This window comes from Nocardioides marmoriginsengisoli (assembly GCF_003725695.1).
GTDB classification, from domain to species: domain Bacteria; phylum Actinomycetota; class Actinomycetes; order Propionibacteriales; family Nocardioidaceae; genus Marmoricola; species Marmoricola marmoriginsengisoli.
Genome location: NZ_RJSE01000001.1, coordinates 1 through 55542 on the forward strand (window position 1 = coordinate 1; position 55542 = coordinate 55542).

At 69.9% G+C, this 55542-nt stretch carries 57 protein-coding genes and 1 pseudogene; 32 read left to right on the forward strand and 26 right to left on the reverse strand.

All coding sequences use genetic code 11. The annotated features are described in order from the left end of the window. Positions 1 to 1364 (reverse strand): annotated as a pseudogene (locus EFK50_RS00005) (hypothetical protein); the annotation flags it as partial. A gap of 423 nt (positions 1365 to 1787) precedes the next feature. Here EFK50_RS00005 and cspE point away from each other — a divergent pair. The 5 genes from cspE to EFK50_RS00025 all read left to right on the forward strand — a co-directional run bounded on the left by cspE (position 1788) and on the right by EFK50_RS00025 (position 5221). Beyond that, on the forward strand, positions 1788 to 1991 hold the full coding sequence (cspE, locus tag EFK50_RS00010) for a transcription antiterminator/RNA stability regulator CspE (RefSeq protein WP_123225503.1): 204 nt from the start codon (positions 1788 to 1790) through the stop codon (positions 1989 to 1991). 123 nt (positions 1992 to 2114) lie between these two features. Next, on the forward strand, positions 2115 to 2261 hold the full coding sequence (locus EFK50_RS21955) for a hypothetical protein (protein WP_183407617.1): 147 nt from the start codon (positions 2115 to 2117) through the stop codon (positions 2259 to 2261). 173 nt (positions 2262 to 2434) lie between these two features. Next, positions 2435 to 3052, forward strand: coding sequence for a DUF47 domain-containing protein (locus tag EFK50_RS00015; protein ID WP_123225504.1), 618 nt, complete (start codon positions 2435 to 2437; stop codon positions 3050 to 3052). 3 nt (positions 3053 to 3055) lie between these two features. Then, entirely contained in the window at positions 3056 to 4075 is a 1020-nt protein-coding gene (locus tag EFK50_RS00020; protein ID WP_123225505.1) for an inorganic phosphate transporter, read from the forward strand. A gap of 543 nt (positions 4076 to 4618) precedes the next feature. Then, a complete protein-coding gene (locus EFK50_RS00025) occupies positions 4619 to 5221 on the forward strand; it encodes a PDDEXK family nuclease (protein WP_148046001.1) in 603 nt (200 codons plus the stop codon). Positions 5222 to 5271: 50 nt separating this feature from the next. Here the strand turns inward: EFK50_RS00025 and pstB are convergent, their stop codons facing one another. The 5 genes from pstB to EFK50_RS00050 form a co-directional block, all read right to left on the reverse strand. Next, on the reverse strand, positions 5272 to 6051 hold the full coding sequence (gene pstB, locus EFK50_RS00030) for a phosphate ABC transporter ATP-binding protein PstB (RefSeq protein WP_123225507.1): 780 nt from the start codon (positions 6049 to 6051) through the stop codon (positions 5272 to 5274). 25 nt (positions 6052 to 6076) lie between these two features. Next, entirely contained in the window at positions 6077 to 7147 is a 1071-nt protein-coding gene (pstA, locus tag EFK50_RS00035; RefSeq protein ID WP_123225508.1) for a phosphate ABC transporter permease PstA, read from the reverse strand. Next, the gene (gene pstC / locus EFK50_RS00040) at positions 7147 to 8079 is read right to left on the reverse strand and encodes a phosphate ABC transporter permease subunit PstC (RefSeq protein WP_123225509.1); all 933 of its coding nucleotides are present in this window, start codon (positions 8077 to 8079) and stop codon (positions 7147 to 7149) included. The genes pstA and pstC overlap by 1 nt, the downstream gene beginning before the upstream one ends. A 25-nt stretch (positions 8080 to 8104) precedes the next feature. Next, a complete protein-coding gene (gene pstS, locus EFK50_RS00045; protein ID WP_123225510.1) occupies positions 8105 to 9190 on the reverse strand; it encodes a phosphate ABC transporter substrate-binding protein PstS in 1086 nt (361 codons plus the stop codon). A gap of 173 nt (positions 9191 to 9363) precedes the next feature. Next, entirely contained in the window at positions 9364 to 10269 is a 906-nt protein-coding gene (locus EFK50_RS00050) for an NUDIX hydrolase (RefSeq protein WP_221177217.1), read from the reverse strand. Between the two features lie 75 nt (positions 10270 to 10344). On the opposite strand from EFK50_RS00050, the gene EFK50_RS00055 reads away from it, so the two are divergent. After that, positions 10345 to 11385 carry a hypothetical protein gene (locus EFK50_RS00055; RefSeq protein WP_123225511.1) on the forward strand — a complete coding sequence of 347 codons (1041 nt, stop codon included), beginning with the start codon at positions 10345 to 10347 and terminating at the stop codon, positions 11383 to 11385. Positions 11386 to 11491: 106 nt separating this feature from the next. On the opposite strand, the gene EFK50_RS00060 is transcribed toward EFK50_RS00055, so the two are convergent. Continuing rightward, positions 11492 to 12424, reverse strand: coding sequence for a sulfotransferase family 2 domain-containing protein (locus EFK50_RS00060; protein ID WP_123225512.1), 933 nt, complete (start codon positions 12422 to 12424; stop codon positions 11492 to 11494). A 97-nt stretch (positions 12425 to 12521) separates the two neighbouring features. Further along, positions 12522 to 14693 (reverse strand): RNA degradosome polyphosphate kinase, encoded by a 2172-nt coding sequence (locus EFK50_RS00065; protein ID WP_221177218.1) that lies wholly within the window; start codon positions 14691 to 14693, stop codon positions 12522 to 12524. Between the two features lie 52 nt (positions 14694 to 14745). On the opposite strand from EFK50_RS00065, the gene EFK50_RS00070 reads away from it, so the two are divergent. Beyond that, complete coding sequence (locus tag EFK50_RS00070) at positions 14746 to 15801, forward strand: alpha/beta hydrolase (RefSeq protein ID WP_123225514.1); 1056 nt, start codon at positions 14746 to 14748, stop codon at positions 15799 to 15801. A gap of 2 nt (positions 15802 to 15803) precedes the next feature. On the opposite strand, the gene mshD is transcribed toward EFK50_RS00070, so the two are convergent. Together mshD and EFK50_RS00080 are read right to left on the reverse strand one after the other, a co-directional pair. Further along, a complete protein-coding gene (mshD, locus tag EFK50_RS00075) occupies positions 15804 to 16703 on the reverse strand; it encodes a mycothiol synthase (protein ID WP_123225515.1) in 900 nt (299 codons plus the stop codon). Between the two features lie 10 nt (positions 16704 to 16713). Beyond that, positions 16714 to 17433 carry a response regulator transcription factor gene (locus EFK50_RS00080; RefSeq protein ID WP_123225516.1) on the reverse strand — a complete coding sequence of 240 codons (720 nt, stop codon included), beginning with the start codon at positions 17431 to 17433 and terminating at the stop codon, positions 16714 to 16716. Positions 17434 to 17496: 63 nt separating this feature from the next. On the opposite strand from EFK50_RS00080, the gene EFK50_RS00085 reads away from it, so the two are divergent. The 4 genes from EFK50_RS00085 to EFK50_RS00100 all read left to right on the forward strand — a co-directional run bounded on the left by EFK50_RS00085 (position 17497) and on the right by EFK50_RS00100 (position 19399). Next, a complete protein-coding gene (locus tag EFK50_RS00085; RefSeq protein WP_123225517.1) occupies positions 17497 to 17802 on the forward strand; it encodes a MoaD/ThiS family protein in 306 nt (101 codons plus the stop codon). A gap of 55 nt (positions 17803 to 17857) precedes the next feature. Continuing rightward, on the forward strand, positions 17858 to 18304 hold the full coding sequence (locus EFK50_RS00090) for a thioredoxin family protein (RefSeq protein ID WP_123225518.1): 447 nt from the start codon (positions 17858 to 17860) through the stop codon (positions 18302 to 18304). Positions 18305 to 18413: 109 nt separating this feature from the next. Continuing rightward, positions 18414 to 18650 (forward strand): phosphopantetheine-binding protein, encoded by a 237-nt coding sequence (locus EFK50_RS00095; RefSeq protein ID WP_123225519.1) that lies wholly within the window; start codon positions 18414 to 18416, stop codon positions 18648 to 18650. Then, a complete protein-coding gene (locus tag EFK50_RS00100; RefSeq protein WP_123225520.1) occupies positions 18647 to 19399 on the forward strand; it encodes an SDR family NAD(P)-dependent oxidoreductase in 753 nt (250 codons plus the stop codon). The genes EFK50_RS00095 and EFK50_RS00100 overlap by 4 nt, the downstream gene beginning before the upstream one ends. Here EFK50_RS00100 and EFK50_RS00105 read toward each other — a convergent pair. Continuing rightward, on the reverse strand, positions 19389 to 20786 hold the full coding sequence (locus EFK50_RS00105) for a lipopolysaccharide biosynthesis protein (RefSeq protein ID WP_183407618.1): 1398 nt from the start codon (positions 20784 to 20786) through the stop codon (positions 19389 to 19391). The two genes, EFK50_RS00100 and EFK50_RS00105, sit on opposite strands and share 11 nt — an antisense overlap. Positions 20787 to 20884: 98 nt before the next feature. Between EFK50_RS00105 and EFK50_RS00110 the strand changes: the two genes are divergently transcribed. After that, positions 20885 to 21589 carry an FkbM family methyltransferase gene (locus EFK50_RS00110; RefSeq protein WP_183407619.1) on the forward strand — a complete coding sequence of 235 codons (705 nt, stop codon included), beginning with the start codon at positions 20885 to 20887 and terminating at the stop codon, positions 21587 to 21589. Positions 21590 to 21744: 155 nt separating this feature from the next. Further along, positions 21745 to 22722, forward strand: a complete 978-nt coding sequence (locus tag EFK50_RS00115; protein WP_183407620.1) for a class I SAM-dependent methyltransferase — start codon at positions 21745 to 21747, stop codon at positions 22720 to 22722. A gap of 384 nt (positions 22723 to 23106) precedes the next feature. On the opposite strand, the gene EFK50_RS00120 is transcribed toward EFK50_RS00115, so the two are convergent. From EFK50_RS00120 to gmd, 3 genes are all read right to left on the reverse strand, one after another. Further along, complete coding sequence (locus tag EFK50_RS00120; RefSeq protein ID WP_123225523.1) at positions 23107 to 23913, reverse strand: SGNH/GDSL hydrolase family protein; 807 nt, start codon at positions 23911 to 23913, stop codon at positions 23107 to 23109. A gap of 79 nt (positions 23914 to 23992) precedes the next feature. After that, positions 23993 to 24802 (reverse strand): SGNH/GDSL hydrolase family protein, encoded by an 810-nt coding sequence (locus EFK50_RS21960; RefSeq protein WP_183407621.1) that lies wholly within the window; start codon positions 24800 to 24802, stop codon positions 23993 to 23995. A 34-nt stretch (positions 24803 to 24836) separates the two neighbouring features. Beyond that, entirely contained in the window at positions 24837 to 25811 is a 975-nt protein-coding gene (gene gmd, locus EFK50_RS00130; RefSeq protein ID WP_183407622.1) for a GDP-mannose 4,6-dehydratase, read from the reverse strand. Positions 25812 to 26007: 196 nt separating this feature from the next. Between gmd and EFK50_RS00135 the strand changes: the two genes are divergently transcribed. The 5 genes from EFK50_RS00135 to EFK50_RS00155 all read left to right on the forward strand — a co-directional run bounded on the left by EFK50_RS00135 (position 26008) and on the right by EFK50_RS00155 (position 30101). Beyond that, positions 26008 to 26985, forward strand: coding sequence for an NAD-dependent epimerase/dehydratase family protein (locus EFK50_RS00135; protein WP_123225525.1), 978 nt, complete (start codon positions 26008 to 26010; stop codon positions 26983 to 26985). After that, the gene (locus EFK50_RS00140) at positions 26985 to 28169 is read left to right on the forward strand and encodes a glycosyltransferase family 4 protein (RefSeq protein WP_123225526.1); all 1185 of its coding nucleotides are present in this window, start codon (positions 26985 to 26987) and stop codon (positions 28167 to 28169) included. The genes EFK50_RS00135 and EFK50_RS00140 overlap by 1 nt, the downstream gene beginning before the upstream one ends. A gap of 299 nt (positions 28170 to 28468) precedes the next feature. Continuing rightward, positions 28469 to 28960 (forward strand): DUF4395 domain-containing protein, encoded by a 492-nt coding sequence (locus EFK50_RS00145; protein ID WP_123225527.1) that lies wholly within the window; start codon positions 28469 to 28471, stop codon positions 28958 to 28960. After that, positions 28957 to 29805 (forward strand): sulfurtransferase, encoded by an 849-nt coding sequence (locus EFK50_RS00150; RefSeq protein WP_123225528.1) that lies wholly within the window; start codon positions 28957 to 28959, stop codon positions 29803 to 29805. The genes EFK50_RS00145 and EFK50_RS00150 overlap by 4 nt, the downstream gene beginning before the upstream one ends. Next, on the forward strand, positions 29805 to 30101 hold the full coding sequence (locus EFK50_RS00155; protein WP_123225529.1) for a DUF1416 domain-containing protein: 297 nt from the start codon (positions 29805 to 29807) through the stop codon (positions 30099 to 30101). Before EFK50_RS00150 ends, EFK50_RS00155 begins: the two co-directional genes overlap by 1 nt. 168 nt (positions 30102 to 30269) lie before the next feature. Here the strand turns inward: EFK50_RS00155 and EFK50_RS00160 are convergent, their stop codons facing one another. Continuing rightward, the gene (locus tag EFK50_RS00160; protein WP_148046002.1) at positions 30270 to 31181 is read right to left on the reverse strand and encodes a class I SAM-dependent methyltransferase; all 912 of its coding nucleotides are present in this window, start codon (positions 31179 to 31181) and stop codon (positions 30270 to 30272) included. A gap of 163 nt (positions 31182 to 31344) precedes the next feature. On the opposite strand from EFK50_RS00160, the gene EFK50_RS00165 reads away from it, so the two are divergent. Then, positions 31345 to 32226, forward strand: coding sequence for an NADase-type glycan-binding domain-containing protein (locus tag EFK50_RS00165; RefSeq protein ID WP_123225531.1), 882 nt, complete (start codon positions 31345 to 31347; stop codon positions 32224 to 32226). On the opposite strand, the gene EFK50_RS00170 is transcribed toward EFK50_RS00165, so the two are convergent. Together EFK50_RS00170 and EFK50_RS00175 are read right to left on the reverse strand one after the other, a co-directional pair. After that, positions 32195 to 33541, reverse strand: coding sequence for an O-antigen ligase family protein (locus tag EFK50_RS00170; RefSeq protein WP_123225532.1), 1347 nt, complete (start codon positions 33539 to 33541; stop codon positions 32195 to 32197). The two genes, EFK50_RS00165 and EFK50_RS00170, sit on opposite strands and share 32 nt — an antisense overlap. 13 nt (positions 33542 to 33554) lie before the next feature. Next, on the reverse strand, positions 33555 to 34922 hold the full coding sequence (locus tag EFK50_RS00175; RefSeq protein WP_148046003.1) for a tyrosine-protein kinase domain-containing protein: 1368 nt from the start codon (positions 34920 to 34922) through the stop codon (positions 33555 to 33557). A gap of 225 nt (positions 34923 to 35147) precedes the next feature. On the opposite strand from EFK50_RS00175, the gene EFK50_RS00180 reads away from it, so the two are divergent. Both EFK50_RS00180 and EFK50_RS00185 read left to right on the forward strand, forming a co-directional pair. Next, entirely contained in the window at positions 35148 to 35969 is an 822-nt protein-coding gene (locus EFK50_RS00180) for a beta-keto acid cleavage family enzyme (RefSeq protein ID WP_123225534.1), read from the forward strand. 27 nt (positions 35970 to 35996) lie between these two features. Beyond that, positions 35997 to 36968, forward strand: a complete 972-nt coding sequence (locus EFK50_RS00185; RefSeq protein ID WP_123225535.1) for a DUF1707 SHOCT-like domain-containing protein — start codon at positions 35997 to 35999, stop codon at positions 36966 to 36968. A 7-nt stretch (positions 36969 to 36975) separates the two neighbouring features. On the opposite strand, the gene EFK50_RS00190 is transcribed toward EFK50_RS00185, so the two are convergent. Then, positions 36976 to 37335, reverse strand: coding sequence for a DsrE family protein (locus EFK50_RS00190; protein WP_123225536.1), 360 nt, complete (start codon positions 37333 to 37335; stop codon positions 36976 to 36978). Between the two features lie 139 nt (positions 37336 to 37474). On the opposite strand from EFK50_RS00190, the gene EFK50_RS00195 reads away from it, so the two are divergent. Genes EFK50_RS00195 through manA form a run of 4 tightly spaced genes read left to right on the forward strand, consistent with a single transcriptional unit; the run spans position 37475 to position 40631 of the window. Next, on the forward strand, positions 37475 to 37975 hold the full coding sequence (locus tag EFK50_RS00195; protein ID WP_123225537.1) for a heme-binding beta-barrel domain-containing protein: 501 nt from the start codon (positions 37475 to 37477) through the stop codon (positions 37973 to 37975). Continuing rightward, positions 37972 to 38391: a Fur family transcriptional regulator gene (locus tag EFK50_RS00200; protein ID WP_123225538.1), complete on the forward strand. Its 420-nt coding sequence runs from the start codon at positions 37972 to 37974 to the stop codon at positions 38389 to 38391. The genes EFK50_RS00195 and EFK50_RS00200 overlap by 4 nt, the downstream gene beginning before the upstream one ends. Positions 38392 to 38445: 54 nt before the next feature. Further along, positions 38446 to 39384: a CAF17-like 4Fe-4S cluster assembly/insertion protein YgfZ gene (ygfZ, locus tag EFK50_RS00205; RefSeq protein ID WP_123225539.1), complete on the forward strand. Its 939-nt coding sequence runs from the start codon at positions 38446 to 38448 to the stop codon at positions 39382 to 39384. 56 nt (positions 39385 to 39440) lie between these two features. Further along, entirely contained in the window at positions 39441 to 40631 is a 1191-nt protein-coding gene (manA, locus tag EFK50_RS00210; RefSeq protein ID WP_123225540.1) for a mannose-6-phosphate isomerase, class I, read from the forward strand. A 62-nt stretch (positions 40632 to 40693) separates the two neighbouring features. Here the strand turns inward: manA and cysN are convergent, their stop codons facing one another. From cysN to EFK50_RS00240, 6 genes are all read right to left on the reverse strand, one after another. Next, a complete protein-coding gene (gene cysN / locus EFK50_RS00215) occupies positions 40694 to 41992 on the reverse strand; it encodes a sulfate adenylyltransferase subunit CysN (protein WP_123225541.1) in 1299 nt (432 codons plus the stop codon). Next, positions 41992 to 42906, reverse strand: a complete 915-nt coding sequence (cysD, locus tag EFK50_RS00220; protein WP_123225542.1) for a sulfate adenylyltransferase subunit CysD — start codon at positions 42904 to 42906, stop codon at positions 41992 to 41994. The genes cysN and cysD overlap by 1 nt, the downstream gene beginning before the upstream one ends. A gap of 153 nt (positions 42907 to 43059) precedes the next feature. Further along, positions 43060 to 43725 (reverse strand): histidine phosphatase family protein, encoded by a 666-nt coding sequence (locus EFK50_RS00225; RefSeq protein ID WP_123225543.1) that lies wholly within the window; start codon positions 43723 to 43725, stop codon positions 43060 to 43062. 42 nt (positions 43726 to 43767) lie between these two features. After that, a complete protein-coding gene (locus EFK50_RS00230; RefSeq protein ID WP_246003956.1) occupies positions 43768 to 44745 on the reverse strand; it encodes a sulfite exporter TauE/SafE family protein in 978 nt (325 codons plus the stop codon). Positions 44746 to 44800: 55 nt separating this feature from the next. Further along, a complete protein-coding gene (gene cysC / locus EFK50_RS00235; protein WP_123225545.1) occupies positions 44801 to 45958 on the reverse strand; it encodes an adenylyl-sulfate kinase in 1158 nt (385 codons plus the stop codon). 15 nt (positions 45959 to 45973) lie between these two features. Then, on the reverse strand, positions 45974 to 46927 hold the full coding sequence (locus EFK50_RS00240) for an asparaginase (protein ID WP_123225546.1): 954 nt from the start codon (positions 46925 to 46927) through the stop codon (positions 45974 to 45976). Between the two features lie 144 nt (positions 46928 to 47071). On the opposite strand from EFK50_RS00240, the gene EFK50_RS00245 reads away from it, so the two are divergent. From EFK50_RS00245 to EFK50_RS00270, 5 genes are all read left to right on the forward strand, one after another. Next, a complete protein-coding gene (locus EFK50_RS00245) occupies positions 47072 to 47566 on the forward strand; it encodes a helix-turn-helix domain-containing protein (protein ID WP_183407623.1) in 495 nt (164 codons plus the stop codon). A gap of 1 nt (position 47567) precedes the next feature. Continuing rightward, positions 47568 to 48158, forward strand: coding sequence for a hypothetical protein (locus tag EFK50_RS21760; protein ID WP_148046004.1), 591 nt, complete (start codon positions 47568 to 47570; stop codon positions 48156 to 48158). Positions 48159 to 48304: 146 nt separating this feature from the next. Beyond that, positions 48305 to 48592 (forward strand): DUF2516 family protein, encoded by a 288-nt coding sequence (locus tag EFK50_RS00260; RefSeq protein ID WP_221177219.1) that lies wholly within the window; start codon positions 48305 to 48307, stop codon positions 48590 to 48592. Beyond that, the gene (locus tag EFK50_RS00265; RefSeq protein WP_123225549.1) at positions 48589 to 50082 is read left to right on the forward strand and encodes a sugar transferase; all 1494 of its coding nucleotides are present in this window, start codon (positions 48589 to 48591) and stop codon (positions 50080 to 50082) included. Before EFK50_RS00260 ends, EFK50_RS00265 begins: the two co-directional genes overlap by 4 nt. 61 nt (positions 50083 to 50143) lie before the next feature. After that, positions 50144 to 51136: a septum formation family protein gene (locus EFK50_RS00270; RefSeq protein ID WP_183407624.1), complete on the forward strand. Its 993-nt coding sequence runs from the start codon at positions 50144 to 50146 to the stop codon at positions 51134 to 51136. Positions 51137 to 51148: 12 nt separating this feature from the next. On the opposite strand, the gene typA is transcribed toward EFK50_RS00270, so the two are convergent. Then, complete coding sequence (gene typA / locus EFK50_RS00275; RefSeq protein WP_123225551.1) at positions 51149 to 53050, reverse strand: translational GTPase TypA; 1902 nt, start codon at positions 53048 to 53050, stop codon at positions 51149 to 51151. Between the two features lie 103 nt (positions 53051 to 53153). Here typA and EFK50_RS00280 point away from each other — a divergent pair, with 103 nt between their 5' ends. Both EFK50_RS00280 and EFK50_RS00285 read left to right on the forward strand, forming a co-directional pair. Then, a complete protein-coding gene (locus EFK50_RS00280) occupies positions 53154 to 53705 on the forward strand; it encodes an arsenate reductase/protein-tyrosine-phosphatase family protein (protein ID WP_183407625.1) in 552 nt (183 codons plus the stop codon). Positions 53706 to 53745: 40 nt separating this feature from the next. Continuing rightward, positions 53746 to 54573, forward strand: a complete 828-nt coding sequence (locus EFK50_RS00285) for an N-acetylmuramoyl-L-alanine amidase (RefSeq protein WP_246003957.1) — start codon at positions 53746 to 53748, stop codon at positions 54571 to 54573. A gap of 114 nt (positions 54574 to 54687) precedes the next feature. On the opposite strand, the gene EFK50_RS00290 is transcribed toward EFK50_RS00285, so the two are convergent. Beyond that, a complete protein-coding gene (locus tag EFK50_RS00290; RefSeq protein ID WP_123225553.1) occupies positions 54688 to 55491 on the reverse strand; it encodes an SDR family oxidoreductase in 804 nt (267 codons plus the stop codon). Positions 55492 to 55542 lie beyond the last annotated feature (51 nt).

Consider the following 55542-nt stretch of genomic DNA (forward strand, 5'->3'; position numbering starts at 1 on the left):
TCGTCGCGGAGGCGTTGTTCTTCGGCGAGGCGGGCGGCCTCGGCTGCTTCGGCGGCGGCCTGTTCGGCGGCGAGGCGTTCGGCTTCGGCCTTCTCGGCGGCGATGCGCTCGGCCTCGGCTTCGTCGCGGAGGCGTTGTTCTTCGGCGAGGCGGGCGGCCTCAGCGGCTTCCGCGGCGGCTCGCTCGGCGGCGAGGCGTTCGGCTTCGGCGGCTTCTGCGGCGGCTTGTTCGGCAGCGAGGCGTTCGGCCTCGGCCTTCTCGGCCGCAGCTTGCTCGGCGGCGACTCGCTCCGCCTCGGCCGCCTCCGCGGCGGCCTTCTCCGCGGCGACCCGCTCGGCTTCGGCTGCTTCTGCGGCGGCCTGCTCGGCAGCGAGGCGTTCAGCCTCCTCCGCCGCGGCCCGCTCGATCTCGGCCTGCTTCTCGGCGGCCTCCTCGGCGGCGACCCGCTCCACGGCCAGTCGGGCCGACTCGGCGTCCTCGGCAGCCGCACGCTCGGCGACCAGCCGGTGCTGCTCGTCGCGCTCTGCCGCCAGCCGCTCGTCCTCGACCCGAGCACCCTCGAGCCGCTCCGCCTCCGCAGCCTCGGCGGCAGCCTTCTCGGCTTCCAGGCGTGCCCGCTCGGCCTCCTCGGCACGGGCCGCCTCGTCGGCGGCGGCGATCTCCGCGCCGGCTGTCTCGAGCGGGTCGACCGTCTCGAGGTAGGAGCTCAGGAAGTTCGCCGGCTCCTCACCGCCGTCGACCTGGCGATCCCAGGCAGCCGTCGGTGCCGGTACGTCGTCGTCCTGGGCGGCCGCCTTGCGGCGGCGCCCGCGAGGGGTCGGCGCGGGCTCGTCGGCTACCGGCGTACGGGGCTTCGCGACCGGCTTCGCCGGCGGTGTGTCCCGGATGGCCGGGATCTCCCCGGTGGCCCAGGGCTCCATCGAGAAGGTGTCGTCGGCGAGGTCCTCGGCCCACGTGGTGACCCGCGGCTCGTCAGCGGCGGCGTCCGTCGTACCGGCTGGCTCGGCTCGCGGCGAGGCGACGGCAGGCGCGATCGCCTCGTCGTCGGGGAGGTTGTCCTTGTTCTTGCGGCGCCCGAAGATCCCGCGACGGCCGCTCGGCGTCTCGTCCTCGGTCTCCTCGATCGGATCCGGCGCACCGCCGTCCGCCATGGCCTGGTCGAGAACCGCCAGCGGGTCGTACGGCGCGACCTCGCCCCGGAGGTCGGAGGGGGAGCGGGTGGCGCTCTCCTCCTCCTGGACGTCCTCGAGGCCGTCGAACGCGATCCGCAGCGGGTCGATCAGGTCGTCCTCGCCGGTCGCGGCGGACGAGGCTGCAGGTTCCTGCTCAGGGTTGACGGAGCCGGCGCGGCGACCACGTGCCACGACTCACCCCTTCCCTGGTCCACCCGAACGGGCGGTGCTCACCCCTGCAGTCTGAACCCTTGCATGTTTGCGGAGCCAATGCCGCACTTCGCCACGAATTGTCGCACTCGGATACCGGTACCGGATCAACGATCCAGAGATTGATTCGACACGGAGAGCCGCCTCCCGGCTGTGGTCCCGGACACGAACAGCCCGGCAATGTTCCGTGAACTCGACAGGTTTGCTGCTCAGGGGGGATGACAGAACCCTCAACCTTGGTAGTGTCTTACCTGCAGGTGCAAGTTCCAGCGGTTTTACCAACGCGGTTGGAGTTTGTGATCCAACGGCGTTTCTTCTCCTTGCGAGGCGGGACGACGTATCACCGCATCTGTGAAGAGGCGTCCGAAGTGGTCGTCTCTCGCCCCAATAAGGAGAATTACCAGCATGGCTCAAGGCACCGTTAAGTGGTTCAACGCCGAGAAGGGTTTCGGCTTCATCGCTCAGGAGAACGGCGGGGACGACGTCTTCGTTCACTACTCCGCGATCCAGTCCAACGGCTACAAGTCGCTCGATGAGAACCAGAAGGTCGAGTTCGACGTCACGCAGGGTCCCAAGGGCCCGCAGGCGGAGAACGTTCGCGCCATCTGATCTCACGATCACCTAGCTGTACAAGTCTGAGGGGCTTCGACCAAATGGTCGGAGCCCCTCAGCAATTGCGTGTATGAACGTGGGTAGCAGGTCTCGTCAGCTCGCCCAGGCAGGAGGTTCGTCGTGTCTCCAGACCCGCTCGAGGTCGAGCTCGAGGATGCCGACCTGCTCGACGAGGTCGAACTGACCACCACCCTGATCGCGGCCGCGAACCAGTCGGACGGCCCGCTGGCGCCCGCGGAGATCGACCGGCTGCTCGGACTCGGCTGACCGTCGTACCGCACGGATCTGGACGATCCCGGTGTGATACCGGTAACCGTCGTCGTACGGCGTACGCTCAGACCGCCCGGTCGGGCATCCCCGGTGGCGCAGCCGCTTGTGCGACCGCCATGATCTACACCTAGCATGTGTGCCGTTCTGATCCTGCTCTCCAGGAGTTCACCTTGGCGTTCAAATTCAAGCCAGTCGACACCGCGTTCTACAACCTGCTGACCGCGCAGGCGGTGCACCTGGTCGAGGGCGCTGCGTTGCTGGCGGAGCTGCTCGACGAGGGCACCGACCGGACGGAGCTCGCCGGGCGGATGCGGGCGGCTGAGCACGAGGCCGACGAGACCACCCACGAGATCGTCCGCCGGGTGAACAGCACCTTCGTGACCCCGTTCGACCGCGAGGACATCTACGCGCTGTCCTCGATGCTCGACGACGTCATGGACTACATGGAGGAGTCCGTCGACCTGGTCGTCCTCTACGAGGTCGAGCACCTGCCCGAGGGGATGACCGAGCAGATCGAGGTCATCCAGCGCTGTGCGGAGCTGACCGCCGAGGCGATGCCGCGGCTGCAGGCCATGAAGGACCTCGAGGAGTACTGGATCGAGGTCAACCGCCTCGAGAACACCGGCGACAAGAGTTACCGGCGGATCCTGGCCAAGCTGTTCAGCGGCAAGTACGAGGCCCTTGAGGTGATGAAGCTCAAGGACGTCGTGGACTCGCTGGAGCACGCGATCGACGCCTTCGAGAAGGTCGCCAACATCGTCGAACAGATTCACGTCAAGGAGTCCTGACCGGTGGAACTTGCCATCGTCATCGCGGTGGTAGTGGTGGCCCTGGCCTTCGACTACACGAACGGTTTCCACGACGCGGCCAACGCGATCGCGACTTCCGTCTCGACCCGTGCGCTGACCCCGCGGATCGCGCTGACCCTCGCGGCGATCATGAACTTCATCGGTGCGCTCCTCGGCCAGCAGGTCGCGCACACGGTGAGCGACACCATCGACGTACCGGGGGGCAGCCACGGGCTGATCATCGTGATGGCCGGCCTGCTCGGGGCCATCACCTGGAACCTGATCACCTGGTACTTCGGCCTGCCGTCGTCCTCCTCGCACGCGCTCATCGGCGGGCTGGTCGGGGCTGCGCTCGCGGCGGCGATGTTCTCCGACAAGGGCATCTCGGTGCACTGGCAGACGATCCTCGACAAGGTCGTCATCCCGATGCTCGCGTCCCCGGTCTTCGGCTTCGCGGCGGCGTTCCTGGTGATGCTCGCGATCATGTGGATCTTCCGGCGCCGGAGCCCGCACCGGGTCTTCCGCGGCTTCCGGCTGGCGCAGACGGTCTCCGCGGCGGCGCTCGCGCTCGGCCACGGACTCCAGGACGCCCAGAAGACGATGGGCGTGATCTTCCTGGCGCTGGTCGCCGGCGGCTACGCGAGCGACGGCGACGACCTGCCCCTCTGGGTGATCCTGGCCGCGGCCGGCGCCATCTCGGCGGGCACCTACGCCGGCGGCTGGCGGATCATGCGGACCCTCGGCCGCAAGATCATCCACCTGGACCCGGCCCGCGGCTTCGCCGCCGAAGCGGTCGGTGCCGGTGTGCTGTACTCGACCGCCTTCATCTTCCACGCGCCGATCTCCACCACGCACACGATCACCTCGGCGATCATGGGCTCCGGAGCGACCAAGCGGTTCTCCGCCGTGCGCTGGGGAGTCGCCCGCACGATCGTCACCGGCTGGGTCCTCACCTTCCCCGCCGCAGGCCTGGCGGCAGCGATCGTCTACTGGATCTGCCACTTCGTCTTCCAGCTCCCCTGACCCCCGCCGGGCCTGGTCCGGTCCTCCAGGTCGGGCGGCGCACCGTCCCGTCCCGTCCGGTCCCACGCCGCGGCCGCCGTACCTTCCGTCCCCGCACGTCGTACGGGAACATGCGAATGTTGCTGCCGGTGCGGATGAGGCTTTCGGGAGCATCTCGGCCCACATTCGCAGGTTCGAGTACGGCGGCGCGCAGTCTGTGGATCACCTCAACCGAGCGTGCACCCGATTGCGCACGGTTGGGCCATGGACCTCATCAGTCATGTCACGATCCTCGGCGGTGCGTGCCAGCGCGCTGTCCTTGTCGAGCGTTGCGGGCGAAGCGCGGTGGACCGAGCGCTTCGTACGGGCACTCTGCTTCGGGTCGGGCGCGGCCGCTACGCGCTGACAACCGCGAGCCAGGCCGTCCGTGCGGCGGCAGCTCACGCCGGCGTCGTGTCGATGCGGAGCGCTGCGCAGCGGCACGGTTGGGGCCAGCGTCGGGTGCCGGACCTTCCCGACGTGACCTTCCCGCGCGATCGGAGGATCGATCCGAGCGTCAGATCCGTGCTCGTGCCGCACTGGTCGAACCTGGCACCCGAGGACGTGGTCGACGGTGTGACGTCGATGCGTCGAACGCTGATCGACTGCATGCGCAACCTGCCCCTCGAGGAGTCGGTCCCGATCGCCGACAGCGCCGTACGGGCCGGCGACATCACGTCGCCCGCACTCGTACGGCTGGCGGCGTCGATGCGGGGACGCGGTCGGAGGCGGGCGATGGCGGTCGCGGCGATGGCTACGGCGGCAGCGGCGAACGCCTACGAGTCGACCCTGCGCGCCATTGCCTCGACCGTGCCCGGGCTCAACGTGGAGCCGCAACGTCCGATCCGGATCGCCGATGGTCGGGTGCTGCATCCTGACCTGCTCGACGAGCGGCTCGGCATCGTGATCGAAGCGGAGAGCTTCACCTGGCACGGCGAGACCGCCGCCCTGACCCGCGACTGCGCTCGGTACAACGCGTTCGTGACCCAGGGGCTGATCGTCATCCGGTTCAGCTGGCCCCAGGTCATCTTCCGGCCGGCGTACGTCGTTGAGGTGCTGGCCAATGCCGTCGCCCTCGCACACCGACATGCGAATGTTGCGCGTGGTGCTCCTGCATACGCCGCCTGACCCGGCAGCAACATTCGCATGTTCCGGTACCAGGCGCAGGGGGAGAAGGGTCAGCCGAAGCGGCCCGAGATGTAGGCCTCGGTGGCTTCCTCGTCGGGGACGCTGAAGATCTTCTTGGTCGGGTTCATCTCGACCAGGCGGCCCGGCTTGCCGGCGCCGGCCAGGTTGAAGAAGGCGGTGTCCTCGGAGACGCGGGCGGCCTGCTGCATGTTGTGGGTCACGATGACGATCGTGTACTGCTCCTTGAGCTCGTGGATCAAGTCCTCGATCGCCGACGTCGAGATCGGGTCGAGGGCTGAGCAGGGCTCGTCCATCAGCAGGATCTGCGGCTCGACCGCGATCGCGCGGGCGATGCAGAGCCGCTGCTGCTGACCACCGGAGAGGCCCATGCCGGGCTTGGTGAGCCGGTCCTTGACCTCGTTCCAGAGGTTCGCGCCCCGGAGCGCCTTCTCGACGACCGCGTCAGCATCCGACTTGGAGAGCTTCTTGTTGTTCAGCCGCAGCCCGGCGAGGACGTTCTCGTAGATCGACATCGTCGGGAACGGGTTCGGGCGCTGGAAGACCATGCCGACCATCCGACGTACCTCCACCGGGTCCACGGCGCTGTCGTAGAGCGACTGCCCGTCGACCAGCACCTTGCCCTCGACGCGGGCGCCCGGGATCACCTCGTGCATCCGGTTCAGGGTGCGCAGGAAGGTGGACTTGCCGCAACCGGAGGGTCCGATGAGGGCGGTCACCGACCGCGCGGTGATCGTCATGTTGACGCCCTCGACCGCGAGGAAGTCCCCGTAGTAGATGTTCAGGTCAGAGACATCGATGCTCTTGGCCATGATCTTTTCCTAGCCTCAGTCTTTCTCAGTGCCCGGTCTTGGGGGAGAACAGCTTCCCCAGGACGCGAGCGAGGATGTTGAGCGCCATCACGATCAGGATCAGGATGAGCGCGGCTCCCCAAGCCATCTGCTTGAGGATCTCAGGGTTGCTTCCGGGTTGGGTGTAGCTGCCGTAGATGAAGACCGGCAGGCTCGCCATCTGGCCGTGGAACAGGTTCAGGTTCACCGAGTCGGTGGCGCCGCAGATGATCAGCAGTGGAGCGGTCTCGCCGATCACCCGGGCGATCGCCAGCGTCACGCCGGTGATGATGCCGGCCATCGCGGTCGGGATGACGACCTTGAGGATCGTCTTCCACTTCGGCACCCCCAGCGCGTACGACGCCTCGCGCAGGTCCGCGGGCACCAGCTTGAGCATCTCCTCGGACGAACGAACCACGATCGGGATCATCAGGATCGACAGGGCGACACCGCCGCCGATGCCGAACTGGGTCCCCGGCCCGACGATCAACGAGAACAGCGCGTAGGCGAAGAGGCCGGCGACGATCGAGGGGATACCGGTCATCACGTCGACCAGGAACCGGATCCAGCGGGCGAGCTGGGAGTGGGCGCCGTACTCGACCAGGTAGACCGCGGCGAGCAGTCCGATCGGGACGGAGATGACAGCGGCGGCCAGCGTGATCAGCAGCGTTCCCATGATCGCGTGGTAAATGCCGCCGGGCTCGCCGATGACGTTGCGCATCGAGTAGGTCAGGAACTTGCCGTTCAGCGCGCCCTTCCCCTCGTCGATCACCTTCCACAGCAGCGAGACCAGGGGGATCAGTGCGATGGTCAGCGACACCCAGACGAGCGACGTCACCAGACGGTCGGTGGCGGCACGCGCGTTCTCGATGATCCGGGACCAGGTGGTCAGGCCGATCAGGTAGAAGATCGCGGCGACGATCCCGATCGGGATCACGCCCCACCCGAGGGTGAGGCCGAGGAGCGCGGACGCGGCGACCGCCACGACCAGGGCGATCAACGGTGCGTACTGCGGGAGGCGCGGGTTCTTGATGCTGCGGGCAGCGCGCTCGGTGGGGGCTGGGGCGAGATCGGTCATCACTTGCTCCCGGGCTCGTAGCGGGACACGATCGCTCGCGCCGAGAAGTTGACGACGAAGGTGATCAGGAAGAGCACCAGGCCGGAGGCGATCAACGCGTTCCGTGCGGTGCCGGTCGCGTCGGCGAAGGTCAGGGCGATGTTGGCGGCGATCGTCGACGGGTTGGTCGCGGAGATCAGGTTCCAGGTGACCACGCCGCTGGCCGAGAGGACCATCGCGACCGCCATCGTCTCGCCGAGTGCCCGGCCCAGGCCGAGCATGGCCGCCGAGACGATCCCGGACCGGCCGTAGGGGAGGACCGCGAGCCGGATCATCTCCCAGCGGGTCGCGCCGAGCGCGAGCGCGGCCTCCTCGTTCAGCCGCGGCGTCTGCGCGAAGATCTCGCGGGTGATCGCGGTGACGATCGGCAGGACCATCAGGGCCAGCACGATGGAGGCGGTGAAGATGGTCCGGCCGGTGTTGGACGCCGGTCCGGCGAAGAACGGGATCCAGTCGAAGTGGCTCGCCAGCCACTTGTAGACCGGGACCAGCTTCGGTCCGAGTACGGCGATGCCCCAGAGCCCGTAGACGACCGACGGGACCGCGGCCAGCAGGTCGACCAGGTAGCCGACCCCGGCAGCGATCCGACGCGGTGCGTAGTGCGAGATCGACAGTGCCACGCCGAGTGCCAGCGGGACCGCGATCAGCAGGGCGATGACGGCGGCCAGCAGCGTGCCGAAGACCAGCGGGGCGACGTAGGTCAGCAGGTTGCTGTGGCCCTTGAGGTCGTCGGGCCCGGCGCCGAACGCGGGGATGCCCTCGACGGTGAGGAAGATGCCGACGCCGGCCAGCGCGATCAGGATCGTCAGGCCGGCGGCGCGGGTGAGGTTGGCGAAGACCAGATCGCCCAAGCGTCGCTTGGGCGATCCGGTCCCCGTCGTCACGGTGCTCACGAGAGTGTTGATTCCTCGGTGGTGGTTACTTGGCCGCGATCGTGTTGATGATCGAGGCGGCCTTGGTCTGCAGCGCGGCCGGGAGCGGAGCCGAACCGGCGTTGGACGCCGCAGCGGCCTGCCCGTCGGTGCTCACGACGTAGCTCAGGAAGCCCTTGACGATGTCGGCCTTCGCCTTGTCGTAGGTCGGGCAGGCGATGACGTACGACGCCAGGAACAGCGGGTAGGCGCCGGCCTCGGTCGTGGTCCGGTCGACCTTGATGGCGAGGTCACCCTCGGCGCGGGTGTCGTCGGTCGGGGAGACCTCGAGCGCCTTGGCGGCACCCTCGGCGGACGGCGCGACGTACGCGTCGCCGACCTTGATCGACGCAACGGTCAGGTCGCCGACCTGGCTCTCGTCGGCGTAGCCGATGCTGCCGGACTTGATCGCGGCGATGACGCCGGAGGTGCCGTTGGCGGCCTCACCGGACTTCAGCGGCCAGACCTTGTCGGACGGGTACTTCCAGGCGCCGTCGGCGGCCTTGCTCAGGTAGTCGGTGAAGTTCTTGGTGGTACCCGACTCGTCCGAGCGGTGGACCGGGGTGATCGTGCTGCCCGGCAGGTCGACGCCCGGGTTGTCGATCGCGATCGCGGCGTCGTTCCACTTGGTGATCTTGCCGTCGAAGATCTTAGCGATCGTCGAGGCGGACAGGTTCAGCTTGTCGACGCCGTCGAGGCTGTAGACCACGGCGATGGGGCTGACGTAGCTCGGAACCTCGAGAGCGTTCTCGCCACCGCAGCGGGACTTCGCGGCGTCGATCTCACCCTTCTCGGCGTCGAGAGCGGAGTCCGAGGCGGCGAAGTCGATCGCGCCGTCGACGAACTGCTCGACACCCGCGCCGGAGCCGGACGGGTTGTAGTTCACGGTCACGCCGGAGTTGTCGGTCTGGTATCCCGCGCGCCATGCCTTCATGGCGGAGTCCTGCGCGCTGGAGCCGGCACCGGCGATGGTGCCCTTCAGGGAGCTGCCGGAGCCGTCGGACTCGTTGCCGGCGCCACATGCCGACACCGCGAGACCGAGAGCAAGGGCTGCGATGCCGGGAGCGGCGACGCGTCGGAGTGTGCGGTTCACTTGAATCTCCTGTTGTCTTTGACGGTTTGTCACTTAAGACGTTAGGAATCTGAAGTGACGCGTCGCGCCGACGCAGGTGAACGCAAGGTGAACGCGAAACGGCCATGTGGTCGAGGTCCAGCGGGGACGCGGCGCGAGGAGACGCCGGTCACGTCCCAGGGACCGGGATCCGTTCATCGGACCAGGTAGCGCTCGGTCGCGACGACCCGTCCCTTCCGGTGGTGGCAGACCACCATCTCGCCCGGCCCGAGCGGCTCCTCGGAGATGCCGAGGACGTCGAGGACGTCGGGCAGCACCGGGCGGTGGGTGCAGAGCACGGCGTTCTCCTTGGTCGCCAGCAGGTCGCGTACGACGGTCTCGACGGTGACCGCGGTCGAGTCCACCTCGTTGAGCCCGGGCACCGCCTCGACGGCCAGCACCTGGTCGCGCGCGTACGGCGTCACGGTGCGCAGGCAGCGCTGGCTGTCGGAGGTGACCACCCGGGTCACCCCGAAGGCCGACAGCACCGGGATCAGGCTGCGGGCCTGCACCCGGCCGACGTTCGTCAGCGGCCGCTCCTCGTCCGGGCCGGTCCAGGTGGCCCGCTTCGTGGCGCGCGCGTGCCGGAGCACCACCAGGACGCTGGTGCGCTTGTGCCGGCGCTCGACCCGGTCGAGCAGCTCGACGTCGCCGGTGTAGGTCAGCCGGGCCCGCGCCTTGTCGAATCCGAACCAGGCGACCTGGTCGATCTCGTCGTTGGCCGCGTAACCGGAGACGTCCGGATCGCCGACGACCCTGCCGATCCAGTAGTGCACCGTCTTGGCGCGGCCGCCGGACACGACGTACAGCTGCGGCGGCAGCGGCCGGTCCAGCCGGATCTCGACCCCGGTCTCCTCGAGCACCTCGCGGACCGCGGTCGTGGTGACGTGCTCGCCGGGGTCGCGCTTGCCCTTCGGCCAGGCCCAGTCGTCGTACTTGGGGCGGTGCACGAGAAGCACCTCGCCACCCCCGTCCTTCCGTACGACGACAGCTCCGGCGGCGACGACGTCCGGCCCGTTCGCGAGGATCTCCTCCGTGGGTGCCTGGTCCTTGGGGGCCATGACGCTAGTCTCACCGGCAGTCGAGCAATTGGGGAAGTCGCCGTGGGTAAACATCGTCGTGTCATCTCTCTGCTGGTGGCCTTCGCCGTGATCGTGACCGTCGTCGTGGTCGCCCAGCGGATCTGGCGCGAGCACAACCGCTCCGATCTGAGCCGCGCCCTCGACGTGGTGCCGTCGGCCACGAAGCGGCTCTCGTTCACCGACTGGCGCGAGGTGCGCAGCGCGCTGAAGATCGAGGCCGGCGACGACCCGGACACGGACCTGGTGGACGACCTGATCTCCCGCGCCTACGACGCCGACCTCTCCGCGGTCTCGAGCGTCGACGAGTCGGCCTCGGCGCTCCAGGAGCACTTCGGCTTCTCGCCGGCCACCGCGGACTGGGAGGCGTACGCCCAGGCCGACGACGGGGCGACCATGGTGCTGCGGATGCCCGACGACTTCGACTTCGACAAGGTCCGCGGCAACCTCGACGACCTCGGTTTCACGAAGCCGAAGAAGGAGGACGGGATCTGGGTCGGCGGCATCGACCTGGTCGCCGCCATCGACCCGACGATCACACCGGAGCTGCAGTTCGTCAGCGTCCTCGCCGACCAGCACCTGGTGGTGACCAGCGACACCGAGTCCTACGCCCGTACGGCGAGCAGGGCCGCGCAGGGCGACGCGAAGTCCCTGGGCGACCTGACGTCGGCCCGGGAGGTGGTGGACCCGCTGGAGGAGCCGGCGGCCGCGATGGTCTGGACGCGCGATTTCGCCTGCTCGGACCTGGCGATGTCCCAGGCCGACGACGACGCCCGGGCCCAGGCGGAGGTCCTGCTGGCGAACGCCGGCAAGCTGACCCCGCTGTCCGGGATGGCGATGGCGTTCGGTGCCGATCGCAGCCTGGCGGTCTCCCAGCTGTTCGCCGACAAGGCGGCCGCGAAGGAGAACCTGCGGGCTCGGGCCAAGCTGATCGTCGGCGAGGCCCCCGGGCGCGGCGGGTCGTTCAGCGACGACCTGGAGCTGAAGTCCTCCGGCACCGAGGGTGCGACCGTGCAGCTCCGGCTCACTCCGCGCGAGAAGGCCGGGTTCGTCCTCTCCGCGGTCGACAGCGGTCCGGTGCTGTTCGCGACCTGCTGATCAGGGACGCGTCAGCGGACCTGATCGTCGGTGGTTGAGCAGCGAGCGCGGCTGAGGAACGAGGCCGGGACCGAGCCTGTCGAAACCTGGTGAGGTGCGCGCAGACTCAGCGCTTCAGCGTGTTGTACGCGAACGCCACCGCGCGCCGTACCGGACGGCCGGAGGGGGCCGGGTTCTTGAACGACTCGACGTAGCGCTCGATCGAGCGCCGGAACGAGGTCTCCAGGACGGCGTCGAGGTCCTCGCCCGGCAGCACTCGCGCGGCGACGTGCCGCCAGAGCCGCTCGTCGATCCGGGTCCGCTCGTCGAGCAGGTCCAGGGTCTCCTGGTCGAGCTCGGCGGCGAAGTCGGGGCGCATCCGCTTGGGCACGTAGGCCCGCTCGTTCAGGCGTGTCTCGGAGAGCGGTTGGCCGAGCCAGTCACCGAGCCGGGCCACGAAGCCGGCGTTCTCGACCAGGTCGACGTGGGCCATCGCCTCGAGCCGGGCCAGCGCCGCGTCGGCGACCGCGTCGTCGTCGGCGGGTGCGATGAACTCGCTGCCGCGGAGCACCGGGTTCGGCCATGCCAGGAAGCGGGCGATCGTGTTGTCGGTGTTCGTGGTCACCAGCGGGTGCTTCAAGTACTCGCCGAGCGGCAGCCAGCCGACCCGGAACGCCTCCGCGCCCGGTCCCCAGTGCCGGATGTCGAACTCGGTCAGCGACCGGCTGTGCATCCACTGGGACAACAGCCGCGACTTCGGGTTGCGCAGGAAGGTGATGTGGTCCGCGCCCGGGTAGCGGGTCATCGTGGTGTGCGGACCGATGTGGCCGGCCACCAGCGTCGCGTCCGCGGGGAGCTCCTCGGGGGACAGGTACATCATGTCCCGCGCGGTCGCGTTGAACGCGTCGAACTCGTCGTACTCGCCGGCCAGCGAGCGGTCCATGCCCTGGACGTAGATCTCCGGCTTCAACGCGTCGTGCAACGCCGCGGTCAACGAGGTACCGGCGGTCTTCGGAATGTGGCTGAACACCAGTGGGCGGCCCGGTCCGTACTCCCGCATCACTGCCCCTTCGTCTCGCGACCCGTGGTCGGGCGGGCCTGCGACGCGACCCTACAGCGGCGTGGTCGCCCCCGCCCGGGCATTGCGGAACTGGGGCTCAGCGACGTCGGTGGTGCGCGGCCACCAGCGCGTTCTGCAGGTCGAGCAACGGTTCGTCCCCGACCGGTTCGCAGGCCGACCAGGTGCCGTCGGAGTGCAGCTCCCAGGCCGCCGTACCCGGGTCGAAGGCGAGGTCGAGGACCGAGCCGACCTCGGCGACCAGCTCGGGGGTCGGCAGCTTGACGAGGACCTCCACCCGGCGGTCGAGGTTGCGGTGCATCATGTCCGCGGAGCCGAGGTACGCCTCCGGCTCGCCGCCGTTCTCGAACCAGAAGATCCGGCTGTGCTCCAGGAACCGGCCCAGGATCGAGCGGACCTGGATGGTCTCGCTCAGACCGGGCACGCCCGGTCGCACCGAGCAGATGCCCCGCACCAGCAGCTGCACCGGTACGCCGGCGCGGGAGGCCCGGTACAGCTCGTCGATCACGGCCTCGTCGACCACCGAGTTGGCCTTGATCCGGATCCGGGCCGGCGCCCCTGCCTGGTGGTGGGCGACCTCGGACCGGATCCGCTCGATCAGGCCGGACCGGACCGAGTCCGGCGCCACCATCAGCTGGTCGTAGGAGGCGTTGCGGGACCATCCGGAGAGGTTGTTGAAGAGGTGCGCGACGTCCTCGCCGATGACCTCGTCGGTCGTGAGCAGGCCGAAGTCCTCGTACATCCGAGCGGTCTTCGGGTTGTAGTTGCCGGTGCCGATGTGGGTGTAGCGCTTGATCCCGTCCGGCTCCTCGCGCACCACCATCGCCAGCTTGCAGTGCGTCTTCAGGCCGACGATGCCGTAGACCACGTGGCAGCCGGCCTGCTCCAGCTTGCGGGCCCAGCGGATGTTGGCCTGCTCGTCGAAGCGGGCCTTGATCTCGACGATCACCAGCACCTGCTTGCCGGACTCGGCGGCGTCGACGAGGGCATCGATGATCGGGGAGTCGCCGGAGGTGCGGTAGAGGGTCTGCTTGATCGCCAGCACCTGCGGGTCCGCGGCGGCCTGCTCGATGAACCGCTGCACCGAGGTGCTGAACGAGTCGTACGGGTGGTGCAGCAGCACGTCGCCCCGGGAGACGGCCTTGAAGACGTCCACCGGGGAGGACGACTCGACCGGGGCCAGCAGCCGATGGGTCGAGGGCAGGAACGCGTCGTACTTGAGGTCCTGGCGGTCCAGGTCGGCGATGTCGTGCAAGCCGCGCAGGTCCAGCGGGCCGGGCAGCCGGACCACCTCGTCGCCGCGGACGCCCAGCTCGGAGATCAGCAGGTTGAGCACCCGCTCGTCCATGCTCTGCTCGACCTCGAGGCGGACCGGCGGGCCGAAGCGGCGGCGGAGCAGCTCCTTCTCCAGTGCCTTGAGCAGGTTCTCGGCGTCGTCCTCCTCGACCTCGAGGTCCTCGTTGCGGGTCACCCGGAAGGTGTGGACGGCCTTGACCTCCATCCCGGGGAAGAGCCGCTTGAGGTGCTCGGCGATGACGTCCTCCAGCGGCACGAACCGCTGGTTGCCGAGCGCGACGAACCGGCTGAAGCTCTGCGGCACCTTGACCCGGGCGAAGTGCTCCTTGCCGGTCTTCGGGTTCGCGACGAGCACCGCCAGGTTGAGGGAGAGCCCGGAGATGTACGGGAACGGGTGCGCGGGGTCCACGGCCAGCGGCGTCAGCACCGGGAAGACCCGGTCCTTGAAGATCTTCTTGCAGTGCTTCTGCTCGTCGCGGTCCAGGTCCTCCCAGCGGACCAGCGCGATGTCCTCCTCGGCCAGCGCCGGGATCAGCTGCTCCTGGAACACCTGCGCGTGCCGGGCCATCAGGACCGAGGCCTCCGCCCAGATCTGGGCGAGCACCTCCTTCGGCATCAGGCCCGACGCAGCCCGTACGGCGACGCCGGCGGCGATCCGGCGCTTGAGGCCGGCGACGCGCACCATGAAGAACTCGTCGAGGTTGCTGGTGAAGATGGCCAGGAACCGGGCCCGCTCGAGCAGCGGCAGCGCCGGGTTCTCGGCCAGCTCGAGCACCCGCTGGTTGAACCGGAGCCAGGAGAGCTCCCGGTCGAGGAACCGGTCGTCGAACTCGCCGGTCTCCAGGTCGTCGACCTCGGGCTCGTACGGCGGGTCGACGTCGAACGGGGCGACCACGTGCAGCGCCGACTCCAGCGGGCCGTCGCCCGGATCGGCGGGGAACGTGTCGGTGCTCATGGGGCGCAGTGTGACAGGGACAGGTGAACGGAGCGTGAAGTACTTTGAGCCCATGTCCTCCCTCCAGACCGCCGTCGAGACCGTCGTGCTCCGGGTCGCGATGGGCCTTCCCGAGCGCGCCCAGCGCGCCCTGCTGCGCAAGCCGGTCGTCCTCGACGGGCAGACCCTGGCCGCCGAGACCCAGATGCTGCTCAAGCTCCAGGAGATCACCAAGCAGCCGCCGCTCGGGGTCGGGATGTCGGCGGCCGAAGCGCGCCCGGTCGTCGTCCAGCAGGGGCGGATGGTGGCCGGCAAGCAGCCGATCGGCGCGCTCCGCGAGCTCACCGTGGACGGCGCCGAGGGGCCGATCGCGGCCCGGCTCTACCTGCCGTCCTCGCGGCTCGGCGCCGACCCGGTGCCGACGCTGATGTTCATCCACGGCGGCGGAATGGCGCTCGGCGACCTCGACAGCCACGACGGCGCCTGCCGCCACCTGGCGGAGCTGGCCGGCGTCCAGGTGCTCTCGATCGACTACCGGCTCGCGCCGGAGCACCCGTTCCCGGCCGCGGTCGAGGACTGCTTCGCGGCGTACCAGTGGCTGGTGAAGAACGCCGACGCGCTCAACGCCGACCCCGAACGGCTCGCCGTCGGCGGCGACTCGGCCGGGGGGCTGCTCTCGGCGACCACCGCCATCCAGGCGGCCGAGGCCGGCCTGCCGATGGCGTTCCAGCTGCTGATCTACCCGGTCGTGGACTTCACGACCCGGTCGCGCAGCCAGGAGCTGTTCGACGGCGGCGGCTTCTACCTGACCAAGGAGGGGATGGATCGGCTGAGCGACTGGTACTTCCCGGACGAGGCCGCCAAGGCGTCGCCGCTCGGCTCACCGGGGGCCAGGACCGAGCTGCCCTCCGGGTTGGCGCCCGCGTTCGTCGCCACCGCCGGCTTCGATCCGCTGCGCGACGAGGGCGAGGCCTATGCCCGGCTGCTCGCGCAGCACGGCGTCCCGGTCACCACCCAGCGGTACCCGTCGATGATCCACGGGTTCTTCAACATGGTCGGTGTCGGTCGGGAGGCCCGCGCCAACGCCGCCGACATCGCCGCCCGGCTCAAGGTCGCGCTCGGAGCCTGAGGCTAGATCCCGCTGGTCGTCCCGCGGTACTGGACCTCGGTCCGCACCGTGGTGAAGCCCTGACGCTCGTAGAGCGCGACGGCCGGGTCGTTGTCGCCGTCGACGTAGAGGATCACCTCGTCGACACCCTGGGTGGCCAGGTGGGCCAGGCCGATGTTGGTCAGCACGCTGCCCAGCCCGCGCCCCGCCGCCTTGGGGTTGGTGGCGACGACGTACACCTCGCCGTACGGCGGGTTCTCGTCGCGGTGCACCTTGGTCCAGTGGAAGCCGAGGATCTCCGGCTGGCCCGGCTCGGGCACCTCCGGTACGGCGAGGAAGAGGCCGGCCGGGTCGAACCACGGCGAGGCGACCCGCTCGGCGAAGTCCTCGTGCGTCATGTGGCCCTGCTCGGGGTGGTGCGTGAACGCGGCGGCGTTCACCTCGAGCAGCGCGGCCTCGTCGGCCGGGGTGAAGGTGCGGATCCGGACACCGGCGGGGACCGGGAGCGGCGTCACCGGCAGGGAGGTCGGCCGGCTCATGATCCGGAGCTCGCGCTCCTTGGGGATGCCGAGCCGGGACGCGATCCGACCGGCGGACGGATGGTCGCCGTGGGACCAGGCCTCGACCTTGTCGGTGGTGGCCAGGGCGGCCCGGGCCAGGGCGGTGCCGACGCCTGCGTTCCGGGCCTCCGGGTGCACCGCGAGGTCGAGGATCTGACCGTGCAGCAGCGCGAACCCGCCGTCGCCGAGCCAGAGCGCGGCGTCCCGCAGGCCGCGGTGCTGGAGCTGCAGGCACGCCTGCTCGTTCAGCGTGATCACGCCGTCGGCGGTGTCGCACGCCTCCGCGATCCGGCGTACCTCGGCGGCGGGGCCGGTGCCGCTCGCGGAGTCGAAGTCGTCGGGATCGATCCGGGCCAAACTCATCGGTGGAGCCTCACTTCGCTGGCGCGTCCTCGCGGTCGCGGGCCTTCTCCTTGGGTGGGAGCACAAACCTATATCCGACGTTGCGCACGGTCCCGATCAGCGACTCGTTCTCGGGGCCGAGCTTGGCGCGGAGCCGTCGTACGTGCACGTCGACCGTCCGGGTGCCGCCGAAGTAGTCGTAGCCCCAGACCTCCTGGAGCAGCTGCTCCCGGGTGAAGACCCGGCCGGGGTGCTGGACCAGGTACTTGAGGAGCTCGAACTCCTTGAAGGTCAGGTCCAGGGTCCGCTTGCCCAGCTTGGCGGTGTAGGTCGCCTCGTCGACGACGACCTCCCCGCCGCGGATGATGTGCGCCTCCGGGTCGTTCGGGTCGTTCGCGCCGGCCTGGCGCCCGAGGGCGATCCGGATCCGGGCGTCGATCTCAGCCGGTCCGGCGGTGGCCAGGACGACGTCGTCGATGCCCCAGTCGGCCGCCACCACGGCCAGGCCGCCCTCGGTGACGATCAGCAGCACGGGGCTGTCGGATCCGGTAGTCCGGATCAGGCGGCAGAGGTCCCGGGCGTGCGCGAGGTCACGGCGGCCGTCGATCAGGACCAGGTCGGTGGCGGGCGCCTCGAGGAGGGCGCTGCCCTCGGCCGGCAGGATCTTCACCTGGTGCGGCAGCAGGGCGAGTCCGGGCAGGACGTCCGCCGACGGCTGCAGGGCGCTGGTCAGCAGAAGCAGGGCACTCACGCGCGTCCTCCCGTCTGACCACAGGTCCAGCCTGGGGTCGGCCAATACGAGAGGATATCGAACATGAACGCCCCACCGGCACCGGATCAGCCACCTGCCGGACAGATCACACTCCGGTTCTGGGCTGCGGCACGCGCCGCGACGGGGGTCGCGGAGGAGCAGATCGGTGTCGGCGGACCGGTCACCCTCGCCGACCTGATCGCCCGTACGACGGCCGCGCACGGGGGTCCGGGGAGCCGCGCGGAGGCGGTGCTCCGGACCTGCTCGTTCCTCCTCGGCGACCGCCCGGTGGGCAAGGCCGACCCGGCGACGGTGCTGGTCGGTCCGGGGGAGACCGTGGAGTTCCTGCCGCCTTTCGCCGGAGGCTAGAGGTGCGGGCGGGACGCCGGCGGAATGTTTCCCGTCGTACGGCGTTGACCTCCACATGAGCAGCGGAGCCTGGATCCTGGTCGCCGCGCTGGCGATCGCGCTGGCCTTCGGCGGCTACCGCGCGCTCACCGACGGCAGGTTCCGCGGCACCCACAAGGTCCGCGGCGGCACCGACGCCCCGGCGGACCCGGCTGCCGAGTCCGCCCTGACCGGCACTCCCTGGGCCGGCGACCTGGGCGACTCCTTCACCCTGCTGCAGTTCTCCTCGGCCTTCTGCGCCCCGTGCCGGGCGACCCGGCGGGTCCTCGAGGACGTCGCGACCGTCGTACCGGGTGTCCGGCACCTGGAGGTGGACGCGGAGCAGCACCTCGACGTGGTCCGGAGGCTCGGCATCCTGCGGACCCCGACGACCCTGATCCTGGACGCGACCGGCGCCGAGATCACCCGCGCCACCGGTGCGCCGACGAAGCAGCAGGTCCTGGGCGCGCTGGGTGCGCTGTAGGTCTTGAATCTGGCCGAACGGCCCAGTCGGGGAGCCGGATTCGGCTAGGGTCACGTCGTTCCCACGACCGTCGTCCAGCGACCACCTTTCACAGAACTGGATCCGCGCCATGAGCACCGCACCCGCCGATGTCGAGCAGACGATCCGGGAGTTCCTGACCCGCGTCGAGAAGCTGCCGGAGGCCCTGACGCCCGATCTCCCGCTGTACGCCGACGGGATCGGCCTGGACTCGCTGGAGACCGCCGAGCTCTCCGCGATCCTCGAGGACGACCACGGCACCGACCCGTTCCAGGGCGACGAGCTGCCGCAGACCGTCGGCGACATCCTGTCCTTCTACGCCGCATGAGCGCTCAGCCCGCGGACGGCGGTCGCGTCGTCATCGTCACCGGCGGTAGCCGGGGTCTGGGTGCCGGGATCGTCCGGTCCTACCTGGACTCGGGTGACCTGGTCGCTACCTGCGCCCGCTCGATCACGCCCGAGGTCGAGGCGTGGATGGCCGACCCGGCCACCGCCGACCGCTTCCTGTGGGGTTCCGCCGACCTGGCCAAGGCCGAGGACGCGGACGCGTTCGTCAAGGCGGTCATCGCCAAGTGGGGCCGCGTCGACGTCCTGATCAACAACGCGGGTGTCGCCCGTGACGGCATCCACAGCATGTTCTCCGACGACGACATCGACACCGTCGTGGACCTGAACATCAAGGGCACCCTCTACGTCTCCCGCGCGGTGAGCCGGCGGATGCTCGCCCGCCGCAGCGGCCACATCGTGAACATCTCCTCGATCGTCGGGCTCTCCGGCTACCGCGGGCTCGCGACGTACAGCGCCACCAAGGCGGCGCTGGACGGCCTGACTCGGGCGCTCTCCCGGGAGCTGGGCTCGCGCGGGATCGTGGTCAACGGCATCGCGCCCGGCTACCTCAAGACCGAGATGAGCCACGGCCTGGACGCCGACCAGCTCCAGCAGATCGTCCGCCGGACGCCGGCCGGCCGGCTGGGCGACCCCGAGGACATCGCCCGGGTCTGCCAGTTCCTGACCGACCCGAAGGGCGGCTACCTCACCGGCCAGGTGATCGTGGTCGACGGCGGCCTCACGTCGTAATCGGCAGCTCCGGCGGCAGCGCACCTGCCTCCGGGCCGTCACCGGTCGGGCGCGACCGGTGCGCCGCCGTGCCCAGCATCAGGCAGCCGATGGCGCCGACGGCGAACATGGTGATGCCGACGTCGAGCAGGCTGTCGTCGATGGACGCGATCCAGACGCCGAGCACGACGAACGGGGTCAGCGCGATCTCGATCCAGGAGGCCCAGCCGCCGCGGCCGCGGGCCTGCAGGACCGCGATCAGCACCCGCCGGAAGCTGAGCAGCCCGCCGGCGGCGATCAGCCAGTAGGCGCAGTGCACGGTGGCGGTGAAGTGGTCGCCGAAGTAGTCCCGGCCGAAGGCGATCCTCAGGACCGGCTCGGCGAGGACCGCGAGGGTGACGACGCAGGCCAGGATCAACCCGGCGGAGACGCTCAGCCAGCGTCGTACGGCGACGCGCTCGGCCTCGGGGTCCGACTGCACCACGGCGACCCGGGGGAGCACCACCATCGACAGGCAGCCGCCGATGATGTTGGTCAGCCCGGCCAGCGCGAAGGCCGCCGAGTAGAGACCGAGCTGGGCGTTGCCGAGCAGCGAGCCGACCAGGGTGCGGTCGATCGAGAGCCCGTCGATCGGGCCGACGCTGCCGACGTGGTTCTGCCGGGTGAGCGCCCAGACCTCCTTGCCCTCGATCCGGTCCTTCGGGTTGCGGGTCGGCTTGCGCAGCGCGAAGAGCCGGGCGGCCGAGGTCAGCAGCGCGCTGCCGATCATCACCGCGAGCAGCTCGACGGCGTTGAGCCGGGCCCCGAACGCGAAGGCGAGGCCGAGGGCCGCGGTGACCGCGGCCTGCGGGGCGAAGTTGGTGATCGTGAAGGAGAGCAGCGGCGTGCCCTCGCCGAGCATCGCGCCGATCAGGACCCGCAGGCCCATCGTCTGGATCGCCATCACGGCCAGCGCGATCGCCAGCGCGTACTTGGTGCCGCCGCTGCTGTCGCGCTCCAGGTAGAGCAGGTAGCCGGCGGCGATCGTGGACGGGACCAGCGAGATCAGCAGCCATTGCGGCACCAGGTGGCCGACGCCGTCGCGGGTGGTGACACCGCGCTCGGCGAGCAGCTTGGTCAGCGCGTTCGGCAGGCCGCCGCCCAGGGTGAGCTGGGAGGCCATCGTGGAGAGCGCCACCACCAGCACGACCTGGCCGCGTCCCTCGACCCCGAGCATCCGGGCCGCCAGGACGCCGTTGATCGTGACCAGCAGCTGGGCGAAGATGCCGGCGGCGACGATCGCGATCCAGGTGACGGTGTCGCCGAGCTGTGCGGGGCGTTCGGAGGTGACCTCGTCGGTCTCGGAGGATTCACCGGCAGCCGTGGCCGCGTCCTCCGGTGCCGGGGTCTCTGTGTCGGGCTCACGCACCCGGGAAGCATACGTTCGTTGGTTCCCGCTCCGAGGCGGAAACCAACATGCCAGACTGTCGACTTCGCCATCCGCAGCGCCAGAAGGAGTCCGGAGCATTGTCGTCCCTGACCATGAAGGCGCTCGAGTTCATGTACCGCCGCGGCTACGAGGTGCGCCGGCACCCGGCTGTCCGCCGCGCGCGGATGCTGGCGGCGCACGAGGTCGACCTGGTGATCGACGTCGGTGCGGCGGTCGGCGGGTACGGGTCCCAGCTCCGCAAGTTCGGGTATGCCGGCGACATCGTCTCGTTCGAGCCGCTGGACACCGCCTACGCCGAGCTCAGCGCCGTCACCGGGTCGGACGCCCGCTGGAGCACCCGCCAGGCCGCGCTCGGCAGCGCGGCCGGTGAAGCGCAGATCAACATCGCCTCGAACAGCGACAGCAGCTCGCTGCTGCCGATGGGGTCCGCGCACACCGACGCCGAGCCGAGCGTCGGCATCATCGGGTCGCAGACGGTGCGGGTCGAGCGCCTCGACGACGTGATCGACGAGTTCGCGAGGCCGGAGAGCCGGATCTTCCTGAAGATCGACGCCCAGGGGTTCGAGCGCGAGGTGCTGGCCGGCGCGGCGAAGACCTTGGAGCGCTGCCGCGGCCTGCAGCTCGAGCTCTCCTTCATCTCGCTCTACGAGGGCGGGATGCTGGTGAACGAGGCGATCTCGCTGGCGTACGACGCCGGCTTCAGCATGGTCGGCGTCGAGCAGGGCTGGGCCGCCGGCACCGGTCAGATGCTGCAGGCGGACGGCGTCTTCTTCCGGCTCTGAGCGCCCGGGGACTTTCGCGCCATTCGTGGTGAAGGGCCCGATCGATCCGGTATCGTTTCGTCCCGTGGGGCACGGGGGAGTGCCCTACTTTTCGGGAATCATGCACGGGGGTGCGAGGGAGTGTTCTACCTATGTCCGTGTCCTCTGCTGCCCCGATGACGCTCAAGCAACGCGTGGCGCGGGTCGCGCCGGCGGGGCTGGTCGACTTCCTCGACCGCTTCGCGTTCGGCTTCCGCCGTACCCGGATCCGCTTCACGCACTGGTTCTTCGGCCTGTTCGGTCAGAACGTGGTCGCGAAGAAGGACTACTACTCGACGCTGCCGGTGCTCTCCGAGATCAAGGCCACCCGGGCGCGCTGGGACAAGCCGAGCAACCTCGCCGGGCTGGACATCGAGTTCGCCGCGTTGGAGAAGAACCTCGGCGCCCTGGCGGACCGCTGGGAGACCGAGTTCCAGCAGGTCGCGCCCGACCACGCCGCCAACTCCGCGAAGGGCTTCGGCCCGGGCTACCCCGCCTTCGACGCGCGAACGCTCTACTACAAGCTGCGCGAGCACAAGCCCGCCCGCTACCTGGAGGTCGGCTCCGGGCTCTCGACGTACTACGCGAGCCTGGCGGCCGGGAAGAACGCCGAGGACGGCTCGCCGCTCTCGATCACCTGCATCGAGCCCTACCCGTACGACGCCCTCCGCACCATCGACGGGTTCGAGCTGATCGAGGGCTTCGTCCAGGACATCCCGGTGGAGCGCTTCGAGGAGCTGGAGAGCGGCGACGTGCTGTTCATCGACTCCTCGCACGCGCTGAAGATCGACAGCGACGTCGCGTACCTGTTCCTCGAGGTGCTGCCGCGGATCAAGCCCGGGGTCTTCGTGCACATCCACGACGTGCACTTCCCCTTCAACGGCCCCTTCCCCGCCGACACCTGGATCTTCGGTGAGCGCCCGCCGGTGTACTGGAACGAGGCGATGGTGGTGCAGACCTTCCTGGCGTTCAACAACGCCTTCGAGATCCAGCTCTCCACGCCGATGGTGCGGCACTTCGACGAGCAGTTCCTGATCGACCGCTTCCCCGACTACACCGAGCTGGCGAAGGACGTGAACCCGCCTTCTTCGCTTTGGTTGCAGCGGGTTTCTTAGTTTTCGCCCTTCGGGCGGTTTGCCTGCGGCGCTCCGTGGCTGGGTTTGCGGGAGCGTGCCGCGGAGGGCTCCTCGCGCCATCGGCTTACCGCGTCGCTGCGACTTCTGCGCGGTGCCCGACACCTGCTTGCAGCGCCGCGCTGCGCTTGATGCTGGCCGCTCCGGGCCCTCCGCGTCCCACCCCCGCCTTGCCCGGCCCCTCTGTAGGGATACTGGAAAGCCCCTAACGGACCGTGCTTGTCGCGGGGCCTCTGCCCCCGGACGTCGCCGCCCCGGACGTCGAGCCTGTCGAGACGCGGTGACGTGCGCGCAGTCCTGACCGCCAGGGACGTCGCCCCGGACGTCGAGCTCGTCGAGACGCGGTGACGTGCGCGCCGAGGTGGTTCAGTCGCGCGGGGCCAGCCTCGGGTACTGCTTGGCCCAGGTGCGGATCTCCTCGGCGATCTCCTCGCCGATGAAGCGGTGCACGTCGGGGTTGTAGTGGAACCCGTCGTTGTTTGGCTCGGTGCCCGGCGGCAGGTGGCGGTCGATGATGTCGGGGATCCGGACCAGCATGACGTCCGGGTCGTCGTAGTCGGCGACGAGCTTGCGGAGCATCACGTTCATCATCTCGACGCGGGCCTCCATGCCCGGGAACCAGTCCCGGCCGCGAGCGCCCGGGCGCAGGAACTCGAACACCATCACGAGGGGCTTGCCGACCTCGCGGGTGCGGTCGATGTAGGCGTGCAGGTCGGCACCGGCGCGTCGTACCGTGCGCCCGAAGAACCGTCCGCCGATGCGCTTGTCGAGCTGCTGCTGCACCCGGGCCAGGGTCTTCCAGACCGGGCGGAGCAGGTGCTGGCGGTAGCGGCTGCGGATCGGCCCGGGCCGCGCCTTCAGCGAGTTGGCGTGCCGCTCGAGCCAGCGGGGCAGGAACAGGTGCACCGGCTCGTAGTAACCGGCGTTGAGGACGACGACGTCCGGGGACCAGGCCTTGATCTCCGCTTCCCAGGTCCGGAAGATGTGGCTGGTCGGCTGGCTGGCGACCGCGGAGGTCCAGACGTTCGCGCCGTGCCCGGAGCCGAGCAGCGACTCCTCAATGACCCGGCTGAAGATGAAGTCCTCGCGCTGCTGGGGACGGGCGGAGATGTCGTGCGTCAGCGAGGCCCCCTTGACCAGGACGCGGATCGGCAGCGGTTGGGCCTCGGCCATCAGGTGGTCACTCCAGGAATCGGCGTACGGGCGCGGTCAGCGCGTTGTGCCCAAGGTTAGGTGATCCCGGGGACGGCGGTCAGGCGAATCCGTCGGCTGCGGGGAGCGCCGCGTCGATCTCCGCGGCGATCCAGTCGCCGATGAGCCGGCGCATCGGCGGGGAGTAGTGCAGGCCGTCGGGGACCGGGTCGGCACCGTCCTCGAGCTGCTCGGCGAGGAGCTGGACCGGGACCAGCCGGACGCCCGGGTCGTCGATCCGCGCCACCATCGCCTCGAGCGCCCGGTTCATCGTGTCGATCCGGGCCTGCATCCCGGGGAACCAGCTGCCGGCGTTCCCGCCCGGTCCGAAGAGGGCGAGCACGAAGACCTGCGGGCTGCCCGGCGCCAGGGTGCGGGTGCGGGTGATCAGCAGCTCGTAGTCGCTGGTGATCCGGTGGGCACGTCGGCCGAAGCCGCGGTCGGCGATCCGGCCGTCCAGGATCCGTTGGGTCTGCGCCAGCAGCTTCCAGAGCGGGCGCAGCAGGTAGCCGCGGTAGCGCGTCCGCAGCGGTCCGGTGCGTCCGTTGTAGGTGTTCACGTGCCGCTCCAGCCAGTGCGGCAGCAGCGCGTGGATGCACTCGTAGTAGGCGTAGCCGTAGACGACCGCGTCCGGGCAGCCGGCCATCACCTCCGACTCCCAGGCGTCGAAGGCGTCCCGGGTCGGCTCCCCGGCCACGCCGCGGTTGACGACCTCGCAGGGGCGGCCGCGGTCGAGCAACCCGTTCTGGATCCAGCGCGGGAAGGTGTACTCCCCGGGCGCGCCGTTCCAGTCCGGCGTCATCACGACCAGCGACGAGCCCTTCACGAGCACCCGGAGCGGGTGCGGCAACGGTGCCTTCTGGGCGTTCATTCGGCTTCTGTCCCCCTGACTGGCCGCGGGTGCGTCAGGTGTCGAGGAGTCTCTCGACGTCCTGGCGGTCCGCGTCGACCATCAGTCTGGCGAGATCCAGCGCCGTCGTCCCGGCTTTCCAGCCCAACTTCTCGAACGCGTGGCTGGAGTCGCCGATCAGCGCGTCGACCTCGGAGGGCCGCTCGAAGCTGTCGTTGTACTTGACGTGGTCGTTCCAGTCGAGCCCGGCGTGCGCGAACGCGGCCTCGCAGAAGTCCTTCACGGTGTGCCCGACCCCGGTGGCGAGGACGTAGTCGCCGGGCTCGTCGGCCTGCAGCATCCGCCACATGCCCTCGACGTACTCCGGCGCGTAGCCCCAGTCCCGGACCGCGTCCAGGTTGCCGAGCTCGACGTGGTCCTGGATGCCGGCCGCGATGGCCGCGACGGCCTTGGTGATCTTCCGGGTCACGAAGTTCTCGCCGCGGCGGGGCGACTCGTGGTTGAACAGGATGCCGGAGACCGCGAACAGCCCGTAGGCCTCGCGGTAGTTCACGGTGACCCAGTGCGCCTGCAGCTTCGAGGCCCCGTACGGCGACCGCGGGTGGAACTTGGACTCCTCGTTCTGCGGCGGCGGCGTCGAGCCGAACATCTCCGAGGTGGACGCCTGGTAGAAGCGGCAGTCGAGTCCGGCCGCGCGGATCGCCTCGAGCAGGTTCAGCGTGCCGATGGAGTTCGTCGACGCGGTGTAGTCGGGCATCGCGAAGGAGACCTTGACGTGGCTCTGCGCGCCGAGGTTGTAGACCTCGTCCGGCTGGATCTCCCGGATCAGGTTGACCAGGCCGACGCCGTCGGTGAGGTCGCCGTAGTGCAGGTGCAGCGCCTCGTCGGTGTGCAGGTGGTCGATCCGGCCGCGGTTCATCGACGACGACCGGCGTACCAGGCCGTGCACCTCGTACCCCTTGGAGAGCAGCAATTCGGCGAGGTAGGAACCGTCCTGGCCGGTGATCCCGGTGATGAATGCGCGTTTCATGATTGGCGAACTCTAGCCCGAGACCGGGCTGCCGATCGGCCGAGGCCGACGGATGGCTACCCTGGCGAATCTGCTGCGGGTGGGGAATCCGCTCAGTAGAGTGAACGCCGAAGCGAACGCGTTCTCGGTGCCGCAGCTGCCCTCGCAGCCTGTCCGGCTGACGTAGTCCAAAACGGTGATCTCAGGAGGATCCGCTGTGAGCAAGGTCGATGTTCTGGTTGCTGGTGGCGGCGGATTCATCGGCGGCCATCTGGTCGCCGATCTGTTGAGCCAGGGGCTCAGCGTCCGCTCGGTCGACGTCAAGCCGGTCGAGGAGTGGTACCAGGTGCACGAGGGCGTCGAGAACGTCGTCGCCGACCTCTCCAAGCTCGACAACGCGCAGGCGGCGACCGCGGGGGCCAACGAGGTCTACCTGCTCGCTGCCGACATGGGCGGCATGGGCTTCATCGAGAACAACAAGGCCCTCTGCATGCTGACCGTGCTGACCAGCACGCACCTGCTCGAGGCGGCCCGCGACCAGAACGTCGAGCGGCTCTTCTTCTCCTCCTCCGCGTGCGTGTACGCCGCGGGCAAGCAGACCGACCCGAACGTGACCGCGCTGGTCGAGGCCGACGCCTACCCGGCGATGCCGGAGGACGGCTACGGCTGGGAGAAGCTCTTCACCGAGCGGATGTGCCGCCACTTCGAGGAGGACTTCGGTCTGACTACCCGGATGGCGCGCTACCACAACGTCTACGGCCCGAACGGCACCTGGACCGGCGGTCGTGAGAAGGCCCCGGCGGCCGTCTGCCGCAAGATCGCCACCGCCGCGATCACGGGCAAGCACACCATCGACATCTGGGGCGACGGCGAGCAGACCCGTTCCTTCATGTACATCGACGACTGCGTCAAGGGATCCCAGATGATCCTCAAGGGCGACAGCAACGAGCCGGTCAACCTGGGCAGCGACGAGCTGGTCACGATCAACCAGCTCGTCGACATCGTCGAGGGCATCGCCGGCATCAAGTGCGAGCGGGAGTACGACCTGACCGCTCCGCAGGGCGTCCGCGGCCGCAACTCCGACAACACCCTGATCAAGGAGATCTACGACTGGGCTCCGTCGATCACCCTGGCCGACGGACTCGCGAAGACCTACGCCTGGGTCTACGACGAGGTCAAGCGCTCGCTGAGCTGATGCGCGTCCTCGTCCACGACTTCGCCGGCCACCCGTTCCAGGTCGAGCTGAGTCGGGAGTTGGCACGTCGTGGCCACGACGTCACGCACTCGTACTGCCCTGCCTGGGTGTCCGGCAAGGGCAACTTCGAGGGCAGCGAGCGGCTGCTGATCGAGCCGGTCGGTCCGACCGAGCCGATCGAGAAGGACCAGTTCGTCAAGCGGTTGCTGGTCGAGCTGGTTCTCGGCTGGCAGCTGCTCCGGCAGGTGCGCCGTACCCGGGCCGACGTGGCGATGATGTCGAACGCCCAGATCCCCACCCTGGTGGTCTTCGCGATCGGGATGCTGCTGCTGCGCAAGCCGTGGGTGCTCTGGCACCAGGACGTGTACGCCGTCGCGATCAAGTCGTTCGCCGGCGAGAAGCTGGGCCGCGGCTTCCGGCTGGTCGCGACCGTCTTCACCGTCGCCGAGCGCTGGGTGTCGCGCCGGGCCGCCGCGGTGGTGGTGATCGCCGACTCGTTCGTGGCGGTGCACGAGGAGTGGGGCACCGCGGAGAAGACCACGGTGATCCCGAACTGGGCGCCGCTGGACGAGATCTTCCCGGTCGACCGGTTGAACGCGTGGTCGGGCGAGCAGGGCCTCGACGAGGTCCGGACGCTGCTGTACTCCGGCACCCTCGGCCTCAAGCACAACCCGGAGCTGCTGGTCGGCCTGGCTGCAGCGGTTCGCGACGCCGGTACGCCGGTGCAGCTGGTCGTGGTCAACCAGGGCGCGGCCGAGGCCGTGCTGCGCGCCGAGGCGGAGCGGCTCGACGTACCGCTGATGCTGCTGCCGTTCCAGCCCTACGAGCGGCTCCCCGAGGTGCTCGGGTCGGGGGACGTGCTGGTGGTGCTGCTGGAGCAGGACGCCGGGGCGTTCTCGGTGCCGTCCAAGACGCTCTCGTACCTGTGTGCGGGCCGCCCGATCGTCGGGTTCATGCCGGCCGAGAACCTCGCGTCCCAGCTGGTCGGCGACGTCGACGGCTGCGTGCTGCCGCCGAACGCGGACTCGCTGCCGGCGGCGGCGACCTGGGTGGCCGGCGTCCTCGCCGACCGCGAGGAGCAGGCGCGGCTGGGGAAGCAGGCCCGGGCGCTGGCCGAGCGGGAGTTCGCCCTGGAGGGCTGCGCCGACCGGTTCGAGACGATCCTGACGACGGTCTCGTCTTAATCCGTGGACACGAGTCTCATTCTTTGAGATTGGCGTTTCCGCCCGCGACCAGGTTCGGCCTAGGCTTCTGATCGTGTTCACGACCATGCTGACCAAGCGCCGCGCAGTGGATCACTGCCGCACGCGCTCGTCGCTGTGTCGAATGTCCTGACGGGACGCCCAGCCTCGTAAGAGAGCGACCGCCAGTGCGGTTCGTCTCCGAGCCTGACCAACTCCGGCGCGCATGCCCGATCCCGGGCGCCGCTGAGCGTCCCGTCCGCAACGTCCAGGACCCGACACCTCCTCCGAAGGGAGCAGCCATGAGCAAGCCCGCAGTTCAGATCGATCCCCGCGGCCCGCGGTTCACCGCCGGCGTGACGCTGGTGCTGTTCGCCGTGGTCCTGGTGACGGCGCCTTCCGTGGTCGGCATCGTGCTGCTCTCGGTGCAGGTCGCGTTCTTCGCGATCGGCGCCGGACTCGGGGTCCAGCACACGCCGACCGCCCAGGTCTTCAAGTACCTGGTCCGTCCGCGGCTCGCCGCACCGGATCACCTCGAGGACGCCGCACCACCCCGCTTCGCCCAGGCCGTCGGCCTGGCCTTCTCGGTCGTCGCCCTGGTGGGCTACGCGACCGGTGCCACTCTGCTCGGCCAGATCTTCGCCGGGTTCGCGCTCGTCGCCGCCACGCTGAATGCCGTCTTCGGCTTCTGCCTCGGTTGCGAGCTCTACCTGCTGGGACGGCGTCTGCTCGCTCCCCGCGCCAAGAACACCACCACACCCAATGAAACGAACAAGGAAGAAGTAGCCGTATGAGCCGCGAATCAGCACTCGTCAACGCCGACTGGGTCACCGAGCACCTCGATGACCCGAAGGTCGTCCTGATCGAGGTCGACGAGGACACCTCGGCGTACGACCGCAGCCACATCCGTGGCGCGATCAAGCTCGACTGGACCACCGACCTCCAGGACCAGGTCCGTCGCGACTTCGTCAACAAGGCGCAGTTCGAGGCCCTGCTCTCCGAGAAGGGCGTCAGCAACGACAGCACCGTCGTGCTGTACGGCGGCAACAACAACTGGTTCGCGGCGTACGCGTACTGGTACTTCACACTCTACGGCCACGCCGACGTCAAGCTGCTCGACGGCGGTCGCAAGAAGTGGGAGCTCGACGCCCGCGAGCTGAGCGACGAGGTCGTCAAGCTGGACCCGACGACGTACGTGGCCCAGGACCAGGACCTCTCGATCCGCGCGTTCCGCGACGAGGCCGTCGCGGCCATCGGCGTGCAGAACCTGGTGGACGTGCGCAGCCCCGACGAGTACGCCGGCCGGCTGCTCGCCCCGGCGCACCTGCCGCAGGAGCAGTCCCAGCGTGCGGGGCACATCCCGACGTCCGTCAACGTCCCGTGGAGCAAGAACGCCAACGACGACGGCACCTTCAAGTCCGACGCGGACCTCGAGGCGCTGTACGCCGAGGTGGGCTTCGACGAGACCAAGGACACCATCGCGCTGTGCCGCATCGGTGAGCGCTCGTCGCTGACCTGGTTCGTCCTCCAGGAGCTGCTGGGCAAGAAGAACGTCAAGAACTACGACGGCTCCTGGACCGAGTACGGCTCCCTCGTCGGCGTTCCGATCGCTCTCGGCGACGAGCCGGGCGACGCCTGATGTGCGGCGCGGTCAAGGGCGGACTCTCCCTGGACGGCGTGGACGTCGCCAAGGAGGCGATCATCCAGGGCCAGGTGCTCCGCGGTGACGTCCCGGTCGGCAACGCCTACGTGCGCCTGCTGGACAAGTCCGGCGAGTTCACCGCCGAGGTCCCGACCTCGGCATCCGGGCACTTCCGGTTCTTCGCCGGCCCGGGCGACTGGACGCTGCGCACGCTCGCCCCGCAGACCGACCCGGTCGACAACGCCGTGACGGCCGCCAAGGGCGTCGTCGCCGAGGTCGAGGTCGTGCTCTAGCTCCGGGTTCACCGCAAGGGCCCCGCCACCGATCCGGTGGCGGGGCCCTTTGCGTACCCGGACCTGCCTATGTCGCGGGTGGGGTCGGTGGGACGCCGCAGCGCCCCACCAGTCACCTTCGCAGGTCGGTGTACGCGCAGCGCGGCGAGGCGGGACCGGACTAGCGGCTCACTCCGGCTTGCGGGCGAAGACGTCCAGCACGATCCGGGGGACCGGGCCGTGCTTGATCGCGGTGTCCATCGCGAAGCCGGTCGGGCGGGCGATGCCGGCGGGCATGCCGAGCGAGTTGAGGTACATCGAGGACTTCAGGCTGTAGCGGGCCTTCGGGATCGCCTTGACGTCGCGGAACCCGTGGCGCTCGAGCAGCGCCACCATGCTGCGGGTGGTGTGCAGCTGCCAGTGGTGCTCGGCGACGCGGCGGTCGACGATCCGGGTGAAGCGGCCGCTGGAGCCCTTCAGCGCGGCGAGCGCCATCCGGTCGACCACGGTCCAGCGGGGGGTCTGCAGGTACATCAGCCCGCCGGGCTTGAGCAGCTTGAAGCAGTCGTCCACGAGTGAGTCGACGTCCTCGACGTGGGCCAGGACGCACCACATCGTCAGGGCGTCGTACGCGTTTTCCAGCGCGAGCTCGGGCAGCTCGCCCAGCAGCAGGTCGACGTCGTAGCGCGACTTGGCGAGCTCGACCGCCCCCGCGTGCAGCTCGTTGCCGCCGACGCCGAACCCGTTCTTCCGGGCCAGGTCGAGGAACTTGCCGTCACCGGCGCCGACGTCGAAGAGGTTCAGGTCCGGGCGGCCGGCGAGCAGCTCGGCGAGCATCGCCAGGGCGTCGTCCCAGGCGTCCTCCATGGCGCCCTCGCGCTTGGCCTGGACGTAGCCCTCGTAGTCGAAGGTCAGCGCGCCGGCCGGGTCCTCCATGTCGTGCGAGTACGTCGACCGCTCGGCCCAGGCCCGCAGCCCGCAGACGCGGCATCCCAGCACCCGGCGTCCGGTCTTGCGCGACGGCGGGTACAGCACGACGTCGTCGGAGAGGCAGGCCGGGCACGATCGGATCGAGGGTGAATCCGTGGTCGGGGAGGGCAAACCGGACTCCTAGGTCTTCTGATCCCGGCCCGTGGCGGGCAGCCGGGGTGACGGGGCGGTTCATCGTAGGCGCATGCGAGGGGCGCGCAGGTCGTGAATCCGGAAATCCGGGCTCCGGTGAACAGCCTGTACGCCCTGGCAGCCTTGGGTAGGCTGACCGGTCATGTCCGGCATCGATGACTCCGGCTCTCCTCCGGAGGTGCCCGAGGAGTACGCCGCGGTCTACCGCGACGCGTACCTGCGCGCCCTCGCCGAGGACGCCGAGAGCCCGGTCGAGCCGGCCGCGGACGCCGCGGCGACGGAGCCGGAAGCGGGCGGACCCGACCCGGAGCGGGCCTCCTGGCGGCGACCGCTGCTGGCAGCCGTCGTCGTCCTCGCGGTGATCGGCGGCGCGTTCGCGGTGGTGCAGGCGCTCTCCGGTGACGACGAGCCGTCGATTCCCCGGGTCAGTGAGCCGCGGAGCACCAGCCCCGCCCCCGGTCGCCGCCCCGGCACGCAGCAGTCGGAGGAGCCCGCCGCTCCCGAGAGCACCGAGGCGACCCCGTCGTCCACCGACGAGCCGGCCTGGGACGGCGAGGTGGAACCGGTCGGGATCCTCGGTGCCGAAGCCACCTGCACGGCCGATCCCGGCGTCGACTCGGCCGGCGACCCGGTCCGCTACACGGCGGCGAACGCGGTCGACGGCGACCCTGCCACGGCCTGGCGCTGCGACGGCCGCGCGATCGGCGAGACCCTGACTTTCACGCTGCCGCCGGACACCGAGGTCGCCGAGGTCGGACTGATCCCCGGCTACGCCAAGACCGACGCGAGCAGCGGAGCCGACCGGTACGCCGAGAACAACCGGATCACCCGGGTGCGGTGGACGCTGGCCGACGGAGTCGTGGTCGAGCAGAAGCTCGACCCGTCGCCGGACGACCGGAGCGTGCAGCGGATCCGGGTACCGCGCACCGAGACCGGCGAGATCACCGTCGAGGTGCTCGGGGCGAAGCGCGGTCCGCGCAACACCACCGCGATCAGCGAGGTCGAGGTCTCGGAAGCCGATTAGCCCCGGTCACCGGAGCGCGTCGTGGCGCCGGCTCGTCCGGTTCCTCGGGCGGGCTCTCCTCCGCGGCGAGCTCTTCCTCGGCGGTCTGGTACGTGATCAGGATCAGCGCGAGCACCGCCCAGACGATCCGGTCGTAGAGGGTCGGGCCGATCATGCCGAACGCGGCGTAGGAGAGGCCGGCGTACGCGAGCCGGTTCGGGGTGCCCTGCCGGAAGAGCGGTCTGACCAGCGCCGCCACGATCAGCACGAACCCGACCAGGGTGAGCACGCCGCCGGCGACGGCCACCTCCAAATAGGCGTTGTGGTACGCCAGGATGGTGTCCTTGCCCCAGCCGATGCCTTCGATCGGATGCTTCCAGAACGTGTCGAAGCCCTGTTGCAGCAGGCTCTCGCGGGCCTGGTCGGAGAACTGGGCGCTGGTGTTGCCCTTGAGCCGGTCGAGCACCGTGTCCTGGCCGAGCGCGCTGAGCAGCCGGTCGGCGGTGAGCACCGCGACGAACGCGCCGGAGACGATCACGTACCAGGCGGCCGCGGAGCGCTCGACGATCGGCCAGGCGACCGTGATCAGCGCGCAGCAGAGCAGGCTGGCCCGGCTGCCCGAGTTCACCACCGAGAAGCCGACGACAGCCATCGCTCCGACGACGATCCAGCGGTGCTTCGGGTCCACCCGGTAGAAGAGGAAGATCAGCAGCGCGTAGGCCATCTGGCCGCCGAGACCGTAGAAGTTCGGCTGCGTGGTGAGGCCGACGGCGCGGCCCTGGGCCATGCCGGCACCGCCGCGGACCACCGAGTACGCCGCGCTGATCATCTGGCCGCCGACGTACGCCCAGGCCATCGCGTCCAGCAGCCGGCCGGTGGGCCGGAGGACGTTGAGCACCAGGACCAGGCCGATCATCGCGGCGACGACCTTGGTGAGGCCGACCAGGCTGCCCGCGGTGCCGGGGTTGATCAGGCTCGTCACCATGCCGCCGACGAAGAGGATGCTGGCGCCGGCGACGTACATCGGCGGCAGCTTGGGGCGGCCGACGAGGAGTCGCGGGATCAGCAGCCCGAAGCCGAGCACGAAGAAGATGTCGGAGACGGTGACGTTGCCGCCCAGGCCGAGCGCGTTCATCGGCGCCATCAGCATGCCGATGAGCATCAGGCCGATGCCCATCTTCTCCGGGCCGACCGCTACCAGGACGACCAGCGCGACCGCCAGCGCGACCGCGGCGATGCTGTACAGCAGCTGGTTGGTGCTGACCCCGACGACGAGCAGCAGCAGCAGGACGACGACGCCGACGAGGGAAGCTGCGGAGCTCTTCAGCGCGTTCATCGCGGAGCCCGCGTCACGACTTGGGCTTGTCCGGCCCGTACCCGTAGGCGTACCCGTACCCGTACCCGTAGCCGGATCCCTTGCCGCCGCGCTTCGGCGTCATGTTCACCATCACACCGAGCAGGTTCGCGTCGACCTGGGCCAGGCGGAGTGCCGCCTGCTTGAGCTGCTCCTTGGACGTCTTGCCGTGCCGGACGACCAGGATCGCGCCGTCCACGTCGCGGGCCATGATCGCGGCGTCGGAGACCGGGAGCAGCGGCGGGCCGTCGATGATCACCATGTCGAACATCTGCGAGACCCGGTCGAAGAGCTCCTGCGCCGCACGCGACTGCAGGACCTCGGTCGGGTTCGGCGGGATCGGGCCGCTGGCCAGGAAGTAGATGCCGGAGTCGGTGTGCTTCTGGATGCTGTCCTGCAGCTCGCTGCGGCCGACCAGCACCGTGGTCAGACCGACCGAGCGCTCCAGGCCGAGCACGCTGGCAACCTTCGGGCGACGCAGGTCGCCGTCGACGAGCAGCACCCGGAGGCCGGTCTGCGCGAGCGCGATCGCCAGGTTGGTGGCCGTCGAGGTCTTGCCCTCGCTCGGCACCGCGCTGGTGATGACGATGGCGCGCGGCCGGGTGTCGAGATCCAGGAACTGCAGGTTGGTGCGCAGCAGCCGGAACGCCTCGACGCGGGTCGAGTGGCTGCCGACCTCGGTGAGCAGCGGATGCTTCGGGACGTCGCTGTCGTAGGCGACGCTGGAGAGCACCGGCGCGTCGATGGTGTTCTCCACGTCGGCCGCGGAGGAGACGGTGTTGTCGAGCAGGTCGCGGAGGAGCGCCATGCCGAGGCCGATGAGCAGGCCGAGGACGCCGGCGATGACCAGGTTGAGCACCGGCTTCGGGCTGACCTGGTTGCTGCTGTACGACGCGGGGTCGACGATCGTGGCCTTGACCGGCGAGGTCTCCAGCTCGGCGATGTAGTCGGTGAAGACCTCGGACTCGGCCTTGGCGATCGCCTGGGCCTGGGCGGCGTCCGGGTTGTGCACCTTGATCTCGATGATCACCGTCAGCTCCGAGACCTTGGCCTCGATCTGGTCGGCGAGCTGGGCCGGCGTCTCCTTCAGGTTCAGCCGGGCGATCACCCGCTGCATCAGCTCACGGCTGGTGGCCAGCTGCGCGTAGGACTCGACGCGCTGGGAGGCGAAGTAGCTGGCGATGATCGGGCTGTCGTTCGCGTCCGTCGAGTTCTGCGCCGCGATGAAGACCCGCGCCTTGGACTCGTACTGCGGGGTCTGGAAGTAGGTCAGAGCGCCGCCGCCGAGCAGACCGAGGAGGAAGAAAACAACGATCGTCAGCCAACGGCGCTGCGCCATACGCAGCAGTTCCTTGAAATCCACGCTGAACTTTCTGGCTCGGGTCTGGTACCACTCGACCCCCGGAGTCTAGTCAGATCCGGGCCGCACTCCTGCGAGGCGTGCGCCAGTGGTCACGAATAGAAACGATCATGCCGGGTAATCGTGACGTGTCCGCCCAAAATGGCCGAAGTGGAGCTCGGCGAGTCCGGATCCACGCGGTCCGGGAGGGTCGGATCGCCTCGGAAATCGGCGGGATAGATTGCCCGGATGGGAGATCTGCTGATCACGGTGGCACCGACGGGAGCCGAGACCACCAAGGACGACTGCCCGCAGTTGCCGACGACGCTCGCGGAGCTGGTGGAGACCGCGCAGCGCTGCGAGGCGGCCGGTGCCGGGATGATCCACGTGCACATCCGCGACGACGAGCACCGGCCGACGCTGGAGCCGTCCCGGCTGGCCGAGACGGTCGCGGCGCTGCGCGAGGGCACCGGGCTGGTGGTCCAGCTCTCCACCGGAGGCTCGGTGCACGACCCGCTGGACGCGCGGCTAGCCGTCCTGGACGCGGCCCCGGACTCGTGCAGCCTGACGATGGGCACGACCAACTTCGGTGACGACGTGTTCCTGAACCCGTGGCCCTTCGTCTGCGACCTCTACCAGCTCAGCCAGGAGGGCGGCGTGGTCCCCGAGTTCGAGCTCTTCGACCTCGGCCAGGTCGACGCGCTGGGCCGCCTGCTCGCCCGCTACGGGTTGCCGTACGGGGGCAAGGTGCACGTCGACCTGGTGATGGGCGTACCCGGCGGGATGCCCGGTACGGCGGATGCCCTGGTGGCCGCGGTGGCGGCGCTGCCGACGGAGACGACCAGCTGGTCCGCGACCGGGATCGGGCGGTCGACGCTGCCGGTCGCGCTCGCCAGCCTCAGCAAGGGCGGCCACCTGCGGGTCGGGATGGAGGACGTGCTGACCCTCGCCCGCGGCGTACCGGTCGAGCACAACGAGCAGCTGGTCTCCCGCGCGGTGGAGCTGGGCCGACTCGCGCAACGCTCGCCGATGTCCGGCGACGAGGCGCGGGCGCTGCTCGGTCTCGCCTGAGCGCCGTCCGGTCTCTACGCTGCCACCATGGACGATGCGCAGCGGCAACCCCGCGACGGCGACCGCGGCCGGGTACGCGACCAGATCAAGCGCGCCGTGGATTCCGGCCGGATCACCAGGGCCGACGGCGACATCCGGCTGACCAACGTGGCCTCGGCGCAGAGCATGGCGGAGCTGGGCCTGATCACCCGCGACCTCGACCAGCTCGAGGCGGTCCTCCAACCCGGTACGCCGGTCTCCGCCGCCCCGCCGGAGCAGGGCTGGGCGACGCCGACGGTCTCGACCGCCGCGACGGCGGCTGCCGGCGGTGTGCGTCGCACCCTGCCGCTGCTGATCGGCGTCCTCGTGATCGCCCTGGTCGGTGCCGCCGCGGCCGCGCTGGTCGTGTTCAGCGGGTCGGCGTCGGAGACCGGATCGGACTCCGGCAGCAGCGACGGCCTGTCCACGACGCTGCCGTTCACCGCGTCCCCGGAGGCGGAGACGCCCGAGGAGCCGATCGACGAGCCCGACTCCGAGGAGCCGGACGCCGAGGAACCGGACGAGCCGGGAGCCGACTACGAGCTGAGCGCCGAGGGCATCCGGGGCTTCCTGGCGACGTACCGGGCGAAGTTCTCCACGACCAAGGTGGTGGACCTCACGATGTACGACGACTACGTGATCGTGAAGGTCCCCGTTCCGGGCAAGGCCCGCAACACCGGGTGGGTGTATCGCGACGGCACCTTCAGCGACTTCGGCGGGGTGTCGGCGAACTTCCCGGGGTCGGCGGTGATCGACACCCGCAAGCTCGACGTCCCGGCCTTGATGAAGAACATCGCGAAGGCCCGTCGGACGCTCAACGTCGAGGACTACACCACGACCTACGTGAGCCTGAGCTACCGACCGGACTTCGACCAGGCCCCGAACGTGAACATCTACGTCTCCAACGAGTTCCGCGAGTCCGGCTACCTGGCGACCGAGCTGGACGGGAAGGTCGACCGGGCGTACCCGTTCAGCAGCTAGTCGTCGCTCAGTAGACGAGCGCCTGGACGCCGTCGGTCAGCACCGCTTCGGCGAAGGTCGCGGCACCGGCGATCCGCGCACCCGGGACCAGGTCGGCCTCGGTCAGCTCGCGGCGCGCGGCGCACTGGGCGCAGACGATCAGGGAGCCTGACTCGAGCACCAGGTCGCGGGCCTCGGCCAGCGAGCCGGCGAGCGGGAGCTCGAACTCCTCGGCGCGACCGGGGACCGCCAGCCAGGCGGCTTCACCGGTCAGCCACAGGGAGACCTCGGCTCCCGAGGCGATCGCCGCGGTGGCGACCGTGAACGCCTGGCTGCAGCGCTCGGCCTCGTCGGTCCCGGCAGTGCACTTGATCACCAGACTGCGCATAGGGAGACAGTAGTCTTGCCGACGTGGAAGCGTTCTTGGTGGTCGTGATGGCGGCAGTCCTGCTCGGCGTCGGGGTGTGGGCGATCCTCGGCTCCCGCCGGGTGCTCGAGCTCACCGACGCCGGAGTCGAGGAGTAGTCATGCCGTTCGAGATCCCCGAGAACATCCACCCGCAGTGCGCCCGCCTCGCCTGGATCCTGGGCACCTGGGCCGGCAACGGCCACGGCGAGTACGACGGCATCGACGACTTCGAGTTCGGCCAGGAGATCCTGTTCCAGCAGGACGGCCGGCCGTTCATCCACTTCATGAGCAGGTCCTGGATCGTCGACGCCGAGGGCAACCACGTCCGCGAGGCCGCCCAGGAGACCGGGTTCATCCGTCCCCAGGAGGACGGCACCCTCGAGGTCGTGATGACGCACAACACCGGTTTCGTGGAGATCTGGCACGGCGAGCTCGACCCTGAGGCTCCGCGGTTCGAGATCGTCACCGACGCGGTGGCCCGGACCGGGTCCGCCAAGGAGTACACCGGCGGCAAGCGGCTCTACGGCTACGTCAACGGCGACCTGCTCTACGCCTTCGATATGGCGGCGATGGGCAAGGAGTTGCAGCCGCACACGCACGCCCAGCTGGTCCGCCAATGACCGACTGGCAGACCCGGCTCCGGGAGAGCGGCCACCGGCTGACTCCCCAGCGCGAGCTGGTGCTGGCAGCGGTCGAGTCGCTCGGCCACGCGACCCCGGACGAGGTGTACGCGGAGGTCCGCACGCACTCGGACGCGATCAACCTCTCCACGGTCTACCGGACGCTGGAGCTGCTCGACGAGCTCGGCCTGATCCGGCACGCGCACCTGACCGACCGGGCGCCGACGTACCACTCGGCCGCCGGGCACGAGCACTCGCACCTGGTCTGCCGCGGCTGCGGCACCACGATCAGCGTGGGCCGTGCCGCGATGGAAGGAGCCCTCGGCGCCCTCGCCGCCGAGCACGGCTTCGAGCCCGACTACGGGCATCTCTCGGTCTTCGGCCGCTGCGCCGACTGCGCCGCCGCGGCGACGTGACCACCGCCTGACCGCCGGTGGAATGACCGGCTGGGGGAGACTGTTGGAGTGAGTATGAGCAGCCCTCTCCTGACCCTGCCCGGAGCCGTTGCCGGCAACGGCCTCGATGCCCCGGTCGCCGCGCACTACGGCTCGTTCCACGGCGAGCAGCTGGCGCTGGAGGCGGGCGACGGGTTCGTCGACCTCTCGCACCGCGGCGTGGTTCGGATCAGCGGACCGGACCGGCTCGAGTGGCTGCACTCGCTGACCACCCAGCACCTGACCGACCTCGCCCCCGGCGAGCCCACGATCGCGCTGATCCTCTCCCCGCAGGGCCACGTCGAGCACGCGCTGTACGGCGTCGACGACGGCGAGGTGTTCACGGCGCACGTCGAGCCCGGTACGGCGCCCGAACTGGCCGGCTGGCTGGACCGGATGCGCTTCATGATGCAGGTCGAGGTCGCCGACGTCAGCGACCAGGTCGCGGTGGCCTGGCGGCCCGTCTCCGGCGGCAAGTTCGACCTGGTCCCGCGTGCCGAGCTCACGGCGTACGCCGACGCGGCCGGACCGGCTGCCGGGATGTGGGCGCACGAAGCGCTGCGGATCGCGCGCGGTGAGCCGCGCCTCGGCCTGGACACCGACCACCGGACGATCCCGAACGAGGTCGGCTGGATCCCGAGCGCCGTCCACCTGGACAAGGGCTGCTACCGGGGCCAGGAGACGGTCGCCCGGGTGCACACCCTCGGCCGGCCGCCGCGCCGGTTGACGCTGCTGCACCTGGACGGCTCGGACAACCGGCTGCCCGCTCCCGGCACACCGCTGGTGCACGGCGGCCGCGAGATCGGCTTCGTCGGCTCCTCGGCCCGCCACCACGAGCTCGGCCCGATCGCGCTCGGCCTGGTCAAGCGCAACGTCCCGCTCGACGCCACCCTGGACGCCGACGGCATCGCCGCCGCCCAGGAGGTCGTCGTCGACCCCGAGGTCGGCCTGCACGTGCGCCCCCGCTTCTCCTGACGGACCAGAAGGGCGACTCGACAGACTGGAAGGGGACGCTCATCTAGGCTTGACGGATGCACCGGCTCCGAAATGGCGTGAAGCACTACGACTGGGGATCCCGGGACGCGATTCCGCAATTTCTCGGGGACCAGGCGGGCGACGAGCAGCCGATCGCGGAGGTCTGGATCGGGACGCACCCGCTGTCGCCGTCGGTCGTGGTCGAGGACGACGGCGCGGAGCGACCGCTGGCCGAGGTCGCCGGCGACCTGCCGTTCATGGTCAAGCTGCTCGCCGCCGACCGACCGCTGTCGCTGCAGGTGCACCCGGCCCGGTCGCTCGCCGAGCGCGGCTTCGCGCGCGAGGAGGAGGGCGGCGTCCCGCTGGACGCTCCGCACCGCGTCTACAAGGACCCGAACCACAAGCCCGAGATGGTCTACGCGCTGACGACCTTCGACTCGCTGATCGGGTTCCGACCCAGCGCCGAGATCCTCCGCGTGCTCGGACCGCTGGACACCCCGCTGACCCAGAGCCTCTCCGAGGAGCTCCGTGCCGATCCCGGCTTCGGGACCATCGTGCAGCTCATCGAGCGGCTGCTGGCCGATGGCGTCGACAAGTCCGAGGTGCACCGGATCGTCGAGGCCTGCCGCACCCTCAGCGGGCTGAGCATGGACATCAAGCGCGCCTACCAGACGGCGGTCGAGATCGCGGAGTACTTCCCCGACGACATCGGCGTGGTCATCTCGCTGATGCTCAACCGGATGACGCTGCAGCCCGGCGAGGCGGCGTACCTGGAGACCGGGGTGATCCATGCGCACCTGAAGGGTCTCTGCCTGGAGGTGATGGCGAGCTCGGACAACGTGCTGCGTGCCGGTCTCACCACCAAGCACATCGACACCGCCGGGTTGGTCGAGTGCCTGGAGAGCGGGATGGCGCGGGTCTCCCGGGTCACCCCCGACTTCCTGGACTACGACACCGAGGTGTTCTCGCCGGCCGGCGGCGGGTTCGCGCTGGCCGTCACCCAGATCTCGGCGGCCGCGCCCGAGGGCGTCGAGCTGGTCCGCAGCGACGGCAGCGTGCTGATCTGCACCGGCGGCGAGGTCGTCGTCACCACCGAGAACGGCGAGAAGATCACCTTGGCACGGGGGGAGTCGCTCTACCTCGCGCCGGACGACCGCTCCGCCACGGTGCACGGCCTCGGCGAGGTCGCGCAGGCGTACGTGCCGCCGAACCGGGCGCTGCGCTCGCGTCTGGTCGACGTGGTCTGAGAAGCAGCCGAGCCGGGCCCGCCAGCCGCGAGGCTGACGAACCCGGCTCGTGCGCCGTGGTCCTAGGAAGCGCTGTTGATCATGCCGGCGCCGACGGTCACGCCGGTCGCCTCGTCGATCAGGATGAAGGAGCCGGTGGTCCGGTTCTTCGAGTACGGGTCGCAGAGCAGCGGCACCGTCGTGCGCAGCTGGACCCGGCCGATCTCGTTGACGCCGAGCTCCTTGGTCTCCTGGTCGCGGTGCAGGGTGTTGATGTCCAGGCGGTACTGGATGTCCTTGACCAGCGCGCGACCCGTGCGGGTGGTGTGCTTGATCGCGAGCTTCTGGCCCTTGCGGAGCGGCTCGGTGGTCATCCAGCAGACCATCGCGTCGATGTCCTGGCTCGGCTTCGGCGCGTTGTTCACCCGGGCGATCATGTCGCCGCGGGAGACGTCGACGTCGTCGGCGAGACGGACCGTGACCGACATCGGCGGGAACGCCTCGGTGATCTCCTGGTCGAACAGGTCGATGCCGGCGATCTTCGACGTCATCCCCGACGGGAGCACGACGACCTCGTCGCCGGGCTTGAGGACACCGGAGGCCACCATGCCGCCGTACCCGCGGTAGTCGTGGAACTCGTCGGACTTCGGCCGTACGACGTACTGCACCGGGAAGCGGGCGTCGACCAGGTCGCGGTCGGAGGCCACGTGCACGTTCTCGAGGTGGTGCATCAGGGTCGGGCCCTGGTACCAGTCCATGCTCTCGGAGCGGTTGACCACGTTGTCGCCCTGCAGCGCCGAGATCGGGATGACGGCGAGGTCGGGGATGTTCAGCTTGGTCGCGAACTGGGTGAACTCGGCCTGGATCTGGTCGAAGATCTCCTGGGAGAAGTCGACGAGGTCCATCTTGTTCACCGCGAGCACCAGGTGCGGGACCCGGAGCAGCGAGAGGATCACCGCGTGCCGGCGGGACTGCTCGGTCAGGCCCTGGCGGGCGTCGACGAGCACCAGGCCGAGGTCGGCGGTGGAGGCGCCGGTGACCATGTTCCGGGTGTACTGCACGTGCCCGGGGGTGTCGGCGATGATGAACTTGCGGCTGGGCGTCGCGAAGTAGCGGTAGGCCACGTCGATGGTGATGCCCTGCTCGCGCTCGGAGCGCAGGCCGTCGGTGAGCAGCGCCAGGTCGGTGTAGTCGTAGCCCTTGGCCTCGCTGGTCGCCTCGACCGCCTCGAGCTGGTCCTCGAAGATCGACTTGGAGTCGAGCAGCAGCCGGCCGATCAGGGTCGACTTGCCGTCGTCGACCGAGCCGGCGGTGGCGAAGCGGAGCAGGTCCATGTTGCGCCCGACGTTCTGGGCGGTCTCCAGCGCGTTGTCGGCACCCATCAGAAGTACCCCTCCTTCTTGCGGTCTTCCATGGCTGCCTCGGAGAACCGGTCGTCGCCACGGGTGGCGCCGCGCTCGGTCAGCCGGGCCACGGCGATCTCGTCGATGATCTCGTCGATCGTCGAGGCGGTGCTCTCCACGCAGCCGGTCAGGGTCAGGTCGCCGACGGTACGGAACCGTACGGTCCGCTCCGAGGCCTCCTCGCCCGGCTTGCACGGGTTGAACTCGCTCTCGGTGAGCAGCATCCCGTCGCGCTCGAAGACGCTGCGCTGGTGGGAGAAGTAGATGGAGGGGATCTCGATGCCCTCGCGGCCGATGTAGTGCCAGACGTCGAGCTCGGTCCAGTTGCTGATCGGGAAGATCCGCATGTGCTCGCCCGCGTGCAGCCGGCCGTTGTAGAGGCTCCAGAGCTCGGGGCGCTGGTTCTTCGGGTCCCACTGGCCGAACTCGTCGCGGTGGCTGTAGACCCGCTCCTTGGCGCGTGCCTTCTCCTCGTCGCGACGGCCACCACCGAAGGCGGCGGTGAAGCCCTCCTCCTCGATGGCGTTGAGCAGGGTGCCGATCTGGTGCCGGTTGCGCGAGGTCTTGCCGTCGTCGACGACCACCCCGTTCTTCAGCGCCTCCTCGACGCTGGCGACGATCAGCCTGAGGCCGAGGCGGTTGACCCAGTTGTCCCGGGTGGCGAGCACCTCGGGGAAGTCGTAGCCGGTGTCGACCTGCAGCACCGGGAACGGGATCTTCGCCGGGTAGAAGGCCTTCTCCGCCAGCCGCAGCATCACGATGGAGTCCTTGCCGCCGGAGAACATCAGGACCGGCTTCTCGAACTCGGCCGCGACCTCGCGGAAGATGTGGATCGACTCCGCTTCGAGCTGGTCGAGCTGGCTCAGCCGGTAGTCGGCATGGGTCTGGTTCATGGGGGCCTCTCGTGATTCTGCCCGTGGTGGGCAACCCTCTGGGGGCAGCGGCCATCGTATCGACATCCGCCAGCGGGCCGGACATCGTCTCATGGTAGTGGAACGTGTTCTAGTTTTGCTCGACGCGACCCGCGCCGACCCGCGCGGGCGCGGTCAGGCCTCGTCGGTGGCGTGCCCGGTCGGGTCCGGAGCCCGGGTGTCGTCGAGGTACTCGCCGCCGATCGGCTCCGAGGACCAGGACACGATCGTCCAGCCCGACTCCGGGTCGCCGTCCAGCACGATGCAGGCCGTGTTGGCGAGGCCCTCGGCCGCCATCGCGTGCACGTTCGACCCGTGGACCCGGGACGCGACCCAGGTCCGGATCGCCGCGCCGTGCGAGATCACCAGGGCGACGTCGTGCCCGCGTCCGGCGATCTCGGCGATCTCCGCGTCGTACCGCTCCAGGAACTCGTGCCCGGTCTCGGCGCCGGACACCCGGCTGTCCAGACGGCCTTCGATCCAGTCGGCGACGGTGCCGATGTAACCGAGGATCGAGTCGTGGTCGGTGGCCATCTCGTAGTCGCCGGCGGCGATCTCGCGCAGTCCGTCCAGGACCACCGGCGTCGTGTTCAGCGCGGCTGCCAGCGTCGCCGCCGTCTGCCGGGTCCGGTGGGTGGGGGAGATGAAGATCGCGTCGATCGGTTCGGGGGCCAGCGCGAAGGCGGCCGCCTCGGCCTGGCGCCGGCCGAGGTCGGTGAGCTCCAGGCCGGGGATCGCGGTGTCCAGCGCCCCCGAGGTGTTCCCGTGCGTCTGGCCGTGGCGAAGGAGGAGAAGCCGCATACCGGAATGCTACGGACCGTGCCGGTCGCCCCGGCGGGCGGATCAGCCCTTCTTGCTGCCCTCGAGCTCGGCGACGGTCGGGGCGCCGAACATCGGCAGCCCCTGGCGCTTGCGGAGGAATCCCCAGACCACCGGGACCACGACGAGCATGACCAGGCCGATCACGCCGATCAGGACCGGGTGGGTGTCGTCCTCGCCGGCTCCCAGCGGCGCCCAGCCGGCCTTGTCCAGCAGCGCGACCCCCGACATCGTCAGCACGATCACGATGCCGCGGCGGATCACCGACTGCGGGACCTTGGCCGCGAACCGCGCGCCGATCAGCGTCCCGGGGACCGAGCCGAGGATCAGCGGCAGCGTGATGCCCCAGTCCAGGCCGTTCACCATGATGTTCGAGATCGCGGCGGCGAGCACCAGCGGGACCGCCTGCACCAGGTCGGTGCCGACCAGCTTCAGCGCGGACAGCGTCGGGTAGAGGATCAGCAGCACGACCATGATCACCGAGCCCGAGCCGACGCTGGTGATGCCGACGAGCAGGCCGCCGAGCGCACCGACGAGCATCGTCGGGATCGGCCGGATCGTCGGGTTGTCGTCCGCGGCCAGGTGGCCGGTCCGGACCCGGACCAGCTGGATGTAGAGCCGGATCGCGTACGTCGAGGCAGCCACCAGCAACGCGAACCCGATGCACATCTTGAGCAGGTCCTCGACGTCGCCCTCGTCCACCACCCAGGAGACCAGGTGCGGCCCGAGGAAGGCCATCGGGACCGAGCCGGCGATCAGCCAGCCGGCCAGGTGGAAGTTGGGGGAGCCGTGCTTGGAGTGCACCAGCGCCCCGCCGGTCTTGTAGACGGCGGCAGCGGTCAGGTCGGCGGTGACGATCGCGGAGGTGTGTCCGACGCCGAGGAAGATCAGCGCCGGGGTCATCAGGGCGCCGCCCCCCATGCCGGTGACGCCGACGATGACGCCGACGAAGAAGCCTGCAGCGACGATCTGGGCAGCGTTGTCTGTGAAGAGGTCGTGCACGGTGTCTCTGGTCCCCGTCTGTTGGTCAAGCAGAGGTGGGCAAGGTGTGGAGAGTCTACAAAGGTAGTACGGATAGTACGTCTGCCAGGGCATCCTCGATGCTCCGGCCGGTGGTGTCCACCCGGACGGCCGCGTCCTCGGGCTCCTCGTAGGGGCTGGAGATGCCGGTGAACTCCGGGATCTCGCCGGCGCGGGCCTTGGCGTAGAGGCCCTTGCGGTCGCGGCGCTCGCACTCCTCCAACGGGGTCGCGACGTGCACCAGCACGAACTCGCCGCCGGCCTCCTCGACCATCGCGCGGACCTGGCGGCGGGTCTCGTCGAACGGCGCGATCGGCGAGCAGATCGCGATCCCGCGGTGCCGGGCGATCTCGGCGGCGACCCAGCCGATCCGGCGGATGTTGGTCTCCCGGTCGGCCTTCGAGAAGCTCAGGCCCGCCGACAGGTTCCGCCGTACGACGTCGCCGTCGAGGCTGGTCACGGTGCGCTCGCCCTGCTCGAGGACCAGGTCCAGCAGCGCCTGCGCGAGGGTGGACTTGCCGCTCCCGGAGAGGCCGGTGAAGAAGACCACCACGCCCGGCTGGTCGGGCTGGTCCGAGGCCACCACGGCCTCGACCTCGGCCGGCAGCGAGCCGGTGCCGGAGACGGCCAGCACCTCGCCGGGCGCGTAGTTCGCGGTCACCTGCTGGCCGAGCGCGTGGTCCGTCTCGGGGTCGCCGTGGCTCGGCAGGGTGGCCGCCACCACGGCGGTGTCGCCGAGCAGGTCGGCGGCCGCGAGGCTGGCCCGGACCAGACCGACCGCGGTGACGCCCTGCGGGGTGCCGGTGCCGGTGAGGGCGAGCAGGACCACGCTGCGGTCGCCGCGGCGGCTGCGGATGGTGTCGAGGTCGGTGTCGGTCAGCGGCGCCGCGACCGGGACCGTGAGCGCGCCGGGGTGCTGCTCGGCGACCGCGGCGGGGGTCAGGTGCAACCGCCGGAACGGCCCGTACGCCGGCACCGCGAGCTGGGTCAGGCCGGCGCCGGTGAGGCGGGCCAGCGGCAGCCCCTCGGGGTCGACCAGCTCGAGATCGTCGCTGTCGATCTCGGCCGGGACGGTCAGGCTGACCGGCCCGTCGGCCTCGAAGGCGGTCAGCGGCGCGAGACCGCCGTTGAGGAGGAGCTCGAGGTCGTCGAGCTCGCGGGGCGTAGGACAGAACTGGGCCGGCACGACGGACATCGTGTCAGAACCACCTCAGAGCACGGGCCGGATCTCGCCGACCACCTTGCCGCCGCCGTGGAGCGGGGCCGCGCCGGTCCGTCGTACGGCCTCGGTGTCGACGCCCGGCTCGGTGTCGACGCCCAGGTGCCGGAGCAGGCCGGCCATCACCACCGGGCGTGCCCGGGCGCCGCCGTCGTCGACCTTGAGGGCGAAGGCGCGGCCGTCCGCCAGCGCGACCGCGTAGCAGGCCTCGGCGCCGGCCTTGCCGATCGCGCCCGGGATCGCGGTCAGCAGGGCGCGCTCGTCGCGGGCGGTCCCGGAGACGTACTCGGGGTGGGTGCGGATCGCGGCGGCGATCCGGCGCTCCTCGGGACGGTCGCTGGTGGACAGGTGCGCGAACGCCCGGGCCAGGCCGGTCAGCGAGGTCGCCAGCAGCGGGGCTCCGCAGCCGTCCACCGCGACGTGCGCGACCGGCTCCCCGGTGACCTCGGCGAAGACGGCGGCGATCTGCTGCTGGAGCGGGTGCGCCGGGTCGAGGTACCCCTCGGTGGGCCAGTCGTTGGCCACGCAGGTCGCCAGCATCGCGGCGTGCTTGCCCGAGCAGTTCATCGCCAGCACGCTCTTGCTGCCGCCGGACCGGATCAGGTCCTCCTGGGCGGCATCGGTGAGCGGCCAGCCGGGCGGGTTCGCCAGCGCGGACTCGTCGAGCCCGGCGCCGGCCAGGATCCGTCGTACCGCGTCGAGGTGGAAGGGCTCGCCGGAGTGCGAGGCGCAGGCCAGCGCGAGCAGCTCGCCGTCCAGGTCGAGACCGGCGCGGACCATCCCGAGCGCCTGCAGCGGCTTGCTGCACGAGCGCGGCAGGATCGGGGTGCGCACGTCACCGCGTTCGTACGCCGGCGCTCCGTCGGCCCCGAGGGCGAGCACCGACCCGTAGTGGTGTCCTTCGACGAAACCCGAACGGACGAGGTCAGCGATCACCGGAAGCATGCGGAGAGCCTAGAACGGGTAGGCTCCGAATACCGGTCCTGCTAGCACCCGGAAATGCCGAATCCCCTTGCTCCTAGGCCGATTGTGACTCGTCTCACCGCTCCTGGAGTTGCAAGTGCTTGCAATAGTTAGCAGGATGGGGACGTGGCCAAGAAACTGAACGTCGGACTGACCGTCGAGACCTTGGGTGGATACCTGCGCGAGCAGCGTGTCAACGCCAAGTTGTCGCTGCGTCAGCTCGCCGAGCAGGCCGGGGTGTCCAACCCCTACCTCAGCCAGATCGAACGCGGTCTGCGCCGGCCTTCAGCCGAAGTGCTCCAGCAGCTCGCGAAAGCACTTCGGATCTCCGCGGAGCAGGTCTACGTCCAGGCCGGGATCCTCAGCCCGGACGACGACCAGGTTCGTTCCGTGGAGCTGGCAGTGCTCGCCGACCCGGTGCTCTCCGAGCGCCAGAAGCAGGCACTGCTCGCGGTGTACCAGTCCTTCCGGGCTGAGGCCGCACTGAACGAACCGGACCAGCCCGAGTCCGACACCGCTGGGCCCGAGACCAGCGTGAGCAACGACGCTCCCCACCCCACCCCCACCCAGAACGTCCGCGGCGAAGATTCCGCCGCGGCGAACACAACCGAAGGAAATTGAGATGGCTAAGACCCAGTTCAATACCGAGCAGATCAAGACCGAGGCCGTGAAGCCGCTGTTCGCCGTTGCCGGCGCGACCGAGATCGCTGTGGGCAAGGCCCGCGGCTACGCGACCGAGGCGACCAAGGCGACCCAGACCCGCCTCGACGCCGCGCAGACCCGCGTCTCCGGCGTCCAGGCCCGCGTGCAGAAGGTCGACTTCGACTCCAAGAAGGTCCAGGCCGAGGCGAAGGCCCGTGTCGAGAAGCTGCAGGCCGACGCCAAGGACGCGCAGGCCAAGTTCGAGGCCCGCGTCACCGAGCTGCAGAAGGAGGCCGCGGACTTCCCGGCCAAGTTCGAGGCGAAGCTGAACGAGGCCCTCAAGGACCTGAACGCCACCTACGCCGACCTCGCCGCCCGTGGCGAGAAGTTCGTCGCCGCGGTCCGCAAGGACGGCGTCAAGGCGGTCGCGAACGTGAAGCCGGCCAAGAAGGTCGCGAAGAAGGCCGCCAAGAAGGCTCCGGCGACCAAGCCGGCCGCCAAGAAGGCCCCGGCCAAGAAGGCCGCCGCGAAGAAGGCTCCGGCCAAGAAGGCTGCCAAGAAGGCCTCCTGATCGAGCACTGACCCGCCGTCGCCCCTGGCGCCGGGTCGGGAAGGGCCCCCGGGATCACCCCGGGGGCCCTTCTGCGTCCCGACACCCGGGCACGCAACGTGCCGGTAGCCGGGACGCCGACGGCACCGGCCCTCTAGGCTTGCGGAGTGGAACCCTTCCAGCTCGAGTCCGGTGTGCTGCTGATGGCCTTCCTGGCCCTGGCGGTGGTGAAGGTCTGGGCCCTGGTCGACGCGATCATGCGGCCCGCGGCCGCCTACCTGGCCGCCGACAAGCAGACCAAGACCGCCTGGATGTGGATCCTCGGCCTGGCGCTGGCCGCGCACCTGGTCTTCGCGCTCCCGTACGGCCTCCTCTCCCTGATCGGCACGGTGGCCGCCTTCGTCTACCTGGTCGACGTCAAGCCCGCCTTGTCAGCAGTCACCCGGCGCCGATGAGCAGTGACGTGGCCGACGAGACCAAGGCGAGCGCCGGCGACGAGCCGGACGACGCGTTCTCGATGCCCAAGCGGATCCGGCTGAACCAGCGGATCCGGCACATGCTGGTCGGCGTCTTCATGCTCGACGCCGGCGTGCTCTTCGTGACCTCGGTGCTCGCCTGGTACTGGCGCGGCTCGGTCGACAAGTACTGGGCCGAGCAGCCGTACCCGTTCCCGTGGGCGCCGTTGCTCGGTCCCGGGATGATCGTCATCTGGCTGCTGATGCTGGTGCTGCTCGGCGCCTACCGGACCCGCAACTACGGCACCGGCTTCGAGGAGTTCCGGGCGATCACCATCGCCTCGGCGATCTCCTTCGGGATCGCCTGCATGGGCGGCTTCCTGTCCTACAACCAGCCGACCCGCGGCTACCCGCTGATCTTCTTCGCCCTCGGCACCCCGCTGCTGCTGCTGGTCCGCTACATCGACCGGCAGACGCTGCACAGCGCCCGGCAGCAGGGCCGGCTGGCGATCAAGGTGATCGCGGTCGGCTCGCCCGCGGCGATCGCGGAGCTCGTCGAGGTCGTCGCCCGGGCGCCTTGGATGGGCTACCGGCTCGTCGGGATGTGCGTGCCCGGGGGGCAGGACCCGCTCGAGACCGGGGTCCCGGTCTTCGGTGACATCGACGACGTCCGCACGGTGGCGATCGAGCAGGGCGCCGACGGGGTGATCGTGGCCGGCGGCTCGTACTCCTCGGCGGCCGACCTGCGCCGGCTCGGCTGGGCGCTGCAGGGCCTCGACCTGGACATGCTGGTGGTGCCCTCGCTGACCGACATCGCCGGCCCCCGGGTGCACATGCGCCACGTCGCCGGCCTGCCGTTCGTCCAGGTGGAGGAACCGCAGAGCGACCGCGCGGGCGGCTGGACGAAGCGCGCCTTCGACCTGGCCGCCTCCGCCGCGGTCGTGACGATGCTCTCGCCGCTGCTGATTACCACCGCGTTGATCATCTGGCTCCAGGACCGGGGCCCGGTCTTCTACCGGCAGACCCGGGTCGGCATCCACGGCGAAGAGTTCCAGATGGTGAAGTTCCGCTCGATGGTGGTCAACGCCGAGAAGCTCCGGGCCGCGCTCGACGAGCAGAACGAGGTCGACGGGGTCCTCTTCAAGATGACCAACGACCCGCGGATCACCCGGTTCGGGCGCTTCATCCGGAAGTACTCGATCGACGAGCTGCCCCAGCTGATCAACGTGTTCAAGGGCGAGATGAGCCTGGTCGGGCCGCGACCGCTGCTGCCCACCGACGTCGAGCGCTACGAGAAGGACACCCACCGGCGGATGCTGGTCCGCCCGGGGATGACCGGTCTGTGGCAGGTCTCCGGACGGTCCGACCTGTCCTGGGCCGAGGCCGTCCGGCTCGACCTGTACTACGTCGACAATTGGTCGATGGTGATCGACCTGGTCATCATGGTGAAGACCGTCAAGGCCGTGCTCGTCTCCGAGGGAGCGTACTGACCCTGGCCGTGTGTGGTCGTGACCTACGATGACCGCACCCCAGCCGCACGAGAGGACGAGCATGCCGACCACGCTGCGCGCCCTTGGTGCAGTGCTCGCGATCGCCGCGGTGCTGTCCGGATGCTCCGCCGGGCCGAAGTCGCCCGCCGACGATCCCGCGGCCGGCAAGTCCGGTATCGAGGTGCCGCTGACCACCGCGACCTGCTGGTCCGCCGCGACCGCCGGCGCCGACCCGCAGGAGGTGCTCAGCCTCGCGAAGAAGTACGGCGTCAGCTACTTCGCGGCCGCGCACGCCCTCGCGGAGCGGCCCGCGTTCGACCTCACCCAGGGCTGCGCCGGCAGCCACCAGGTCGAGGTCTACAAGGCCGTCGCGATGGACCAGGTCAAGCCGGTGGTCACCACCTACACCGCGCTGCTGCAGTCCGGCAGCAAGGCCTACGCCAAGCTCGCCGCGAACGTCGAGCAGGCCTGCATGAACAAGCCGTTGCTCGAGGCGGTCGTCCGGACCGGCCTGCCCGGCGCGGTGATGTCACCGGTCTTCGGTGACGGGGTCACCCTCGGCTGGGCGCCGCCGTCACCCGAACAGTGGGAGGCGGGTCAGCGGGTCTACGCCTGCACGATGACGCAGAAGCCCGCCGGGACGCTGCGCTACGCGTCGGTCTTCCGGAAGTCGTTCCCGACGAGCCGGCGGACCTGCATCGACAACAAGGCGCTGGTGTACGTCGACTGCGCCCGGAAGCACAACCGCGAGCAGATCTCGACGATCGACGTGAGCGCGGCGGTGGCGGCGAAGAAGTTCCCGGGGAGGAAGGCGATCAAGCCCGGGCCCGACGGGGAGTACGTCGACGTGAGCCCCGCCCTGTACGCCGCGCTCGACCGAGCCTGTACGGCGTACCTGCGGGCGGTCTCGACGACCAAGAAGCTCACCGGCATCGCCGAGATCGACCCGGACAAGTGGCCGGCTCCCGACGGGACCTACCCGGTGGCGTGCGAGGCCGACACCGCCACCACGAAGAACCCGATCACGACTCAGGGCTCCGTGTTCGACCGCTGAGCGCCGTACGGGTCAGCCCTTGGCGGCCGAGCGGGCGCGGGACGCGGCGCGGTTGCGCTCGCCGGCGTCCAGGATGACCTTGCGGATCCGCACCGTGTCCGGGGTGACCTCGACGCACTCGTCGTCGCGGCAGAACTCCAGGCACTGCTCGAGGCTGAGCTTCTTCGGCGGGATCAGCTTCTCGAAGTTGTCCGAGGTGGAGGAGCGGACGTTGGTCTGCTGCTTTTCCTTGGTGATGTTCACGTCCATGTCGTCGGCGCGCGAGTTCTCGCCGATGATCATGCCCTCGTAGACCTCGGTGGTCGGGTCGACGAACATGACGCCCCGCTCCTGCAGGTTCGTCATCGCGTACGCCGTCGCCGCACCCGAGCGGTCCGCCACCAGCGAACCCTGCGAACGGGACTGGATCGGGCCGGCCCAGGGCTCGTAGCCCTCGGAGATGTGGTGGGCGATGCCGGTGCCGCGGGTCTGGGTGAGGAAGTCGGTCCGGAAGCCGATCAGGCCGCGCGAGGGGACCAGGAACTCCATCCGGACCCAGCCGGTGCCGTGGTTGGTCATCTGCTCCATCCGGCCCTTGCGGAGCGCGAGCAGCTGGGTGATCGCGCCGAGGTGCTCCTCGGGGGCGTCGATGGTCAGGCGCTCGGTCGGCTCGTGCAGCTTGCCGCCGATCTCCTTGGTGACCACCTGCGGCTTGCCGACGGTGAGCTCGAAGCCCTCGCGGCGCATCTGCTCGACCAGGATGGCCAGCGCGAGCTCGCCGCGGCCCTGGACCTCCCAGGCGTCCGGACGCTCGGTCGGGAGGATCCGCAGCGAGACGTTGCCGATCAGCTCGCTGTCGAGGCGGTCCTTGACCAGCCGGGCGGTGACCTTGGTGTTCTTGGTCGGGCCCTTGCCGGCCAGCGGCGAGGTGTTGGTGCCGATGGTCATCGAGATGGCCGGCTCGTCGACGTGGATGAGCGGTAGCGCGACCGGGTTCTCCGGGTCGGCCAGGGTCTCGCCGATGGTGATGTCCGGGATGCCGGCGATGGCGACGATGTCGCCCGGGCCGGCGCTCTCGCCCGGCTTGCGCTCGAGGCCCTCGGTGACCAGCAGCTCGGTGATCTTGACCGTCTTGGAGGTCCCGTCGCGCTTCATCCAGGCGACGTTCTGGCCCTTCTTCAGGTTGCCCTCGTGGATGCGCAGCAGGGCGAGGCGACCGAGGAACGGGCTGGAGTCGAGGTTGGTGACGTGGGCCTGGAGGGGAGCGCCCTCGGTGTAGGTCGGGGCCGGGATGGTGTCCAGGATCGTCTGGAACAGCGGCTCGAGGCTGTCGCCGTCGGGCATGGTCGCGTTCTCCGGGGCGGTGAGCGAGGCGATGCCCGCACGGCCCGAGGCGTAGACGACCGGGAAGTCCAGGGCGTCCTGGCTGTGCGACTCGTCGAGCAGGTCCATGAACAGCTCGTAGGTCTCGTCGACGACCTCGGCGATCCGGGCGTCACCGCGGTCGGTCTTGTTGACGACCAGGATCACCGGCATGTCGGCGTTCAGCGCCTTGCGCAGGACGAAGCGGGTCTGCGGCAGCGGGCCCTCCGACGCGTCGACCAGCAGCACGATGCCGTCGACCATCGAGAGACCGCGCTCCACCTCGCCGCCGAAGTCGGCGTGACCGGGGGTGTCGATGATGTTGATCGTCATCGGCTTGCCCTCGGCGGCCGGGCCGGCGTAGTGCACCGCGGTGTTCTTCGCGAGGATGGTGATGCCCTTCTCGCGCTCCAGCTCGCCGGAGTCCATCGCCCGCTCCGAGACGCCCTCGGCCTGGTGCTCGGTGAACGCCCCCGCCTGGAGGAGCATGGCGTCGACCAGGGTGGTCTTGCCGTGGTCGACGTGTGCGACGATCGCGACGTTGCGCAGGTCGGTGCGGGTGCTGGTAGCCATGAGCTGGTGATGCCTTCCATCGTGCTTCGGGGCAGGGTGAGACTGGTCTCGTACGAGGCGGTGCGTGCGCCGAATGGCGACCCCGAAGTCTATCGTGAGTCTCGTGCCCGCTTCGCCACCGCCAATTGGCCAGCCCCCGTTCTCGGTGCTGTTCGTGTGCATCGGCAACGTGTGCCGCTCGCCGGTGGGGGAGCGGCTGCTCGCCTCGAAGCTCCCGGCCGACCGGTTCGCCGTCTCCAGCGCCGGGGTCGGCGCGATGGTCGGCTACGCGATGAGCCGGTACGCCGCCGCGGAGCTGACCGGCTTCGGGGGTGACCCGACCGGGTTCGCCGCGCGCCAGCTGACGCCGGCGATGACCGAGGGGGCCGACCTGCTGCTGACCGCCACCCGGGACCTGCGCTCCCAGGTGCTGGCCGAGTCGCCCGGTGCGCTGCGCCGTACCTTCACGGTGCTCGAGTTCGCGCACTTGGTCGAGCTGGCCGAGGGGTCCACCCCGGGTGCGGTGGTCACCTGGGCCGGCGCGCACCGCTCGGCCGCTGCCGGCGTCGAGCAGGACGTGCCCGACCCGTTCCGCCGCGGCCCCGAGGCGCACGCCGCAGCCGCGCACGCGATCCACGGCGCTGTCGAGCGGATCGCCAAGGGGCTGAACAAGTGAGCGCCGCCCGGTCCTGGTCGCGCGCCCGGAGGCTCGCGCCGTGATCCGGGCGGTCGGTCTCGCGCTGGCCCTCGTCGCCGGCGGCGTGCTGCTGCTCCCGACGGCCCTCTCCGAGCGTGCGCCCGCGGAGGCCCGGGACGTCGCCCGGGTCGTCGAACGCACCGCCGCGCGGGACGCTGCTCCCGCGAGAGCCGCCGCGAAGCCGCTCTCCGGGATCACCATCGCCCTCGACCCGGGCCACCAGCTCGGCAACCACAACTTCCCGTCCCGGATCAACCGTCAGGTCCAGGCCGGCGGCTTCACCAAGCCGTGCAACACCACCGGCACCGCGACCAACAGCGGCTACCCCGAGGCGACCTTGAACTTCGCGATCGCGACGAAGGTCAAGGCGCGGCTGGAAGCACTCGGAGCCACGGTGCGGATGACCCGGACCCGGAACAGCCAGTCGCTCTGGGGGCCGTGCGTGGACCAGCGCGGCCGGTTCGGGGCGAAGGTCGGCGCCGACCTGATGGTCAGCCTGCACGCCGACGGCGCCCGCGCCGGTGGTCGCGGCTTCCACGTGATCGCTACGAAGTCGCGGAAGCCCTGGACCGCCGACATCGCCCGGCCGTCGCTCCGGCTCGCGAAGGCGCTGCGAGCCGGGCTGGACGGAGCCCGCCTGCCGAGGTCGAACTACCTGGCCGGCGGGACGGCGCTGACGATCCGCTCCGACCTCGGCACCCTGAACCTCTCCGACGTCCCGGTCGCGATGATCGAGATCGGCAACATGCGCAACGCCTCGGACGCGCGGCGGATGAAGTCCGTCAAGGGTCGATCGACGTACGCCGCGGCCGTCGTCTCCGGGATCCGTCGCTACCTGTCCCGGTGAGCCAGTCCCGCACGTTGAGTAGGCCCGATCTGCTGCCTGAGTGGGCCTCTTCGGTCGCCGGGTGTCGACGGCTCGGGTCCACTCGACGGTTTCTAGGGCCCCTTCAACGTCGGTTCAGGGGGTGAAGATGGGGCCGCGGTGCAGCTGGTGCTGGGCCGCCTGGGCGACCGGGCGGAGCACCAGCTCGTCGACGTTCATGTGCCGCGGCAGGCTCGCCACCCAGCGGATCGCCTCGGCGATGTCGTCCGCGACCAGCGGGGAGTCGACGTCGGCGTAGACCGCGTCCGCCTGGGCCTGGTCACCGAAGCGCACCACCGAGAACTCCGGGGTGTGCACCATCCCGGGGACGATCTCGGTGACCCGGATCGGCTCGCCGTTGAGCTCCCTCCGCAGGGTCTGGCTGACCGCGTGCAGGCCGTGCTTGGCCGCCGTGTAGCCGCCGCCGCCCGGATAGGTCACCTGCCCGGCGGTGGAGCCGAGGTTGACGATCAGACCGGTGCCGGTGGCCCGCAGGGCCGGGAGCAGCGCCTGGGTGACCCGGACGACACCGAGCACGTTGACGTCGTACATCCGCTGCCAGTCGCCGAGGTCCGCGCCGCTGACCTGGTCCGCGCCGTACGCCCCGCCGGCGTTGTTGACCAGGACGTCGATCCGGTCGCCGACCGCGGCGGCGAGCGCCTGGACGGACTCGTCGGAGGTGACGTCGCAGGTCACCGCGACCCCGCCGATCTCGGCGGCGAGCGCCTCGATCCGGTCGGTACGCCGGGCGGCGCAGACGACCCGGAAACCGTCGCCGGCGAGCGCCCGGGCGGTGGCCGCGCCGATGCCGCTGCTCGCGCCGGTGACGACGGCGGTCCTGGTCGCGGCGCTCTGGGTGCTCAAGGTCGTCTCCTGCTGCTCGGGGGCATCGGCCGTCATCGTCGCACGGGGAATGGGGAAGAATGTCGGTTGGTTGTGCTACTGGAGGTG

Coding starts and splice junctions, on each gene's coding strand:
- cspE (WP_123225503.1), top strand. CDS start 1,788: ATGGCTCAAGGCACCGTTAAGTGGTTCAACGCCGAGAAGGGTTTCGGC.
- pstB (WP_123225507.1), bottom strand. CDS start 6,051: ATGGCCAAGAGCATCGATGTCTCTGACCTGAACATCTACTACGGGGAC.
- pstA (WP_123225508.1), bottom strand. CDS start 7,147: ATGACCGATCTCGCCCCAGCCCCCACCGAGCGCGCTGCCCGCAGCATC.
- EFK50_RS00050 (WP_221177217.1), bottom strand. CDS start 10,269: ATGGCCCCCAAGGACCAGGCACCCACGGAGGAGATCCTCGCGAACGGG.
- EFK50_RS00060 (WP_123225512.1), bottom strand. CDS start 12,424: ATGCGGGAGTACGGACCGGGCCGCCCACTGGTGTTCAGCCACATTCCG.
- EFK50_RS00065 (WP_221177218.1), bottom strand. CDS start 14,693: ATGAGCACCGACACGTTCCCCGCCGATCCGGGCGACGGCCCGCTGGAG.
- EFK50_RS00070 (WP_123225514.1), top strand. CDS start 14,746: ATGTCCTCCCTCCAGACCGCCGTCGAGACCGTCGTGCTCCGGGTCGCG.
- mshD (WP_123225515.1), bottom strand. CDS start 16,703: ATGAGTTTGGCCCGGATCGATCCCGACGACTTCGACTCCGCGAGCGGC.
- EFK50_RS00085 (WP_123225517.1), top strand. CDS start 17,497: ATGAACGCCCCACCGGCACCGGATCAGCCACCTGCCGGACAGATCACA.
- EFK50_RS00090 (WP_123225518.1), top strand. CDS start 17,858: ATGAGCAGCGGAGCCTGGATCCTGGTCGCCGCGCTGGCGATCGCGCTG.
- EFK50_RS00095 (WP_123225519.1), top strand. CDS start 18,414: ATGAGCACCGCACCCGCCGATGTCGAGCAGACGATCCGGGAGTTCCTG.
- EFK50_RS00100 (WP_123225520.1), top strand. CDS start 18,647: ATGAGCGCTCAGCCCGCGGACGGCGGTCGCGTCGTCATCGTCACCGGC.
- EFK50_RS00115 (WP_183407620.1), top strand. CDS start 21,745: ATGACGCTCAAGCAACGCGTGGCGCGGGTCGCGCCGGCGGGGCTGGTC.
- EFK50_RS00120 (WP_123225523.1), bottom strand. CDS start 23,913: ATGGCCGAGGCCCAACCGCTGCCGATCCGCGTCCTGGTCAAGGGGGCC.
- EFK50_RS21960 (WP_183407621.1), bottom strand. CDS start 24,802: ATGAACGCCCAGAAGGCACCGTTGCCGCACCCGCTCCGGGTGCTCGTG.
- gmd (WP_183407622.1), bottom strand. CDS start 25,811: ATGAAACGCGCATTCATCACCGGGATCACCGGCCAGGACGGTTCCTAC.
- EFK50_RS00140 (WP_123225526.1), top strand. CDS start 26,985: ATGCGCGTCCTCGTCCACGACTTCGCCGGCCACCCGTTCCAGGTCGAG.
- EFK50_RS00145 (WP_123225527.1), top strand. CDS start 28,469: ATGAGCAAGCCCGCAGTTCAGATCGATCCCCGCGGCCCGCGGTTCACC.
- EFK50_RS00150 (WP_123225528.1), top strand. CDS start 28,957: ATGAGCCGCGAATCAGCACTCGTCAACGCCGACTGGGTCACCGAGCAC.
- EFK50_RS00155 (WP_123225529.1), top strand. CDS start 29,805: ATGTGCGGCGCGGTCAAGGGCGGACTCTCCCTGGACGGCGTGGACGTC.
- EFK50_RS00165 (WP_123225531.1), top strand. CDS start 31,345: ATGTCCGGCATCGATGACTCCGGCTCTCCTCCGGAGGTGCCCGAGGAG.
- EFK50_RS00170 (WP_123225532.1), bottom strand. CDS start 33,541: ATGAACGCGCTGAAGAGCTCCGCAGCTTCCCTCGTCGGCGTCGTCGTC.
- EFK50_RS00180 (WP_123225534.1), top strand. CDS start 35,148: ATGGGAGATCTGCTGATCACGGTGGCACCGACGGGAGCCGAGACCACC.
- EFK50_RS00185 (WP_123225535.1), top strand. CDS start 35,997: ATGGACGATGCGCAGCGGCAACCCCGCGACGGCGACCGCGGCCGGGTA.
- EFK50_RS00190 (WP_123225536.1), bottom strand. CDS start 37,335: ATGCGCAGTCTGGTGATCAAGTGCACTGCCGGGACCGACGAGGCCGAG.
- EFK50_RS00195 (WP_123225537.1), top strand. CDS start 37,475: ATGCCGTTCGAGATCCCCGAGAACATCCACCCGCAGTGCGCCCGCCTC.
- EFK50_RS00200 (WP_123225538.1), top strand. CDS start 37,972: ATGACCGACTGGCAGACCCGGCTCCGGGAGAGCGGCCACCGGCTGACT.
- ygfZ (WP_123225539.1), top strand. CDS start 38,446: ATGAGCAGCCCTCTCCTGACCCTGCCCGGAGCCGTTGCCGGCAACGGC.
- manA (WP_123225540.1), top strand. CDS start 39,441: ATGCACCGGCTCCGAAATGGCGTGAAGCACTACGACTGGGGATCCCGG.
- cysN (WP_123225541.1), bottom strand. CDS start 41,992: ATGGGTGCCGACAACGCGCTGGAGACCGCCCAGAACGTCGGGCGCAAC.
- cysD (WP_123225542.1), bottom strand. CDS start 42,906: ATGAACCAGACCCATGCCGACTACCGGCTGAGCCAGCTCGACCAGCTC.
- EFK50_RS00225 (WP_123225543.1), bottom strand. CDS start 43,725: ATGCGGCTTCTCCTCCTTCGCCACGGCCAGACGCACGGGAACACCTCG.
- cysC (WP_123225545.1), bottom strand. CDS start 45,958: ATGTCCGTCGTGCCGGCCCAGTTCTGTCCTACGCCCCGCGAGCTCGAC.
- EFK50_RS00240 (WP_123225546.1), bottom strand. CDS start 46,927: ATGCTTCCGGTGATCGCTGACCTCGTCCGTTCGGGTTTCGTCGAAGGA.
- EFK50_RS21760 (WP_148046004.1), top strand. CDS start 47,568: ATGGCTAAGACCCAGTTCAATACCGAGCAGATCAAGACCGAGGCCGTG.
- EFK50_RS00265 (WP_123225549.1), top strand. CDS start 48,589: ATGAGCAGTGACGTGGCCGACGAGACCAAGGCGAGCGCCGGCGACGAG.
- EFK50_RS00270 (WP_183407624.1), top strand. CDS start 50,144: ATGCCGACCACGCTGCGCGCCCTTGGTGCAGTGCTCGCGATCGCCGCG.
- typA (WP_123225551.1), bottom strand. CDS start 53,050: ATGGCTACCAGCACCCGCACCGACCTGCGCAACGTCGCGATCGTCGCA.
- EFK50_RS00290 (WP_123225553.1), bottom strand. CDS start 55,491: ATGACGGCCGATGCCCCCGAGCAGCAGGAGACGACCTTGAGCACCCAG.